We start from the raw sequence: 41,887 nt of genomic DNA, 5'->3' as shown, positions 1-41,887 counted from the left end.
GCCATGTGAAATTCCTTTCTTGCGAAGCGATTCTGTCAAAAATACGGTGCCGGCGATTGGCCGGGTAAGGGCATAAGGCGGGCCTAATTCGGCGCTTCCCTCACGGATTGGCGCCAAAATAAGCAATAAACGCCGTTTTAAGGGCCAAATCAAGCTGTGGTTTTGATGCCGTTGCCTTGCATGTTCACGATCATTTTGGCGATTTTCAGCACGGTTTCGCTGGGGATGGTGCGAATAACGTCACCTGTCTCCGCGTCCACGACCGACACCACGACCTGGTGCACGTTGGGATCAATCTCGAACTGAAGTTGCGTGGACCAGGCCTTCATCTGGTCGTTGATTTCGTCCAGCGCCTTGTCCAATGGCAGCTTTTGCGAGTCTGATTGGTCCGACGTGGCGCTGTCGGACGCGCCGCTATTGGTTGCTGCGGTAGCGGGCGTGACGCTCACGGCCGGTTCGGCCACGACGTGCGGCTGCGCCACCGCAGCGGGTGCGTACGTAGCGGGTGCTAAGGGGGTTACGGCCATGATCACTCCAACGGCGATGTGGGCGTCTCGGAGGAACGCGCTGTTTTCAGGGAATTCTCAGCTACCATAACGGCATGCCCGCAGGGAACTTTAGCCCTCGGCGAGGCAGATGTTTCACGTGCTAAATAGTTCGGATCGGGCAATGAGTGTCAAGACGGCGCTGCGAGTTATCGAAATCATCGAAACCTTTGCCCGCGAAAAGCGCGCGCTGCCCTTGTCGGAGCTGGCCCGGCTGCTGGACGTTCCGGTGTCCAGTTGCCTGGCGCTGATCCGCACGCTGACCGGCCTGGGCTACCTGTATGAAACCGGCCGCCGGCAGGGCTATTACCCCACGGGCCGCCTCTTGGCCATGGCCCAGCGCATTGCCCGGGCCGACCCCGTCCTGGACCGGGTCTATCCCAGCCTCGTCGAATTAAGGGATGCCACGCGCGAGACCGTCGTGTTCGCCAAGCTGACCCAGGACGGGCGCGTGGTCTATCTGGATGTGCTGGATTCGCCGCATACCATCCGATACGCGCCCGTTGCCGGTGAGTTCAAAGACGTTCACGCCAATTCGCTCGGCAAGGCGTTGCTGTCGCTGATGGACGAGTCCGCCCGCGACGCGATGCTCGCGGGTATGGCAATGACCCGCTATAACGAGCGCACGCTCGTCACGCCGCAAGCGCTGCAGGACGATATCCAGCAGTCGCGCCAGCGCGGCTGGTTCATGAACAGCGGGGAATCCATCGCCGACGTAGGCGCCATCGCCTGGCCTGTCACCCTGTCGGGCGAGCGCTATGCGATTTCGGTGGGCGGTCCGATCTACCGGATCGAGCCGCAGCAGGAAGCTTATGCGCGCATCCTGCGGGCGGCCTGCACCGGGCTGGAACAGCAGGCCTGAGGCGTCGCCGCGCCAGGCGGCGCGGCACCCGCTGGCCTCAGTACGACTTCGGCAGCCCCAGCACCTTTTCGGCGATGAAGCACATGATCAGCTGGGGGCTGACGGGCGCGATGCGCGGGATGAAGCTTTCGCGCAGCAAGCGCTCCACGTGGTATTCCTTGGCGTAACCCATGCCGCCCAGCGTCATCACGGCGGTCTGGCAGGCGTTGTAGCCGGCTTCTGCCGCCAGATACTTGGCCGTATTGGCGTAGGGCCCGCAAGGCTGGCCCGCGTCGTACAGGCTGGCGGCCTTGAACACCATCAGGTCGGCGGCTTCCAGCTGCATCCAGGCCTGGGCCAGCGGATGCTGGATGCCCTGGTTCTGCCCGATGGGTCGGCCGAACACGGTGCGTTCCCCGGCGTACTTCACGGCCCGGTCCAGCGCGGCGCGGCCGATGCCCACCGCTTCGGCGGCGATCAGGATGCGTTCCGGGTTCAGGCCGTGCAGGATGTATTCAAAGCCGCGGCCTTCCTCGCCGATGCGGTCGGCCACCGGAATGCGCAAACCATCGATGAACAACATGTTCGAGTCCACGGCCTTGCGGCCCATTTTCTCGATTTCCCGCACTTCGATCTTCTCGCGGTCCAGATCGGTATAGAAGAGCGACAGCCCCTGCGTGGGCTTGTCCACCTCGGCAAGCGGGGTCGTGCGCGCCAGCAGCAGCATCTTGTTGGCGACCTGCGCGGTCGAGATCCAAATCTTGCGGCCATGCACCACATAGTCGTCGCCCTGGCGGACGGCCCGCGTGGACAGCTTGGTCGTGTCCAGCCCGGCGTCGGGCTCGGTCACGGCGAAGCAGGCCTTCTCGCGGCCGGCGATCAGCGGCTCCAGCCAACGCGCGCGCTGCTCGTCGCTGCCGAACACGACGACCGGGTTCAGGCCGAAGATGTTCATATGGACGGCCGACGCACCGGTAAACCCGGCGCCGGAAGCCGCGATGGTCTGCATCATCAGCGCGGCCTCGGTCATGCCCAGGCCGGCGCCGCCGTATTCCTGCGGCATGGCGATGCCCAGCCAGCCGTCGCGCGCCAGATCGGCGTGCAGCGGCTCGGGAAAGCCGCCTTCGCGGTCGCGTTCCAGCCAGTATTCGTCGGGGTAGCGGTCGCAGATGCGCGAAACGGCGTCGCGCAGCGCCAATTGGTCGGGGGTGAAGGCAAAGTCCATCAGTCGTTTCCATCTTGGGTAATGCCGCGGTCGACCAGGGCGTCGATCCGGGCGGCGTCGTAGCCGGCTTGCTCCAGCACCTCGCGGCTGTGCTCGCCCAGCCTGGGAGCGGGCCGGCGCAGGGAGGTGGGCGTGCCCTGGTACTGGCCCAGCGGCGCAGTGGTGCGTATCCGGCCTTCGGAGGGGTGGTCCATTTCGCGGATGAAACCGGTGGCGGCCAGGTGTTCGTCCTGCAGCAGCCCGTCCACCGTGTACAGCTGGGACGCGGGAATGTCCGCGCGCGCCAGGTCGTCCAGCCATTCCTGGCTTGGGCGCGTGCTGATCACTTCCGCCACAAAGGCATAGACCTCGCTGATATGCGCGGCCCGCGCTCCGTGCGTGCAGAAGCGGGGATCCTGCTCAAGCTCGGGCCGGCCGATCAGGCCGAAGAAGTTGCGCCAATGCTTGTCGTTGTAAATCAGCAGGCAGAGGTAGCCGTCGGCCGTCGCGTAGGGCCGGCGGTGCGGCGCCAGCAGGCGCGCGTAGCCGGTCGGGCCTAGGGGGGGTTCGAAGGTGGCGCCGCCCAGGTGGTCGCCCAACACCAGGTGCGCCATGCCTTCGAACATCGGGATTTCGACCTGCTGGCCGCGTCCCGCCGCGCGGGCGTGCAGCACCGCCGACACCAGGGCAATGCCCACGTGCAGGCCCACGGCGCGGTCCGCCAGCGTCAGCGGGGCATAGCGCGGCACGTCGCCGCTTTGCTGGGCGGACAGCGCGGCGATGCCGGTCTGGCCCTGGATCAGGTCGTCGTAGGCGGGTCGCCCGGCATACGGGCCGGCCTCGCCGAAACCGTAGGCGCCCAGGTAGACGATGCGCGGGTTGCGCGCGGCCACCGCTTCATACGACAAGCCCAGGCGGGCCATGGCCTGCGGCCGGATGTTGTAGAGCAGGGCGTCGCAGCTTTCGGCCAGCTTCAGGCAGGCGTCCAGCCCTTCGGGCGTCTTCAGATCCAGCACGATGGACCGCTTGTTGCGGTTCAGGTGCAGGTACAGGTGGCCCATGCCCGGGTTGCGCATGGGGCCAACCGCCCGCATGTTGTCGCCTGACGGCGGCTCCACCTTGATCACGTCGGCGCCCAGGTCGGCCAGGATCTGCGTGGCGTAGGGGCCCATCACGACCGAACTCAGGTCCAGGATGCGCACGCCGGTCAACGGGCCGGCGCCGGGTGTCGTCTCTGACGCGTTGTGCTGCGTCATTGCTGTTCGATTCCCGCGTCGCGGATCAGCTTGCCCCACAGGTCGCGTTGTTCGCTGACGAACTGCGCGAACGCCTCAGGCGTGCTGGAGAAGGCGTCGAAGCCCAGGCCGGCCAGGCGCTTTTTCACTTCGGGCTTGGCCACGACCTGGTTGATCGCGGCATTCAGTTTGGCCACAACTTCGGGCGGGAGTCCGGCCGGGCCGAAGTAGCCGTTCCAGGAGTTCAGGTCGAAGTCCTTCACGCCGGACTCGGCCATGGACGGCAGGTCGGGCACGATGGCGCTGCGTTCGGCGGTGGACACGGCCAGCGCGCGCAACTGGCCCGATTGCACGAAAGGCAGGCCGGAGGCCAGGTCGGTGAACATGAAATCCACTTGCCCGCCGACGACATCGGTCAGGCCTTGCGGCGTGCCTTTGTAGGGCACATGCAGGATGTCGATCTTGGCGCGGTCGGCGAGCGTGGCGCCGGCGACGATGCCGGTGCTGTTGCCGCTGGCGTAAGTAATACGTCCCGGATTTTTCTTGGCATCCGCCACCAGGTCGGCGACGTTCTTCCACGGACGCTTCGGATTGGCGACCAGGATGAAGGGCAGGTTGCCGCCGCGCGCGATGGGGGTGAAATCCTTGACCGGATCGTAGGGCACGTTCTTCATCAGCCAGGGGGCGGCCGAGTGCGACGTGTTGGTGGTGACGAAAAGGGTGTACCCATCAGGCTTGGCGCGGGCCACGTAGCTGGCCGCGATGGTGGCGTTAGCGCCGGGTTTGTTCTCGACGACGATCTGCTGGCCCAGGATGGCGGACAGTTCGGACCCGAATATCCGGCCCACGGCATCCGTGCCTGAGCCGGCCGGGAAGGGCACGATCAGGGTAATGGGTTTGTTGGGATAGTCGGCGGCGTGGGTGGCGGGCGCCGCCATCACGGCCGCTGCGCCAATTAGCGCAGCGCCCAGCAGGCTCAGGTTTCGCATGGTTTGTCTCTCCAGTTTTTGTCGTGTCAGGCGCGGCTCTTCGTCCGCTGCCCGTCGCTGCGCCGTCAGGCGGCAGGGGGTGATGCCGGGAAATCGCGCATCACGCGATCGGGGGATTCTTCGTACGGGGGCGTGTAGATCACCAGCAGGCGGGCGGGTTCGTCGCTGGTCACGGTGAAGACGTGCGGGATATCGGGCGGGAAATAGCAGCAGTCGCCCGGGCCCATGTCGGCCCATTCGTCCTGCACCTGGGCGCGCGCCGTGCCTGAAATCAGATAACAGACCTGCTCGATGCCGGGGTGGGCGTGCGGCAGGGCGCCTTTGCCCTTGTCGATGACGCCCAGCAGCACTTCCACGCCGCGTGCGCCGACGGTTTCGGGGCTGATCAACCGGCGGTTGAGTGTGCCGGTGTGATTGGCGGGGTGGTAGCCCGGGACGTCGGCCTCGCGGACCAGCCAGCTGGGGGGTTTCGGTTGCGTCATGGTCATCCGTTTAAATTCTCATACATAAATTTATTTTCACGTATGAAAAAAACATCGGCAAGCGCTTTTTCGGCCGAGATACCGTGCCGCGCCCTAGGGGATTAGGGAAAACACCGTGCGCGGACTGCTAAAATCCAAGGCTGATCTCACTTCGCGACCCCGCCATGTCCCCTGTACGCCCGCCTGACGCTTCCGCCACCCTGTCCGATTGGCTGCAGTACCTGGAATCCATCCACGCCACCGCGATCGACATGGGCCTGGACCGCGTCCGCGAAGTGGCTGCGCGCATGGGGCTGGAATTGTCCGGCGTGAAGTTCGTCGTCGGCGGGACCAACGGCAAGGGTTCCACCTGTGCCATGCTGGAAGCCATCCTGCTGGCGGCCGGCTATAAGGTCGGCCTGTATACGTCCCCGCACCTGATCGACTTCAATGAACGTGCCCGCGTCAACGGCCAGATCGCTTCCGACGACGCCCTGATCGCGCAATTCCAGGCCGTGGAAGCCGCCCGCGGCGAGGTCTCGCTGACGTACTTCGAATTCACCACGCTGGCCATCCTGCGCCTGTTCTCGCAATCGCGCCTGGACGCCGTCGTGCTGGAAGTGGGCCTGGGCGGCCGCCTTGACGCCGTCAACATCGTGGACGCCGATTGCGCCGTCGTCACCAGCGTCGATCTGGACCATACCGACTGGCTGGGCGACACCCGTGAAAAAATCGGCTTCGAAAAGGCCCATATCTATCGCGCCGGCCGTCCCGCCATCTGCAGCGACCCGGTGCCGCCGCAATCGCTCCTGGACCACGTCGAGCAGATCGGCGCCGACCTCTGGCTGTTCGGGCGCGACTACAACTATTCCGGCGACCGCCAGCAGTGGGCGTACGGCGGCCGCGAACAGCGCCGCAGCGCGCTGGCCTATCCGGCGCTGCGCGGCGCCAATCAATTGCTGAACGCCTCGGCCGCGCTGGCCGCGCTGGAATCCGTGCGGGACCGCCTGCCGGTGCAGCAACAGGCCGTGCGGCTGGGCCTGCTGCAGGCCTCGTTGCCGGGCCGCTTCCAGATCCTGCCGGGCCAGCCTTCGGTGATCCTGGATGTGGCGCACAACCCGCATGCGGCGGCCGTGCTGGCGCAGAACCTCGACAACATGGGCTTCCATCCGTATACCCACGCGGTATTCGGCATGCTGAACGACAAGGATCTCGCGGGCGTGGTGGCCAAGCTGGGCACCCGGATCGACCACTGGTATTGCGCAGGCCTGCCCGGGCCGCGCGGGACCACCGGCCAAGCGTTGGCCGAACAAGTCGCCGCCGCCTTGCCGCCGTCGCCCGCCGGGGCCGAAAGCCCCAGCATCGCCGCCTATGCGGATCCCGCGCAGGCCTTCGCTGCGGCGCGCGAACGCGCGGGCGAGAATGATAGAATCGTGGTGTTTGGGTCGTTTCTCACCGTGGCCTCGGTTTTGCAGGCTCTGGGTCGCAAGGCATAGGCAAATCGGGTCTTGGCGGCCCGCCGCCATATTGCCGCAAGGCGCCGCAAGGAATTCTCTTCCATGGGTTTTTTCAAACGCAAAGATCCTGCCGATCAGGCGCAGTCCTCCAAACGGGCGGCAGTGCCTAGCGAGGTGCAGGCTGCGGAGCTGCGCGGCCGCGCGCGGCGCAGGTTGGCAGGCGCCGTCGCCCTGGTGCTGGCGGCCGTCATCATTCTGCCCATGGTGCTTGATTCGCAGCCCGTGCCGGTTGCCGACAACATTCCCATCCGCGTGCCGGAACGCAATACGCCGTTCCAGCCGCAGGTAAGCGAGCCGCAGGCCACCGCGCCTGCCACGCCGGGTGCCGACACGCCTGGCGCGGCCCCCACGGATCCGGCTGCCGTTCCGACGCCGCCGCCGGTCACGTCCGTGCCGCCCGTGGCCGTCGCGCCGACCACGCCGCAGGCTGCCCAAGTGACGCCGCCGCCCGCCACACCGCCCAAGCCGGAAGCCAAGCCAAAGCCCGAACCCAAGCCGGAACCGAAGCCGGCCACGCCGCCCAAGCCCGATGCGCGCTCCGACGATGGCGCGCGCGCCCTGGCCCTGCTGGAAGGCCGTTCTGCGCCGGCAGCCGCCGCGCCGGCCCCCAAGCCCGCCGCCAAGGGCAATTTCGTGCTGCAGATCGCGGCCTACACGACCTCGGAAGACGCCCAGTCGCGCCGCACCAAGCTGCATCAGGCCGGCGTCACCAATGCATTTGTGGAACAAGCCTCCATCGGGGGCAAACAGCAGTACCGTCTGCGCGTGGGGCCGTTCCCTTCGCGCGAGGCGGCGCAGGCGGCCCAGGCGCGTTTGCGCACCTTGGGCTATGACAATGGTTTCATCGCCGCGCAATAGTGACCGGCTTCGACTTCGTCGTGCTGGCCATCCTGGCGGTCTCGGGTGTGCTGGGCCTGGTGCGCGGCCTGCTCAAAGAGGTGCTGTCGCTGGTCGCCTATCTGCTGGCCTTCGTGGCCGCGATATGGTGGGGCCCCACGGTCTATACGTGGCTGGAGCCCTATATTGAAACGACGCTGCTGCGCATGGGAGTCTCATACGCCGTGGTGTTCATCCTTGTGCTGCTCGGTGTGGGTTTGGTCAACATGACGCTCGCCGCCTTGATCCGCAGTACCGGACTCAGCCCCGCCGATCACGGCCTGGGCGGCATGTTCGGACTGGCCCGTGGTCTGGTGATCGTCCTGGCGCTGGTCGCCGCCGCCGGCTATACGCCGCTGCCCCAAGAGCCGTGGTGGAAGGACGCCATGTTTTCGCATTCGGCCATCGAGGCCATCAAACATATCAAAACGTGGCTGCCGCCGTCTTTGGCGACATGGCTGCCGTATTGATTAGCTTCAAATCAACCAGGAAATCTCACCATGTGTGGAATCGTAGGGGTCATCGGGCGCGGGCCGGTCAACCAGCTGCTCTATGACAGCTTGCTGCTGTTGCAGCATCGCGGGCAGGACGCCGCGGGCATCGCGACGTCGCAAGGCAACCAATTCAATATGTACAAGGCTCACGGCCTGGTGCGCGACGTCTTCCGTACGCGCAACATGCGCTCGCTGCCGGGTACGTCTGGCGTCGGCCAGGTCCGCTATCCCACCGCGGGCTCCAGCGCCAGCGAGGAAGAGGCCCAGCCGTTCTACGTCAACGCCCCGTTCGGCATCATGTTCGCCCACAACGGCAACCTGACCAACTGGCGTGAACTGCGCGAATCGCTCTACCGGGTCGATCGCCGCCACATCAACACCAATTCGGATTCCGAAGTGCTGCTGAACGTGCTGGCGCACGAGCTGCAGTCGTCGGCCAATGGCGTGTCGCTTGACGACGACGCCATCTTCCGCGCGGTGTCGGCCGTGCACAAGCGCGTGCGTGGCGCCTACGCCGTCGTGGCGCAGATTTCCGGTTACGGCCTGCTCGCGTTCCGCGACCCCAACGGCATTCGTCCGCTGTGCATCGGCCGCATGGAAACGGACGAAGGCACCGAATGGATGGTGGCATCGGAATCCGTGGCGCTGGAAGGCAGCGGTTTTGTCTTCGTGCGCGACGTCGATCCGGGCGAAGCCGTGTTCATCGACCTGGACGGCCGCTTCGTCAGCCGCCAATGCGCTGAGAACCCGCAACTCGTCCCCTGCATTTTCGAATACGTGTACTTTGCGCGTCCGGATTCGCTGATCGACGGCGTGTCGGTCTACGACGCCCGCCTGCGCATGGGCGAATACCTGGCCGACAAGGTTGCGCGCAACATGCGCCTGGGCGACATCGACGTCGTCATGCCGATCCCGGATTCCTCGCGTCCCGCCGCCATGCAATTGGCTGCCCGCCTGAACCTGGACTACCGCGAAGGCCTTATCAAGAACCGCTACGTGGGCCGTACGTTCATCATGCCGGGCCAGGCCGTGCGCCGTAAGTCCGTGCGCCAGAAGCTCAATGCCATCGGCATGGAATTCAAGGGCAAGAACGTGCTGCTGGTCGACGACTCCATCGTTCGCGGCACGACCAGCCGCGAAATCGTCGACATGGCGCGCGCCGCCGGTGCCAACAAGGTGTACTTCGCCTCCGCCGCGCCTCCGGTCCGCTTCCCCAACGTGTACGGCATCGACATGCCCACGCAGTCGGAACTGATCGCCACCGGCCGCTCCGACGAGGAAATCGCCCGCGCCATCGGCGCCGACTCGCTGATCTACCAGGACCTGGCGGACATGCAGCAATCGGTGCGCGACCTGAACCCCAAGATGTCGCGTTTCGAAGCCTCGTGCTTCGACGGTGAATACGTCACCGGCGACATCACCGCCGAATACCTGGCCCGCCTGGGCCAGTCGCGCGCGGAGCCGGGCCAGGACGAAGGCGCCAGCGGCCTGCAGTTCAACATGGGCTACGCCGCCAACGACGCCTGACAGGCTGTCGTTGCGCAATGAAAATGCCGTCCCTCGGGACGGCATTTTTTTTCGGCAGCGCGTTTACCCCTTCGCCTCCCAGAGCGTTTCCCGCGTGGCCTCCAGATGGGTCAGGTAGAGGCGCAGGTCGAATTCGTACTGGTGATAGTGCGGTTCCATCCGCAGGCACATGTTGTAGAAGGCCTTGTTGTGGTCCTTCTCTTTCAGGTGCGCCAGTTCGTGGACGGTGATCATCTTCAGGAATTCGGCGGGTACGGTCTTGAACAGCGTTGCCACGCGGATCTCGTGCTTGGCGCGCAATTTGCCGCCCTGCACGCGCGAGATGTACGTGTGCTGTCCGAGCGCATGCTGGATCACGTGGATCTTGCTGTCGTAGGCGACCTTGTTGATCAGGTCGCCATTGCGCATATAGGTGTTCTTCAGGTCCGTCACATACTCGTACAGCGCGCGATCGGTCCGCACGGCATGGGGGCCATCGGGGTAGCGCGACAGCAGCGCGGCGCCCAGCTTGCCTTGGTCGAGCAGTGTCTGGGCCTGGAGCAGCAGGGGTTCGGGGTAGCCGGTCAGGTATTTCAATGGAGGCACGATCAGGAAATGTCGCAATGAATGATGCTTAGCCGCGGCCAGGTTTCGGCGTGGCGCTTCGCGGCGAGGCGGTGGGCGTATGTCTGGCGATCGGCGCCCGGGCTGGGCCGAAGCACCAGTGCGAACAGGTCCGCGAGGCCGTGCGGGGCGACGATGCGTACCCGTTCGTCAACGGTCAGCGCCACGCCGACGCAAGTGGCCGTTTCAGGCCAGGCAGCGATGCCCTCGGCAAGCGAGCGGGCTGGGGGTGGTGGCTGGCCCAGGCTATCGCGGCGCCATAAATGCACCCGCGCCTGGTTCACGACCTCCCACGGGGCGTCTGGCGCCGCCGCGCGCAGGTGCCGGGTGATGGCCGCCTCTTGCTCGGCCGACAGGTCGGCAGGGTCGAAGTATACGAAGTCGACATCGGCAGGTGCGTGGCTGCCTGGCGGAAAGCCGTGCAGATGGTTCCAGACCAGGGATCGCACCACGCCGGCCGCGATGCAGCCGCCGGCAGGGCCGTGATCGCGTGCCGCACGCAGCCAGCCCATCAGCGGCGCGTGCGCCAGTACCAGGGCTCGCAGCGTGTCCGCGCGGGCAATCTCGGCCTGGGCCGGCACGGCGCTTACTGGGGGCGGCTGCGCCCGAAGGCGACGGGCAGCGCCATGAAGAGCAGGATTGCGAACAGCGCCAGGCTCCACAGGGCGTACTCGATGCCCAGCACCGGCACCTTGGCGTCCATGCAGGTGGCAAAGATGCCGAACAGCCAGGGAATGGCGCCTTCCAGGCCGATGCCGGTCATGAAACGGTCGGCAAAGGTCTGGTCGCAGGACAGCATGTTGGCGGCGACGCTGTATTGGTACCAGGCCGCGGCTACGCCGCCGATGGACAGCAAGGCCGCCAGCGCCGCGGCGATGCGCGTCAGCGCGCGCCCGCCGCCGAAGCCTCCGATCAACGCGATCACGCCGATCACCAGGTAGATCAGGCGCTGCATCACGCACCAGGCGCAGGGCGGCATGTCGAAGACGTGCTGGGAGACGAGGGCCACGCCCACCGCGCCGAAGCAGAATAAGGCGATCAGGCGAAGCAGGCGTTCAGAACGAGTGGTCATTGTTGTTGCGAGGTTCGGGTTGGTCGGGGCGGGATCCATGTCCCGCCAGGCTCAGGGCTTAGGCCTTGGGAATCGGAATTGGTTGCATGACTTGCGTCAGCACGCCAAGCATCAGGTCGCGCGCGCCTTCCCAGAAGATCTGCACGCCCAGGCAAAGCATGATGAAGGCGGACAGCCGCATGAACACGGCGGTGCCGTTGTCGCCCAGGCGGTGCAGCATCTGGGCGGCAAAGCGCAGGCAGATATAGAGCGTCAGCGACACGGCGATGATGCCTGGAATCGAGCCGCCCAGCCGCACCAGGCTCAGCACGTGGTTCTGGTCGCGCAGCGAGACCCCCACGGTGATGGCCGCCGCGATCGAGCCGGGGCCACAGCTGATGGGGAAGGTCAGCGGATAAAAGGCGCGAGCCTTGGCCATTTCCGGCGTAAAGGATTCGGCCATGCGCGCCACGCGTTCGGTATCGGCGTCAGGCGAATTCACCAGCCGCCAGGCGCTGGCGATCACCAGCATCCCGCCGCCCACGCGCACGATGGACAGCGAAATGCCGAAGAAGCTCAGCAGCACGTTGCCGGCCACCATGGCCACGATCAACATCAGGCAAACGTTGATCGCCACCCGCTTGGCCAGCACCATCCGCGTGGAGGATGACGCGCCTTCCGTCAGCGACAGGAAGATCGGCGCGATGGCCGGCGGGTTCAGGAAGGGCAGGAGCGTGGCCAGCGCGAAGAAAAAGCTGCCACCGAAAACGCGCAAATAGTCATTGAGCTGCATGGGAGCGGGCGTCGCCTGGCCGAAAACCCGGATTGTATGCGCTCCGGGGTGGTCTGGCGATGCCTCGGGGCGGGTTCAGGCGACGCGCTGCTGCGCCTCTTCGCCGGCCAGCGCGTCCAGCACGTCGCGTTCGAACTGCATCTGGCTGCGCGGGCGCGCCAGCGTCGAGCCGTCCACGATGAAGACGTCCTCCACCCGGTCGCCCAAGGTCATGATCTTGGCCATCAGCAGGTTGACCTCGTGCTGGGCGAATACACGCGCCAGCGCGTGCAGCAGGCCGGGGCGGTCAGTGGCGGTGACCGACAGTCGCCACGAGGTGCTGCGCTCGTCGGGCTGCAACTCGGCTTGCGGCATGACGGGGAACACCCGCGAGACCCGCGACTGCCGGCTGCGGCCGAAATAGCCACCTCGGCTGGGCTGCGCCTGGGCGGCCGCCTGCGGATCCTTCAGGCGCTCCGCCAGTTCGTGCTCGACCAGCGTGGCTTGCGCGCGCAGGTCGCTGGCGCCTTCGGGCAGCAGCACGATAAAGCTGTCCAGCGCCCAGCCGTGCCGCGTGGTGTGGATGCGCGCGTCCTGGATGGACAGGCTCTTGGCGTCGAAATAACCGCAAATGGCCACGAACAGGTCGGGCGCGTCGCGGGTATAGACCATGATCTGCAGGCCTTCCCCCTGTTCGGTGGGGCGGGCCTTGACGACCGCCTGGGCGGGCGCGACCTGGTGATACAGGTGGCGCGTGTGCCAGGCGATGTCCGAGGCGTCGTGACGCAGGAAATAAGCCACGTCCAGCTGGTTCCAGAAGGCTTCGCGGGCATCGTCGCGCAAGCCGGCCAGCCGGGTCAGGCGGGCCGCTTCTTCCTTGCGTTCGGTCAGCACCGTGTGGGCGTCGGCGTGGGCGCCGCCCAGGGCTGCCAGCGTCAGCTTGTACAGGTCTTCCAGCAGCTTGCCCTTCCAGGCGTTCCAGACCTTGGGGCTGGTGCCGCGGATGTCGGCCACCGTCAACAGGTACAGCGCCGTCAGGTGGCGTTCGTCTTTCACGGTGGCGGCGAATTCCTGCACCACGGCCGGGTCCGACAGGTCGCGCTTTTGCGCGACGGCCGACATCAGCAGATGCTGGCGCACCAGGAATTCGGCCAGCTTGGCGTCTTCGGGGTCCATGCCGTGGTCTTGCGCGAACTTGCGCACTTCGCGGGCGCCAAGCTCGGAGTGGTCGCCGCCGCGGCCCTTGGCGATGTCGTGGAACAGCGCCGCCACGTACAGCACCCAGTGCCGGTCCAGGCCCGCGATCAGCTGGCTGGCCAAGGGATATTCCTGGGCGTGCTCGGGCATCGTGAAGCGGCGCAGGTTGCGTACCACCGCCAGCGTGTGCTGGTCCACCGTATAGGCATGGAACAGGTCGTGCTGCATCTGGCCCACGATGCGGCGGAACACGGGCAAGTAGCGCGGCAGGATGTTCAGCATGGTCATGCGCCGCAGCTCGTGCACGATGCCGCGCGGCTGCTGCAGGATCTGCAGGAACAGCTTGCGGTTGACCGGATTGCGGCGGAACTGCGCGTCGATGCGGTGTCGCGAATGCCAGATGGCGCGCAGCGTGCGGGCCGACATGCCTGTCAGTTCGGGGTGCTGCTGCATCACCAGGAAGGCGCGCAGCAGCAGGGTGGGATTGCGTTCGAAGCCGTCGTCCCGAATGATGTCCAGGCGGTCGCGCAGGTTGCGGAAATCGTCGTCGATATCGCGCGCATCGCTGTCGGGGCGCGGGAACAGGCGCTCTTCGATGTTCTGCACCAGGATGCCGTTCAACTGCGTGACCAGGCGCGCCGCCCAGTAGTAACGCTGCATCAGCAGTTCGCTGCCGCGGCGCGTGGCGGTGGCGTGGATGCCGTAGACCTCGGCCAGCGCCGGCTGCAGGTCGAACAGCACGCGGTCTTCGCGGCGGTTCGCCAGCAGGTGCAGTTCGATGCGCAGGCGCTTGAAGGCCTGCTCGGCCTTGCGCAGGTCGCGCGCCTCTGACGAGGTCAGCAAACCCGCCTGCGCGACCGACCGCCAGCTGTCGCCGAAACCGGCCGCGCGCGCCATCCACAGGATCACTTGCAGGTCCCGCAAGCCTCCCGGCGACTCTTTGCAGTTGGGCTCCAGCGCATAGGGCGTATCGTGGTAGCGAGCGTGACGTTGCTGCATCTCCACGCGCTTGGCGCGAAAGAAGGCGCGCGGATCCAGGCGGGATTTGGTCGCGGCGTCGAACTTCTTCATCAGCGTGCGGCTGCCGGCCAGCCAGCGCGATTCCAGCAGCGCGGTTTCGACGGTGATGTCGGCGTCGGCCTCGCGTTCGCAATCCTCGATGGTCCGCACGCTGTGGCCGGGCTCCAGGCCCAGGTCCCATAGCGACGCCACCAGCCGTTCGATGGCGGATTCGTCTTCGCGCGTAGGGACGTGCGGCAGCAGAATCAGCAGGTCGACGTCGGAATGCGGATAGAGTTCGCCGCGGCCATAGCCGCCCACGGCCGCCAGCGTGGCGCCCGCCGGCAGCGGGCAATGCTTGACCAGATCGCGCAGGGCGGCATCCACGATGCGGCGCAGTTCGGACAACAGGGTGTCGGGCCGTTCGTGTTCCCGGAACTGGGCCACCGCGGCCCGCCGGGATTGCTGGATGCGTTCACGCAGGGAACTGAGGTTTTCGGCAGTCATGGCGGCGGGCGGCAGGGCCTCAGACGGCGGGGATGACGATGGGCTCGGTAATGAAGGCTGGCGGGGGCGGCATGCCGGGCGACAGGGTCAGGACTTCGTAACCGGTCTCGGTCACGCAGACAGCATGCTCCCATTGCGCCGACAGGCTGTGGTCGCGGGTGACAACCGTCCAGCCGTCGGACAACTGGCGGATCTCGCGCCGGCCGGCGTTGATCATGGGTTCGATGGTGAACAGCATGCCCGTCACCAATTTCACGCCCGTGCCGGGCTTGCCATAATGCAACACCTGGGGGTCTTCATGGAAACGCTGGCCGATACCGTGCCCGCAGAATTCGCGTACCACCGAAAAGCCGTGGGATTCCGCGTGCTTCTGGATCGCGTTGCCCACATCGCCCAATGTGGCCCCGTTTTTTACCTGCTGGATGCCTTTCCACATGCACTCGAAGGTGATGTCGGTCAGGCGGCGCGACAGGATGGACTGCTCGCCCACGGCGTACATGCGGCTCGTGTCGCCAAACCAGCCGTCCTTGATGATGGTGACGTCGATATTCAGCGAATCGCCGTTCTTCAGCACCTTGTCGCCCGGGATACCATGGCAGACCTGGTGGTTCACGGACGTACAGATGGCGCCGGTGAAGGGCGGGTAGCCGGGCGGGGCATAGCCCACCGTGGCGGACTTCACTTTCAGGACGTCGGTCAGGTATTCCAGGCAAAGGCGGTCCAGCTCTCCGGTTGTCACACCCGGCTTCACGTAGGGGGTGATGAAATCGAGGACTTTGGCGGCGTCCTGGCAGGCTGCGCGCATCTTGGCCAGGTCGGCCGGGTTGGTAATTGTGCCCATGGAGTAACTTGGCGATCTCTCGCTTGAATGTCTGCTTGAAAGAATAGTAGAATTATAGGCTTCCCTAAAATTTTGGGGAGCAATCGGTAGGGGCTGGTAGGGGCTCGGCCGCAGCTGCGCCAATGCTGATAGTAGTAAATCGGGTAACGGCAAGAGCCGATCCCGGCGGAAGGTTAGGCTTTTGAAGCCGCTTTCTCAAGGCCGTAGTTGGCCCGAACGATCCCGACGTGTGATCGGCAGCAAGCCCTGAAGTTTCACCGCAAGCGAAGGTTGTGGAGCGAAATCGGGCAAGTTGTCAGGTTCTGGAGGGGCCGGGCGGGGCGGCGTCGGTCATGGGCAGGCGGGTAAGGGGGCTTTGTCGAAGCTGGGGCACGGCGTGCTTGCAAACCTGGCCATGTTTTTGAGCGGCGATGCAGGTTCGGTATGGATGTCGGATTAAGTTCTTGAAAAACTTCGGTTTTTTTTAAGAAATGCCCCGGCGGTCTGATGCGCGTGTCGGCCAAGGCCGAGGCGCGAAGAGCTGGATTTCGCTGCCAACAAAACAAGTCCGGGGTGCGCTGAGCGGGAAACCGCCGGAAACTTCCAGGAATCTCCTGGAGTGTCCGGGTCAGCGCCAGGCAGGCGTGCGGTGCAAGGCTCTCGTCGTGACGGCCGTCTGGGTTTATCGCGGCAGCGTAGTTTGTTTATTGCGGCAGTGATCGGTCGGCCCGGTTAAAATTTTGTCCATCCCGCATGTTGCGGGAAATCGCGCGCAACACCACCCAGGGTGTCAGCCTGAAGCTGATGCAGGTGCGGCGCAAGAAATCAACCCTTGGAGAATTACATGTCTTTGATGCGCGAAATGCTGGAAGCGGGTGTCCACTTTGGTCACCAAACCCGTTACTGGAACCCCAAGATGGCTCAGTACATCTTCGGTCACCGTAACAAGATTCACATCATCAACCTGGAAAAGACGGTTGATAAGTACCAGGAAGCCACCAAGTTCGTGAAGCAGCTGGCTGCTCGCGGCGGCAACATCCTGTTCGTTGGCACCAAGCGCGCTGCACGCGACCTGGTTGCTTCCGAAGCTGCCCGTTGCGGCATGCCCTACGTCGACGCCCGCTGGCTCGGCGGCATGCTGACCAACTTCAAGACGGTCAAGACCTCGGTCAAGCGCCTGAAGGACATGGAAGTCATCGTCGCCGACGGCGGCGCTGAGCGCATGATCAAGAAGGAAGGCCTGCTGTTCCAACGCGAACTGGACAAGCTGAACAAGTCGATCGGCGGCATCAAGGACATGAACGGCTTGCCCGATGCCATGTTCGTCATCGACGTCGGCTACCACAAGATCGCCATCGCTGAAGCCAAGACGCTGGGCATCCCCGTGGTCGCCGTGGTTGACACCAACCACTCGCCCGACGGCATCGACTACGTCATCCCCGGCAACGACGACTCGGCCAAGGCCATCGCGCTGTACGCCAAGGGCATCGCCGACGCCGTGCTGGAAGGCCGCGAACAGAACCTGAACGGTCTGGTCGAAGAGCAGGGCGAAGGTCAGGAAGAGTTCGTCGAAGTGCAGGACAACCAGGCCTAAAGCCTGCTGTCATGTCCGGCGGTTAGTGTCTGGGAGCGGCTCTAAACAAGGTCCGCTCCCGCCTCGCCGGCACTGCGAAGGTGGGCTCCCATCTTCCGAACCCGCCAACCGCGGGCGTCCCATCGAATCAAATCACTGCCCCGGCGAGCCGGGGCGTGTCTTAGCAAAATTGGAGCAAACATGGCTGAAATTACCGCTGCCCTGGTCAAGGAACTGCGCGAGAAGACCGACGCGCCCATGATGGAGTGCAAGAAGGCCCTGACGGAAGCCGAAGGCGACCTGGTTCGCGCCGAGGAAATCCTGCGCGTCAAGCTGGGCAACAAGGCCAGCAAGGCCGCTGCTCGCGTCACCGCCGAGGGCCTGATCGGTCTGTTCATCTCCGCCGACGCCAAGCAAGGCGCCGTGATCGAAATCAACTGCGAAACCGACTTCGTCGCCAAGAACGACGACTTCGTCGGCTTCGTGAACAAGCTGGCTGAACTGGTTGCCACGCAGAACCCGGCCGATGTGGCCGCTCTGTCGGCACTGCCGTTCGGCGACAGCACGGTTGAAACGACCCGCACCGCCCTGATCGGCAAGATCGGCGAGAACATCTCGATCCGCCGCTTCGAGCGCATCCAGACCCCGAACTCGCTGGCCAGCTACGTGCACGGCGGCAAGATCGGCGTGCTGGTGGAATACACCGGCGCCGAAGAAGTGGGCAAGGACCTGGCGATGCACATCGCCGCCACCAAGCCCAAGGCCCTGAACGCCGACGGCGTGAACCCGGCCGACATCGCCGCCGAGCGCTCGGTTGCCGAGCAGAAGGCCGCCGAGTCGGGCAAGCCCGCCGAAATCGTCGCCAAGATGGTTGAAGGTTCGGTTGCCAAGTTCCTGAAGGAAGTGACCCTGTTGTCGCAGCCGTTCGTCAAGAGCGACAAGCACACGGTCGAGCAGCACCTGAAGGAAAAGGGCGCTTCGATCAGCAAGTTCGTGCTGTTCGTTGTCGGCGAAGGTATCGAGAAGAAGACCAGCGACTTCGCCGCTGAGGTTGCCGCAGCCGCCGCCGGCGCAGCCTGACCTCGGGGTAGTGCTTAAAGGCCGGCACTAGATTAAATTCTAGTCCGGCCTTTTTCGCCGCAGGCCGTCCCAAAGCGCACGTCGCCCAGGGACAGCAAACCCGCATGGCGGGCGCGGCGTTGGGGGACTCCCCCATTCTTGTCTTACACTTTCGTCGGATTGTTCTTCGGGATATCACCTATGAGCAGCAGAGCATACAAACGGGTTCTTCTCAAACTTTCCGGCGAGGCGCTGATGGGCGATGATGCATTTGGCATCAATCGCGCCACCATCGTCCGCATGACCGATGAGATCGCTGAAGTCGCCGCCACGGGCGTCGAACTGGCCATCGTCATCGGCGGAGGTAATATTTTCCGTGGCGTCGCCCCGGGTGCGCAGGGCATGGACCGCGCCACCGCCGACTACATGGGCATGATGGCCACCATCATGAACGCGCTGGCGCTGCAAGACGCGCTCAAGCACAAGGGTATCGACACCCGCGTACAATCCGCCCTGAACATCGATCAGGTCGTTGAGCCCTACATCCGCCCGAAGGCCTTGCGTTACCTCGAAGAGGGCAAGGTGGTCATCTTCGCCGCGGGTACCGGCAACCCCTTCTTCACCACCGATACGGCCGCCGCCCTGCGCGGCGCTGAAATCGGCGCCGAGATCGTGTTGAAGGCCACCAAAGTGGATGGCATCTATAGCGCGGATCCCAACAAGGATCCCACCGCTACGCGTTATGCGCGCATCAGCTTCGATGAAGCGATCGTTCGCCGTCTGGAAGTCATGGACGCCACCGCGTTCGCGCTGTGCCGTGACCAGAAGCTGCCGATCAAAGTGTTTTCGATCAATAAGTCCGGCGCGCTCAAGCGAGTCGTCAGCGGCGAAGACGAAGGCACGTTGGTACACGTTTAAAGAAAAGGAAATTCCATGAGCGCCGCAGAAATTCGCAAATCCGCCGAAGACAGGATGTCCAAGTCGCTTGATACCCTCAAGATCAACTTGGGCAAGATCCGTACGGGCCGCGCCCATACCGGCATCCTGGACCACGTGCAGGTCGAGTATTACGGTTCGCCGGTGCCGGTCGGTCAGGTCGCCAACGTGAACCTCGTGGACGCCCGCACGCTGAGCGTGCAGCCCTACGAAAAGCAGATGTCCGGCCCGATCGAAAAGGCCATCCGCGAATCGGATCTGGGCCTGAACCCCATCTCGATGGGCGACACCATCCGCGTGCCGATGCCGGCCCTGACGGAAGAGCGCCGCCGCGACCTGACGAAGGTCGTGCGCAGCGAAGGCGAAGATGCCAAGATCGCCGTGCGCAACCTGCGCCGCGAAGCGAACGAAGCATTGAAGAAGCTGGTCAAGGACAAGGAAATCTCCGAGGACGACGAGCGTCGTTCGCAGGACGATGTCCAAAAGCTGACCGATCGCGCCGTGGCCGACATCGACAAGATGGTCGTCCAGAAAGAAGCCGAAATCATGACCGTATAATTCTGGATCGCCCTGGAGCCAAGCGGCTTGGCCGTTTGGCTCCGGCGTCAGGATTTCTTGCCTATGCGCCGTCCTTTCCATTGCCCCGCAGCACCGTTATGCAGCAGCGATGGAACGACGGCGCAGGTTTTTCTCCCGTATTTCTGATTTTCGCCGGTCTACCGCGCATTCCCCGATCCATGGCAACCAGTTCGACCCAGGCGGTTCCCGATACTCGCGACATCCCTGAGCACGTCGCCATCATCATGGATGGCAATGGCCGGTGGGCGACGCGTCGGTTGCTTCCCCGCACGGCCGGGCACGCCAAGGGCGTGCAGGCAGTGCGCCGCGTCGTCGAGGCCTGCGGCCGCGCCGGCGTGCGTTACCTGACCTTGTTCGCGTTCAGTTCCGAGAACTGGCGCCGGCCCGCCGAAGAAGTGTCGCTGTTGATGCGCCTGTTCGTGCAGGCGCTGGAACGCGAGATCGGCAAGCTGCAAGAGCAGGGCGTGCGTCTGCATGTGATCGGCGACCTGAGCGCGTTCGAGCCCCGCCTGCAGGAGCTCATCGCTGCCGCGCAGGCGCGTACCGCTCACAATGACCGCCTGCACCTGACGGTGGCCGCCAACTACGGTGGCCGCTGGGACATTCTGCAAGCCACCCGCGCCATGCTGGCTGCCGAACCGGCGCTTGCCGCCCACCCCGAGCGGGTGGACGAAGAGCGGCTGGCCAGGCATCTGTCCATGTCCTGGGCGCCCGAGCCCGACCTGTTCATCCGCACCGGCGGTGAGCAGCGCATTTCCAACTTCCTGATCTGGCAGATGGCCTACGCGGAGTTCTACTTCACGGACCGCTATTGGCCGGATTTTGGCGCCGCAGAGCTGCAAGCGGCTTTTGACTGGTATCGCACCCGCGAACGGCGCTTTGGCCGCACCAGCGCGCAAGTCAGCGAAAACGGCGCGCAATAAGCAGACGGCGACAAGCGCGTCTTTCCAAAGCAGCACACGAGGAGACCGTCATATGTTGGGCCAGCGTATCGTTACCGCCGTCATCCTGTTGGCCATTCTGGCCGCGGCGATGATCAGCGCCAATCCCTGGTGGTTCGTCGCCTTGCTTGCCCTGGCCGCCGCCTGCGCCAATTGGGAGTGGCTGCGCCTGACGCTGCCGCAACCCCCGTCCCCCCTGATTTCCGTCGGCGTCGCCGTGCTGCTGTTTGCCGGCATGCTGGCGCTGACTTCCGCCTGGCTGACCGGCGATGGAACCGGTGCGAGCGATCCCGCCTGGGTGCTTTACTACCTCGTGCCTGCCGTGGCTGCCGTGTGGCTGTTCGGCGGCGTTGCCGCAGTGGTCCGCGGACGCTCCGACGCGGCGCCCGCCAGCCTGGGGTGGTCGGTTTTTTCGGTGCCGGCGGCATTTGCCGCGTGGGCAGTGCTGGCGCAGATGTTCATGGCCCGCGGAGCGGGCTTCGTGGTGTCGCTGCTGGCCCTGGTCTGGGTCGCGGATATCGCGGCCTATTTTGCCGGTCGCGCCTTCGGCAAGCGTAAACTGGCACCCCGGGTCAGTCCCGGCAAAACGATAGAGGGCGCCATCGCCGGCGTGCTGGGCGCGGTGGTCTGGATCGGTCTGTCCAGCTTGTGGTCGGGCTCGTTCGGCGCTGCCTTGGTCGAGCGTTGGAGCTTCTGGCTGGCCTTGCCGATCGCCGCGCTGTTGGGCGTGCTGTCCATTGTGGGAGACCTGTTCGAGTCGCTGCTCAAGCGCCGGGCCGGCCGCAAGGATTCGAGCACGCTGCTGCCGGGCCATGGCGGGGTCTATGACCGCATCGACGCGATTCTTCCCGTCGCGCCGTTCGCGCTACTTTTGTCTGGAGTGTTGTTTTGAGGGCTTTTCAACGCGTCGTCGTGCTGGGATCGACTGGTTCGATCGGTGAGAGCACGCTGGATGTGATTGCCCGCCATCCCGAGCGGCTGGCGGTCTACGCGCTGTCGGCACACAGCCGCATGGAACGCCTGGCAGAGCAGGCTGAGGCCAGCCGCGCCGCCGTCGTGGTGGTGCCCGACGAAGCCGCTCGCAAGCGGTTCGCCGCTGCGTGGGCCGGATCCCGGCCGATGCCTGAAATCCGCGTGGGCGCGCAAGCGCTTGCCGATACCGCCGCCGACCCCCAATGCGATTCGGTCATGGCCGCGATCGTCGGCGCGGCCGGCCTGCCGGCGGCGCTTGCCGCCGCCCGTAGCGGCAAGCGCGTGCTGTTGGCCAACAAAGAGGCGCTGGTTGCCGCCGGCTCGCTTTTCATGCAGGCAATACGCGATAACGGCGCGGAATTGCTGCCTATCGACAGCGAACATAACGCCATCTTTCAATGCATGCCGCATGGCGGGCGGGCGGGCGCGCCCGATGCGCAGGCCCCGGGCGTCCGGCGCCTGCTGCTCACGGCCTCGGGCGGCCCCTTCCGGAACCGCGATCTGGAAGACCTGCACGATGTCACCCCGGACCAGGCTTGCGCCCATCCCAACTGGAGCATGGGCCGCAAGATTTCGGTCGATTCGGCCACCATGCTGAACAAGGGCCTGGAAGTGATCGAGGCGCATTGGCTCTTCGCCATGCCGGCCGACCGCATCGAGGTCGTGGTGCACCCCCAAAGCGTCGTGCACTCGATGGTCGAGTACAACGATGGTTCCATCCTGGCGCAACTGGGCCAGCCCGACATGCGCACGCCGATCGCCTACGGGCTGGGCTTTCCCGAGCGCCTGGACAGTGGCGTGGGGCCGCTGGACCTGACCCGTCTGGGCCGCCTGGACTTCGAAAAACCCGATCTGGCCCGGTTCCCGTGCCTGGCGCTGTCGTTTGCCGCGTTGAGGTCGGGGCAGGCCGCCTGCGTGGCGCTCAATGCCGCCAACGAGGTCGCCGTCGAGGCGTTTTTGGGCGGACGGCTTGCCTATACCTGGATTCCTCGCGTGATCGAGGCTTCCCTGGAGTGGCAGGCGCGGCAAGCATCTGTTACGCTCAGCAGTCTTGACGACGTGCTTGCGCTGGATTCCGACGCGCGCCGCTTCGCAGGTAACCTGGGGCTGGCCTGATGGCCGGCCGCGCTTGCTTTCAGATTTTCTAGATCCCGATCCCGATGCTTTTCACCCTGCTGGCCTTTGCGGTTGCGCTTGGCTCCCTGATCATCTTCCATGAGCTGGGACATTACTGGGTAGCCCGCCTGTGCGGGGTGAAAGTGCTGCGTTTTTCGGTGGGCTTCGGCAAGGTCATCCTGCGTCGCACGGACCGCCATGGCACGGAGTGGGCGGTTTCCGCCTTGCCGCTGGGCGGCTACGTCAAGATGCAGGACGATCCCCCTCCTGGCGCCTCGGCCGCCGAAGTGGCCAGCGCGTTCAACAACAAGTCCGTCGGCAAGCGTATCGCCATCGTCGCCGCCGGCCCCATCTTCAACCTGATCCTTGCGGTCTTCCTGTACGCCGGCCTGAACATGGCCGGCACGGATGAGCCGCAAGCCATCATCGCTCAACCCGCGGCAGACACGCCGGCCTCCCGCGCCGGCCTGCTGCCGGGCGACCGCATCCTGGCGATCGACGGGCAGGAAGTCAGCTCCTGGTCGGATGCCCGCTGGCGCCTGATGGATGTCATGGCCACGGGGGGGCGCGCCCAGATCGAAGTGACGACGCCGGCCGGCGCCGTGCAGCAGCGTGAACTGAATCTGCCCGCCAACGCGATGGACCCGTCCGGCGGCGATCCGCTGGCCGCGGCCGGTATCCGTCTGGCCCAACCCAAGCCTGCCGTTCGCGCCGTCAATGACGGCGGGGAAGGGCAGGCGGCGGGGCTGCGCCAGGGCGACCTCGTCATCGCGGTGAACGGCCAGCCCACGCCGGACACCGGCGCGCTGGTCAAGCAGATCCAGGAAAGCGCCGGCAAGACGCTGGCGCTGACGCTGGTGCGGGACGGCGCGAATATCTCGCTGAACGTCACGCCGCGCCCTGAATTGGTCAACGGCCAGGAAATCGGCCGGCTGGGCGTGCAGCTTGGCGGCGATATCCCGATGGTCACCGTGCGCTACGGCATCTTCGAAAGCGTGTGGCGCGGCGCCGTGCGCACCTGGGATACCGCCTGGTTCTCGTTGCGCATGATGGGCCGCATGGTGACGGGCGACGTGTCATGGCGCAATGTCAGCGGCCCGGTCACGATCGCGGATTACGCCGGCCAGACCGCAAGAATCGGGATTGTTGCGTATATCGCCTATATCGCCTTGATCAGTATCAGTCTGGGCGTACTAAATTTGCTTCCCATTCCTATGCTGGATGGTGGCCATCTGCTGTACTATCTCGTCGAAATTGTGCGGGGTAGCCCGCCGCCAGCGAGGTGGATCGATATCGGACAGCGCGCCGGCATAGGTTTATTGGCAGGCCTGATGGGGCTTGCGCTGTTCAACGATTTCACGCGTTTATTCACTTAAACGCGATTTAGCATAAAATCCCCCGCCATTTGCACGACCGAGGATACTCAAGGATGTCTTTTCGCCGGATGTTTCATCACAAAAAGGGTGTACTGCCGGGTCTGATCGCCGCATTGCTGCTGCCGGCCATGGCCCAAGCCTTCGACCCTTTTGTCGTGCGGGATATCCGCGTAGAGGGTATTCAACGGACTGACGCCGGCACGGTGTTCGGCTATCTGCCCGTCAAGGTCGGCGAGAAGTTCACGGAAGAAGAAGCGACCGAAGCGATCCGCCGCCTGTACGGCACGGGTTTCTTCACCGACGTGCAGATCCAGACGGACAACAACGTGGTTGTCGTGGTCGTGCAGGAACGTCCGACGATCGCGTCCGTCAATTTCAACGGCATGCGCGAATTCGATTCCAAGGCCATCACCACCTCGCTCGGGCAGGTGGGATTCGCCGAGGGCCGCATTTTCGACCGCTCGATGCTTGAACGCGCGGAATACGAACTGAAGCAGCAGTACCTGTCCAAGGGCAAGTACGGCGTTGAAGTGACCTCCACCGTGACCCCGCTGCCGCGTAACCGCGTGGGCGTGAGCTTTGACGTGTTCGAAGGCTCGGTGGCGCGCATTCAGCAAATCCGCTTCGTCGGCAACAAGGCCTTCTCGGAAAGCGATCTGCTGGACGAGTTCAAGCTGACCACGCCTGGCTGGCTGACGTGGTACACCGATACCGACAAGTATTCGCGCGAAAAGCTCGAGGGCGATCTGGAACGCCTGCGCTCGTTCTACCTGGACCAAGGCTACCTGGAGTTCTCGGTCGAGCCGCCGCAGGTCACGATCTCGCCGGACCGCAAGGACATCAACATCACGATCACCGTTCACGAAGGCGAACCGTACAAGGTCCGCAGCGTGAAGCTGGCCGGCAATCTGCTGGGCCTGGACAAGGAAATCAACGCGCTGGTGCAGACCAAGCCGAATGAGACGTTCTCGGCCGCCAAGGCGAACGATTCGGCCAAAGCCATCACCGACTACCTGGGTGAACTGGGTTACGCGTTCGCCAACGTCAACCCGAACCCGCAGCTGGACCGCGCCAAGCACGAAGCCGACCTGACGTTCTACGTCGATCCGAGCCGCCGCGTGTACGTGCGCCGCATCCAGATCGGCGGCAACACCCGCACGCGCGACGAAGTCGTGCGCCGCGAAATGCGCCAGCAGGAAGCGGCCTGGTACGACGCCAAGGACATCAAGACCTCGCGCGACCGCGTCGATCGCCTGGGCTACTTCAGCGACGTCAACGTCAAGACCGATCCGGTCCCGGGCTCGCCCGACCAGGTCGACGTCAACGTCGACGTGAAGGAAAAGCCCACCGGCATGATCAACCTGGGTGTGGGCTACGGTTCGTCCGAAAAGGCGATTCTGTCGGCCGGCATCAGTGAAGACAACGTTTTCGGCAGCGGCACCAACCTGACGCTGCAGTTGAACACCAGCAAGACGAACCGCGCGATCGTGCTGTCGCACACCGATCCGTACTGGACCAAGGACGGCATCAGCCGCACGACGTCCGCGTACTACCGCGTGACCGAACCCTGGAACAACAACGACGGCGACTATCGCGTCAAGGCGCTCGGCCTGGGCATGAACTTCGGCATTCCGATCTCGGAATACGACCGTATCTTCCTGGGCGCGAACTTCGAACACAACCAGATCGACCTGTTCACGAATTCGCCGCAGGCCTACAAGGACTTTGTCGGCCAGTATGGCGATTCGACGAATTCGGTGATCTTCAGCACGGGCTGGTCCAACGACACGCGCGACAGCGCGCTGGCGCCGACCAAGGGTTCTTACACCCGCCTGAAGGCCGACGTGTCCACGGTCGACCTGCAATACACCATGCTGACCGGCCAGCAGCAGTACTTCGTGCCGTTGGGCGGTTCCTACACCCTGGCCTTGAACGGCATGGTGGATTGGGGCCGCAGCTACGGCAGCAAGAACTACCCGATCATCAAGAACGTCTATGCCGGCGGTATCGGCACCGTTCGCGGCTACGAAGGCTCGTCGCTGGGTCCGCGCGATACGCTCACGGGCGACTATCTGGGCGGCACGCGCCGCATGATCGCCAACGCGCAGTTGTATCTGCCGTTCCCGGGCGCCTCGAAGGACCGCACGCTGCGCTGGTTCATCTTCAGCGACGCGGGCCAGGTGGCGGCGGGCAGCGGCTTGAGCTGCACCCGTGGACGCAACAACACCGAGGTCGAAGATCCTTGCGGCTGGCGCTTCTCGGCCGGTATCGGCCTGTCGTGGCAGTCGCCGATGGGACCGCTGCAGTTGTCCTACGCTCGTCCGCTCAATTCCAAGGCGGGTGACGACAAGCAAAGCTTCCAGTTCCAGATCGGGACGGGTTTCTAAGCGAGCCGTTACGCTTGAAAACAAGGGAGGGGCCCACCGGCCCGGCTCCCTTGCTGTTTAGTGGCACAATACATACTTTGGCTTTGCCTTACTGGAAGGTGAGATTTTCATGATGTCTGATTTCGCACTTAAATCATCGAAGACGCCGGGTGCCAAGCGCCGTGGCAAGCTGGGCGGCTCCATTGCCCTGGTGGGTGCGCTCATTCTCGGTTCGGCTGCTGCGATTCCCGCACAAGCTCAAAACACCAAGATCGGCTTCGTCAACACCGAGCGGATTCTGCGTGAGTCGGGCCCGGCGAAGACGGCGCAAAGCAAGATCGAAGCTGAATTCAAGAAGCGCGACGACGAACTCCAGCGCCTGAACAACAGCCTGCGTTCGCAAGCCGAAAAGTTCGACAAGGACGCGCCTGTCCTGTCGGAGTCGGATCGCGTCAAGCGCCAGCGTGAACTGTCGAACCTGGATACCGACCTGCAGCGCAAGCGCCGCGAATTCCAGGAAGACTTCAATCGCCGCCGCAATGAAGAATTCTCGGGCATCGTGACGAAGGCCAACGAGGCCATCAAGCGCATCGCCGAGCAAGAAAGCTACGACCTGATCATTCAGGACGCCGTGACGGTCAACCCGCGCATCGACATCACCGACAAGGTGATTCAGAGCCTGGGCAAGTAAGCAGTACCCGTCGAGTTATGCCGGTTTTACTGGATCTTGCCCGCGCGCCGACACTTGAAGCACTGTTGAGCGCTGCCAATACCCAGGGCATGGACTGGCGTATCAGCACGGCGCCCGGCGCGGACCCCTTGCGGGTCTGCGGCATCGGGACCCTGTCTTCGGCAGGCAGCCAGGAAATCGCTTTCCTGGCGAACCCCCGCTACCAGAGCCAGCTCGGCTCGACGCAGGCTGGGGCGGTCATCGTCTCCGCTGATGTCGCCGAGGCCCTGGAAGCCGAAGGGGCTGCCCGGCCGCCGTTCGCGCTGGTCGTCTGTAAACATCCCTATCTGCTTTACGCGCGTGTGGCGCAATGGTTCGATGCTGCCCGGCGGCCTGCGGAACCTGCTGCGACGCATCCGTCGGCGGTCGTCGCGCCCGACGCGGTGATCGAGGAAGGCGTGCGTATCGGCCCCAATTGCGTCGTGGAAGCCGGTGCGCGCATCGGCCGCGATACGGTATTGGGGCCAGGTTGCGTCATCGGCGCCGGTTCGTCCGTCGGGCCGGGAAGCCGGTTGCACGCACACGTCACGCTCTATGAAGGCGTGAAGGTGGGGGCGCGGGCCATCATCCATAGTGGCGCCGTGCTGGGTGCGGACGGATTCGGCTTTGCGCCGGACCCCTCGCTGGGCAAGGGCGCCTGGGGCAAGATTCCCCAGCTGGGCGGCGTGACGGTCGGCGCCGACGTCGAAATCGGGGCCAATACCACGATCGACCGCGGCGCCCTGGACGACACCCTGGTGGCGGACGGCGTCAAGCTGGACAACCAGATCATGGTGGCGCACAACGTGCGCATCGGGGCGCATACCGCCGTGGCGGCATGCGTCGGAATCGCGGGTTCGACCACCATCGGCGAACGCTGCACCATCGGTGGCGCGGCGATGCTGTCGGGCCACCTGAGCCTGGCCGACGACGTACACATATCGGGCGGCACTGCGGTGACGTCCAGCATTTCGAAGCCTGGCCGCTATACCGGGGTGTTCCCGTATGCGGAGCATGGCGAATGGCAGCGCAACGCAGCCGTGATACAACAGTTGGCGCAACTGCGCCGCCGCGTGCGGACGCTGGAAAAAGACTAGGGCGCGCGGTTGCCGCCCTGGCGTGCACGCGCCAAAATTATTTCATTTCGCAGGAAAGCATAGAAAAATGGAACTCGACATCAAGGGGATCATGGAGAGGCTGCCGCATCGTTACCCGATGCTGCTGATTGATCGCGTCGTCGAAATGGTGCCAGGCAAGTCCATTGTCGCCATCAAGAATGTCTCGATCAACGAACCGTTTTTCAACGGTCACTTTCCTCACCATCCGGTGATGCCGGGCGTGCTCATCGTGGAAGCCATGGCGCAAGCCTCGGCTTTGTTTTCGTTTACGGACGAGAACGGCGGGCTGAAGTGCGAAGGCTCCAAGACGGCGTACTACCTGGTCGGCATCGATGGCGCGCGTTTCCGCCGCCCCGTCGTGCCGGGTGACCAGCTGCGCATTGAAGTCGAAGCCGAACGCCTGAGCCGCAGCATCTGTAAATACGCCGCGCGCGCGACAGTCGACGGACAGGAAGTGGCGTCCGCCAAGCTGATGTGCGCGATTCGCAGCCTGGAAGAGTAAATGGCAGGACATATCCATCCTACCGCTGTCGTGGATCCGGCGGCAAAAATCGACCCGAGTGCCGTGATCGGACCGTTCGCGGTGGTGGGGCCTGATGTGACCATCGGCGCGGGAAGCGAAATCGGCCCGTACTGCATGGTCGACGGTGTCACGACCATCGGGCGCAATAACCGCTTCTACCGCTACTGCTCCATCGGCGGCATGCCGCAGGACAAGAAGTACGCGGGTGAAAAGACGCGCCTGACGATCGGCGACGGCAACACGGTACGTGAATTCGTCACGCTGAACACGGGTACCGTGCAGGATGGCGGCGAGACGACGCTGGGCAATGACAACTGGATCATGGCCTATGTGCACGTCGCGCATGACTGCCACATCGGCAACCACACGATCCTGGCCAATTCGGTGCAGCTGGGCGGCCACGTTCACGTGGGCGACTGGGCGATCATCGGCGGCCTGACCGGCGTGCACCAGTTCTCGCGCATTGGCGCGCACAGCATGACGGGCGGCAATAGCTCGCTGATGCAGGATTCGCCGCCGTTCGTGCTGGCGGCGGGCAACCCCTGCCGTCCCGTGGGCATCAACGTCGAGGGCCTGAAGCGCCGAGGTTTTACCCCGGTGATGATTTCCGCCCTGCGCGAAGCCTACAAGATCATTTTCCGCCGCGGTTTGCCGCTGGATGCGGCGCGTGCCGAATTGCGCAAGCGCCAGCAGGAAATCCCCGAGGCGGCCGAGCATCTGCAAACGTTGCTCGAATTCCTTGACGTCGCATCGCGCGGCATCATTCGTCCATGAGCACGCGGATCGGCATGGTGGCCGGCGAGCCTTCGGGCGACTTGCTGGCCGGTCGTATCATTGCCGGTCTGCAAGCGCGCGATCCCGGCGTCCGTTGCGAAGGCATCGGCGGGCCGCAGATGCAGGCCCGCGAATTCGATGCCTGGCATCCCATGCATGCCCTGACGGTGTTCGGCTACGTCGATGCCTTGAAGCGCCTGCCCAGCCTGCTGGGTACCTATCGCGACGTCAAACGCCGCTGGCTGGCGGAACCGCCCGCCGTTTTCGTCGGCATCGACGCGCCCGATTTCAACCTCAGGCTGGAGCATCAGCTGCGTCTGGCAGGCACGCCTACCGTGCATTTCGTCGGACCCTCCATCTGGGCCTGGCGCTACGAACGCATCCACAAGATCCGCGAATCGGTGTCGCACATGCTGGTGCTGTTCCCGTTCGAGGAAGAGATCTACCGCAAGGAAGGCATTCCGGTCACGTATGTGGGCCATCCGCTGGCAGGCGCCATTCCGATGGAGCCGGACCGCGCTGCGGCGCGCGCGCGGCTGGGCATCGACCAGAGCGCCCGCGTGCTGGCGATTCTGCCCGGTAGCCGCTCGTCGGAGATCCGGCTGTTGGCGCCCCGTTTCCTGCAGGCGGCGCAGCAACTGCTGAAAAAGGATCCGGCCCTGCAATGCGTCGTGCCCATGGTCAACGACCAGCGGCGCGCGGAATTCCAGGCCATCCTGGCCGAGCACCCCGTGCCGGGACTGCGCTGCATAACCGCGGATGATCTGCACGGTGCGGGCGGCGACCGCAAGGCGCCGGTGGCGTGGTCGGTCATGGAGGCCGCCAATGCGGTGCTCGTGGCCAGCGGCACGGCGACGCTGGAGACGGCGCTCTACAAGCGGCCGATGGTGATTTCCTACGTGCTGTCGCCCTGGATGCGCCGGATCATGTCGTGGAAGTCCGGGCAGCAGCGGCCGTACCTGCCTTGGGTGGGGTTGCCGAACGTGCTGTTGCGCGATTTCGCGGTGCCCGAGCTGCTGCAGGACGACGCCACGCCCGAAAAGCTGGCCGAGGCGACGTGGGCGTCGCTGACCGACGAAGCGCTGATCGCGCGCGTCGAGGCCCGCTTCACCGCCATGCACCAGGAGTTGCTGCGCGACACGCCAGCCCTGGCCGCACAGGCGATCCTGGAGGTGGCCGGTGGAGCAGCCTGACCTGTTTGCGGCCCCTGAACAGCCTGCAATGCTGACGGCCGGCGTCGACGAGGCGGGCCGCGGTCCGTTGGCCGGCGCCGTTTACGCGGCGGCGGTCATTCTGGACCCGGATCGGCCGATCGAGGGGTTGGCGGACTCGAAAGTGCTGAAGGCCGCCCGGCGCGAAGCGCTGGCGTTGCAGATCCAGGAGCGCGCGTTGGCCTGGTGCGTGGCCAGCGCCAGCGTGGGCGAGATCGATTCCCTGAATATCCTGCGCGCCACCATGCTGGCGATGCAGCGGGCCGTCCAGGGCTTGTCCATGCCGGCGCAACTGGCGCTGGTGGACGGCAATCAGGCGCCCAAGCTGGCTTGCACGGTGCAGACCGTCATCAAGGGTGACGCCCTGGTGCCGGCGATTTCCGCTGCGTCCATTTTGGCCAAAACCGCGCGCGACGCCGACCTGATGCGCCTGCACGCGCTGTATCCGCAATACGCGTTCGACCAGCACAAGGGGTACGGCACGGCGTTGCATCTGCAGTTGCTGCGCGAACACGGGCCCTGCGCCGAGCATCGCCGCAGTTTCGCTCCCATCAAGGCCTTCGGCCTGGTCTCATGAAGCACATCAGTTCCCGCGACAACCCCGCGGTCAAGGCGCTGGCCAAGTTGGCGGGCATGGCGGGCAAGCGCGGCGCGCCGGTGCTGCTGGACGGGGTGCACCTGTGCCAGGCCTGGCTGCAGCATCATGGCGCGCCCGATCAGGCCGTCTTCGACGTTGACCGCCTGTCCCAACCCGATATCGCCGCACTGGCGGCAGCCGTCCCCGATTCGCGTTGCCTGGCGCTGGACGCCCGGTTGATGCAGTCGGTGGCCAGCGTGGAAAGCGGGCAGGGCGTCGCCTTCCTGGTGACGCCTCCAACGCTGGAGCTGCCGGCCGCGGTGGAAGAAAACTGCGTGCTGTTCGACCGCATCCAGGATCCGGGCAACGTCGGCACGCTGCTGCGCACTTGCGCGGCAGCCGGCGTCAAACGGGTGTTCCTGGCCACCGGCACCGCCGCAGCCTGGTCGCCCAAGGTGTTGCGTAGCGGCCAGGGCGCGCATTTTGCCCTGGCGATCCACGAGCACGTCGATCTTGCCGCCTTGCTGCCGCGGCTGCGGGTGCCGCTGGTGGCCACTGCGCTGGACGGCGCCCGGAACCTGTATGCCGGGCGGTTGCCCGCGCAATGCGCCTGGGTGTTCGGCCATGAAGGGCAAGGCGTTGCGCCGGCGTTGCTGGACGCGGCGAAACTGAAAGTCTGGATTCCCCATGATGCCGTGGCGGTGGAGTCCTTGAACGTCGGTGCGGCGGCCGCCATCTGCTTGTTCGAGCAACGGCGGCAAGCGTTGGGAGAGCGGGCATGAAAGCGTTTGGTTCACTGGTTCCGGCTGCTTGCCTGGCGGCGTTGCTGGGCGCCTGCGCCTCGAATTCGCCGGTGAGCGCCGTATTCGTGCCGGTCGTGGCTAGCGAAGCGTCCAGCGTGTCGCAATTGTCGCGCGACGTCGTGGCCCATGCGCCCGACGGCGAGGCCCATACATTGCCCGAGGGCTCGCGCTGGCGGCGAGTCGGGGCCTTGGTGCAGGGGGATGTCTATCGGCCGCTGGGCGAACCGCTGCGGGTCGGCAAACGCGGCGGCTCGGACGCCTATCTCGTGGCGTCTTCGGGCAAGCTGCTGGGTTTTTATTTGCCCAGCGGTAGCGTGTTCATGCCGCTCAGCAAGCCGGTCGTGCTGCCATTCTCCCAGCGCCAGTGAACAAATGAAAAAGGGCCGCTTCTTATGCGGCCCTTTTTTCATGTGCGGCGCCCGGACGCGGGCGCGGACGAGGCGTCAGCCCCGGTCCAGCCCCACTTCCTGCAATACCGTCGTCGCGATTTCCTCGATCGACTTGGTGGTGCTGGACAGCCAGGAAATCCCCTCGCGGCGCATCATGCGCTCGGCCTCAGCGACCTCGTAGCGGCACTGCTCCAACTGCGCGTAGCGGCTGTTGGGGCGGCGTTCGTTGCGGACTTCGGCCAGGCGCTCGGGCTGGATGGACAGGCCAAACAGCTTGGCGCGGTGCGGCGCAATGGTCGAGGGCAGGGTGCCACGCTCGAAATCATCGGGAGTCAGCGGGAAATTGGCCGCCTTGATCGCGTATTGCATGGCCAGGTAGAGGCTGGTCGGCGTCTTGCCGCAGCGGGACACGCCGACCAGGATCACGTCGGCCTGATCCAGCTGGTTCACGAACTGGCCGTCGTCGTGCGCCAGGCTGAAGTTGATGGCGTCGATCCGGTTGCGGTATTTTTCCGAATTGGCCTGCATGTGCGAACGGCCGATGGAATGGCTGGACTTCAGGCCCAGCGCCTGCTCGATATGGCTGACGAAGGTGCCGAACAGGTCCATGAAAATCCCGTTCGCCTGGCGAACGCGGGCCAGGATCTCGGGGTTGACCAGCGTGCTGAACACGATGGGGGGTACACCGGCTTCCAGGGCGCTGCGGTCGATGCGCATGGCGACCTCGGCCGCTTTCTCCAGGGTATCGACGAAGGGCAGGCGGATCGGCTTGAAATCGACCTCTTCGAACTGGGAAAGCACCGACTGGCTGAACGTCTCAGCGGTGATGCCGGTACTGTCGGAAACGATGTATACCGTGCGTACGATCGGGGTAGATGTCATGTGTAAAAAATTCCAACCAGTCAGATAGCCGAGGGTACTCCACCGAGTACAATCAGGCCCCTATAAGTCACCCCAAGGGCGGTCCAAGGCCAGTTTGGTCAGCGTTTGGATAGGCGATTTCATACGCCGATTCATGCATTGACCAAACTCGCTTTCATTCCATTGTAAAAGGTGACTTCAATGTCGTACGTTGTTTTGTTCGAGCAGCTCCGCATGACGGACGTGGACTCGGTAGGAGGCAAGAACGCATCACTAGGCGAAATGATCAGCCAGCTGTCTGGCGCGGGTGTCCGCGTGCCGGGCGGCTTTGCCACGACCGCTGACGCCTTCCGCGACTTCCTGAAGGCCTCGGGCCTGGACAAGCGCATCGCTGAACGCCTGACCACGCTGAACCCCGAAGATGTCCGCGAACTGGCCAACGCCGGCGCGGAAATCCGCCAATGGCTGGTCGAAGCCCCGTTCTCGCCCGAGTTCGAAGCCCAGATCCGTGAAGCCTTCGCCAAGCTCGACGCTGACGGCAAGGGCTCGTTCGCCGTGCGTTCGTCCGCCACGGCCGAAGACCTGCCCGACGCCTCGTTCGCCGGCCAGCAGGAAACCTTCCTGAACGTCGTCGGCATCGACGACGTGCTGGACAAGATCCGCCACGTGTTCGCGTCGCTGTACAACGACCGCGCCATCTCCTATCGCGTGCACAAGGGCTATGCCCACGCTGACGTCGCACTATCGGCGGGCATCCAGCGCATGGTGCGTTCCGACAAGGGCAGCGCCGGCGTCATGTTCACCATCGACACCGAATCGGGCTTTGAAGACGTCGTGTTCATCACGTCGTCCTACGGCCTGGGCGAAACCGTCGTGCAAGGCGCGGTCAACCCCGACGAGTTCTACGTCTTCAAGCCGACGCTGGCCCAGGGCCACTACCCGATCGTCGGCCGCCGTATCGGCTCCAAGCTGATCAAGATGGAATTCGACCCCGAGCGTCCCGAAGGCCGTGCCGTGCGCACCGTCGACGTGCCGGTGTCCGAGCGCAACCGCTACTCGCTGACCGACGACGAGGTCAATGAACTGGCCCGCTACGCCGTCATCATCGAAAAGCACTACAAGCGCCCGATGGACATCGAGTGGGGCCGCGACGGCGTCGACGGCAAGATCTACATCCTGCAAGCGCGTCCGGAAACGGTGAAGTCGCAGCAGGGCGCCAACGACGTGCAGCAGCGCTACCGCTTGAAGGCCACCGGCCAGGTCCTGATCACCGGCCGCGCGATCGGCCAGAAGATCGGCGCCGGCCCCGTCCGCGTCGTGGGCGACATCTCGGACATGGACAAGGTCCAGCCGGGCGACGTGCTGGTCACCGACATGACGGACCCCAACTGGGAACCCGTGATGAAGCGCGCCGCGGCCATCGTCACGAACCGCGGCGGCCGTACCTGCCACGCGGCGATCATCGCGCGTGAACTGGGTATTCCGGCTGTCGTCGGTTGCGGCAACGCCACCGACCTGTTGAAGGAAGGCCAGGCCGTGACCGTGTCTTGCGCGGAAGGCGACGAAGGCCGCATCTATGATGGCCTGATCGAAACCGAAGTGGAAGAAGTCCGCCGTGGCGACATGCCCGCCATCGATCTGAAGATCATGATGAACGTGGGCAACCCGCAGCTGGCGTTCGACTTCGCGCAGATCCCGAACAGCGGCGTGGGCCTGGCCCGCCTGGAATTCATCATCAACAACAACATCGGCATCCACCCGAAGGCGGTCCTGGACTACCCGAATGTGGACGGTGAACTGAAGAAGGCCGTGGAATCGGCGGCTCGCGGCCATGCCAGCCCGCGCGCATTCTTCGTCGAGAAGATGGCCGAAGGCGTGGCGACGATTGCCGCCGCCTTCTACCCGAAACCCGTGATCGTGCGCATGTCGGACTTCAAGTCCAACGAATACCGCAAGCTGGTCGGCGGTTCGCGCTACGAGCCCGAGGAAGAGAATCCCATGCTGGGCTTCCGCGGCGCATCGCGCTACATCGCCGAAGACTTCGCCGAGTGCTTCCGCATGGAATGCGAAGCGCTGAAGAAGGTGCGCGACGACATGGGCCTGACCAACGTCGAGATCATGGTGCCGTTCGTGCGCACCGTGGGTCAGGCGGAAAAGGTCGTCAACCTGCTGGCCAAGCACGGCCTGGCGCGCGGCGAGAACGGCCTGAAGCTGATCATGATGTGCGAGGTGCCGTCCAACGCCATTCTGGCCGATGAATTCCTGCAATTCTTCGACGGCTTCTCGATCGGTTCCAACGACATGACGCAGCTGACGCTGGGTCTGGACCGCGACTCGGGCATGGAACTGCTGGCTGCCGACTTCGACGAACGCGACGAAGCCGTCAAGTTCATGCTGCGCCGCGCGATCAAGGCTTGCCTGGCCGCCAACAAGTACGTGGGCATCTGCGGCCAAGGCCCCAGCGACCACCCCGACTTCGCGCAATGGCTGAAGGACGAAGGCATCCTGTCGATGTCGCTCAACCCGGACACGGTTGTCGACACCTGGCAGCGTCTGGCCAAGTAACGATTGGCTGGCTGATCGAAAATGCCCCGCATCGGAAACGATGCGGGGCATTTTTTTGCGGCCAGGGCAGGCCGATCGGACGGGGCGGGCGAGGGGGGTTACGCCGTCCGATGCACTTCCATGTACTGGGTCGGTGTTTGGCCGAGGGTCCGGCGGAACGCGGAGGCGAACGCGCTCGGGCTGGCATAGCCCAGGTCCAGCGCGACCCGGGTCACGGCCTGGCCCCGGCTCAAGCGTTCGATGGCGGCGAGCAGGCAAACCTGCTGGCGCCATGCGGCGACGCTCACGCCGGTCTGCTCACGGAAAAGGCGGGTGAAGGTGCGCCGGCTCATGCCAGCGTGGTCGGCCAGCGCATCCAGGCCGACCGCCACCGAGGGCGCATCGAACAACTGCCGGCATGCCCGGGCCAGGCGAGGGTCCTGCGGCAGCGGCGCATGCAGCGAAAGGCGCGGCATGAACGCGATTTCCGCCACCAGCATCGCCATCAGCTTGCCGGCCCGCCCCTGGACGTCGTACATCGCCGGCAGATCGATGGCCTCTTCCAGCAAATGCCTGAGCAGCGGCGAAACTCCGTAAACACAGCAATGGGCGGGCATTTGCGCCGCATCCGCGTCGCCCGGCGACACGAACGCATTGAGCATCGTGACTTGCCCCGACATGGTCATTTCGTGTGCCATGCCGGCGGGCAGCCAGCACGCCCGCCGGGGGGGCACGAGCCACCGGCCTTCAGGCGTGGCAACGCTGATCGCGCCACGGGAAGCAAAAGCGAACTGGCCGCGCCGATGCGCGTGCATTGGAAACGTCGAGCCGGCCGCGTAGTCGTTCGCGGTTACGACCACGCCGCGCGGGATGTCTTCGAAAGGGTCAAGCAGCGTGTTGCGCATGGCCCAAATTCTACAACTTATAGCCTGATAGCGAAGGCGGGCCGCCTCAAGCGCGCTTACGATCCCGGCCAGCCGTCGTCCAACGCACGGCGGCTTTCAACAGCATCGGAGGCGCCATGCGCAAACCCTTTCATCGCGTGGGGACAGGCCCTCGCGCCGTCCTCGTTTTGCACGGCTGGTTCGGCGACGCCCACGCGTTCGAGCCGATCGAGCCCTGGCTGTCCGGCGACGCCTACAGCTACGTGTTCATGAATTACCGGGGCTACGGCGCCAGGCGGGATGTGCCCGGGGCCTACACGATCGACGAGATCGCCCTGGACGCGCTGGCGCTGGCCGACGAACTGGGATGGCGCACCTTCAGCCTGATGGGCCATTCGATGGGCGGCATGGCGATCGAACGCATCGCCGCTTTGGCTCCCGCCCGGGTGCGGGGCCTGGTCGCGATCGCACCCGTCCCTTGTGGCGGCATACGCTACGACACGGCCACGCGGCAGTTGCTCGAAGGCGCCGCCGATCGCGCCGATCTTCGCCGCGCCATCATCGACCGCAGCACCGGCGGCCGATTGCCGCCGGCCTGGGTCGAATGGAAGGCCGCCTACTCGGCGGGGTGTGCTTTGCCCAACGCCTTTGGCGCGTACCTGCGCGCGTGGGCCGATACGGACTTCAGCGGCGAGATCGCGGGCAAGCATCCCGTGAAGGTGCTGGTGGGCAAACACGACCCCACGTTCAACGCGGCGTTGATGGCCGACACCTATCTGCGCCGCTATCGGCTTGCCAGTCTTGAGGTGCTGGAGGCGGCCGGCCACTACCCCATGAACGAGACGCCGCTTGCCCTGGCCGCCGCGATCGAGACGTTCCTGGCCGCCCTTGAGGAACGCGCCGATGCGCGTGTCCCAAGCGCGTCATGATGAGGCACGACAGGCTTGCGGCGGTTCAGGCGGCTTGCGCTTCCCGGGCCAGCAGGGCGCGTTTGCGGTCGATGCCCCACCGATAACCGGCCAGCGACCCGTCGGTGCGCACCACGCGATGGCAGGGAATGGCAAGCGCGATGTTGTTGGTGGCGCAGGCACGGGCCACGGCGCGCACGGCGCGTGGTGAACCGATGCGTTCGGCAATGTCGGTGTAGGTAGCGGTCGCGCCGGCCGGAATGTCGCGCAGGGCCTCCCAGACGCGGCGCTGGAATGCGGTGCCGCGCACGTCCAGCGGCAGGTCCAGGCCGCGGGACGGGTCTTCCACAAAACCCACCACAGCGGCCACCCACGCTTCGAACTCCGTATCCGCGCCGATCAGCCGGGCGGCCTTGAAGCGATCTTGCAGGTTGTGGACCAGTTGTTCGGGATCGGCGTCCAGCGCGATCTCGCAGATGCCGGTGCTGCTGGCCGCGACCAGCAGCGCGCCGAGCGAACATTGGGCCACCGCGAAGCGGATCTCCACGCCTTCGCCGTCCTTGCGGAAGGCCGTGGGCGTCATGCCCAGGATGGCCGGCGCGGCTTCGTAGAACCGGCCGCTGGAATTGAAGCCGGCGTCATACATGGCGTCGGTGACGCTGGCGCTTTGCTTGAGCTGCTGGCGTGCGCGGCTGGCGCGCAAAGCATTGGCGTAGGCCTTGGGCGTGATGCCCGTGGCGGCCTTGAAGACGCGGTGGAAATGAAAGCGGCTCATGCCGGCCTGTTCGGCCAGCGTGGACAGGTCGGGCGGCTGCTCGGCCTCCAGGGCGCGGCAGGCTCGCTCGACGGCGGCGGCGTGCTGTTTGCTCAAGGGGGCGGCGGCTGGGCTCATTCGGGACTCCTGACGTGCGCATGATCAGATGCGCGATGACCCCATGGTCTCAAAGGCGCCGGGACGCCGCACTCCGGATGTTGCGCGCGGGAAGGCGCTGCTCAGGCAGGCGCGTACACATCCAGGAACCGGCGCAGCAACCCGCCCGCCACGGGGGTCGCGCGGACGTTGGCCGACAGGTCGGGAATGTCGAGGTTTTCGGCGGCGTAGCGGCGGCCGTAGCGCTCCAGGTGGGCGCGCACGAAGTCCGGGCCGAATTCGGGGTGGAACTGGGTCGAAAACACGTTGCGGCCGATGCGGATCATCTGGTGCTCGTCCAGATCCGACCGCGCCAGCACGGCCGAGCCCGGCGGCGGCTGCAGGACGGTCTGGGCGTGCAGCATCTGCGCGGGGAAGGTGGGCGGCAGGCCGGCCAGCAATTTGTCGCCGGCGGCGGGGGGCAGCAGTTCGACCGTTTGCGTGCCGACTTCGCGTCCCGCGGGGTTGTAGCCCACCTTGCCGCCCAGCGCGTGCGCCAGCAACTGGTGGCCGTAGCACACGCCGAACATCGGCAGGTCCGCGGCCGCGGCGTCGCGCAGCCAGGCGGCGGTGTCCTCGCTCCAGGATTCCTTGTCCGTGACCATGGCGGGCGATCCGGTGATCAGCGCGGCACGGTAGCGGGCGGGGGCTTGCGGGCGCTGGCCCTCGTGCACGGCCACGACTTCGATGGCGTCGGCGGGCAGGCCAGCCGCTTTCGCCAATTGTTCGGCATAGCCGCCGAACTGGCTTTTAAGCGTGTCGTCCGGATCGCCGGTGTGCAGGATCAGGACGGGTAGGGCAGAGGATATTGCAGCGGTCATGGAAGCTTGTGCGTGGTAAGGGCGGACGCCGGCGATCCGGATGGGATCAGGGCATCAATGCGCATCATAATCCAGTGCAAATATTCGTGAGCGCGGCATCCCACCCCGCTGCATCCCGGAAATACGTACAATCCGCTCACGACTCATCCTTTCAGGCGACCTTAAGACTATGTGGATCTGGCTGGGACTGGCCGCGCTGGCCCTTATCGGGGAACTGGCGACGGGTACCTTCTATTTGCTGCTGGTCGCCCTGGGATTGGCGGCCGGGGGCGTCGCCGCCTGGCTGGGCTCGGGCCTGGAATGGCAGCTCGTGGCTTGCGGCGTCGTGCTGCTGCTGGGCCTGTTGCTGCTGCGCAAGACGCGTGTCCTGAAAAAGCGCGAGGTCAATTCGGCCCGCAATGCCGACGTCAATCTGGACATCGGGCAGACGGTGACCGTGGAAGCCTGGTCCGAACAGGGCACGGCGCGCGTCTGGTACCGCGGCGCCCACTGGCAGGCCGAGCTTGCCCGCGGCCAAGCCCCGCGCGCCGGCGAACACATCATTACCGAACTGCGCGGTTCGACTCTGGTGCTGACCCCGCGGGGCACGCCGGGTTCGGCACAGTAGAACCGGCTTGCGCCACGCGCAGCCCGCAGCAGGCGCCGTTGCCGCCAGGCAGGGACGCCCTCGCACTTACTCCAGGAGAGGCTTTACATCATGATCGATACTTCCACTATCGTCCTGCTCGTCGTCGTCGCGCTGGCGATCCTGATCGTCATCAAGTCGATCGCCATCGTGCCCCAGCAGCACGCCTGGGTAGTCGAGCGCCTGGGCAAATTCGACCGCGTGCTGTCGCCCGGAGCAGGCTTCGTCATCCCGTTCATCGAGCGCGTGTCGTACAAGCATTCGCTCAAGGAAATCCCGCTGGACGTCCCCAGCCAGGTCTGCATCACGCGTGACAACACGCAATTGCAGGTCGACGGCGTGCTGTACTTCCAGGTGACGGACCCGATGCGCGCGTCCTACGGTTCGTCGAACTACATTTCGGCGATCACGCAGCTGGCACAGACCACGTTGCGTTCGGTCATCGGCAAGATGGAACTGGATCGCACCTTTGAAGAGCGCGATTCCATCAACAGCAACATCGTGTCGTCGCTGGACGAAGCCGCCCTGAACTGGGGCGTGAAGGTGCTGCGCTACGAGATCAAGGATTTGACGCCGCCCAACGAGATCCTGCGCTCGATGCAGGCGCAGATCACCGCCGAACGTGAAAAGCGCGCGCTGATCGCCGCGTCCGAAGGCCGCCGCCAGGAACAGATCAACATCGCCACCGGCGAGCGCGAAGCCGCCATCGCCCGTTCCGAAGGCGAAAAGCAGGCCCAGATCAACCAGGCGCAGGGCGAGGCCGCCGCCGTGCTGGCGATTGCGGAAGCCACCGCCAAGGCCATCACGCAAGTCGCCGATGCCGTGCGCCAGCCGGGCGGCATGGAAGCCGTCAACCTGAAGGTGGCCGAGCGCTACGTCGAGGCGTTCAGCAACGTGGCCAAGGAAGGCAACACGCTGATCCTGCCGGCCAACATGTCGGACGTGGGCGGCATGATCGCCTCCGCCATGACCATTGTGAAGTCCACGCGCAACACCTGATACTGCGCCCTGCGGCGCCCCGGCCATGATCGCTCCCGTTAATTTGCTTTTGATAGCAGGCCTGGCGGGAGTGCTTTCCTTGTGTGTGCTGGGGTCCCTGGCGCGCAGCGGCATGGCGGGGATCAATGAAGCCATACGCGCCAACTTGCTCACGCTGTTGGCGTTTTTCACATTTGGCCTGCAGAACACGTCGGCGCCTTGGTGGCTGTCGATCGTGGTGCCGAACTCGGCCATCGCGCTGGCGCTGTATTCCTACTACTCGGGCGTGCGGCGGTTGATGGGCCTGAGCGTGCCGCGGCATCTGATGACGGTCGGCTGCCTGATGACCCTGGTGGTGTTGCTGGCCTACACCTATGTGGATTGGCGGGTCGGGCCGCGCATCATCGCGATGTCGCTGCTGCAGATGGGATTCCTGCTGGCCGTGGCCGTCACCGTCCAGCGCAACATGCCGGCGCACCGCTCGCGCTACAGCTACCGCTTCGTGTGGGCGGTGGCGATGGTGTCCGCCATGGTCTGCGCCGTGCGGGCCGGCGCCCACATCCTGAACCTGGTGCCCCCGCAAGCCTTGATGGAGCCCAGTGTCTGGAACATCGCCTATCTGACGCTGGGCGTGCTGGTGATGCCTTGCCTGACGCTGGGCACCATCATGATCATCCACGACCGCATGCTGGCGGA

At 65.0% G+C, this 41,887-nt stretch carries 41 protein-coding genes and 1 pseudogene; 27 read left to right on the top strand and 15 right to left on the bottom strand.

The genetic code is table 11. The annotated features are described in order from the left end of the window. Window positions 1-149: 149 nt before the first annotated feature. Window positions 150-527, bottom strand: a complete 378-nt coding sequence (locus ACO6D5_RS20920; protein WP_485826417.1) for a flagellar protein FlaG — start codon at window positions 525-527, stop codon at window positions 150-152. A 142-nt stretch (window positions 528-669) separates the two neighbouring features. Here ACO6D5_RS20920 and ACO6D5_RS20915 point away from each other — a divergent pair, with 142 nt between their 5' ends. Beyond that, window positions 670-1,407: an IclR family transcriptional regulator gene (locus ACO6D5_RS20915; protein WP_485826416.1), complete on the top strand. Its 738-nt coding sequence runs from the start codon at window positions 670-672 to the stop codon at window positions 1,405-1,407. Between the two features lie 37 nt (window positions 1,408-1,444). Here the strand turns inward: ACO6D5_RS20915 and ACO6D5_RS20910 are convergent, their stop codons facing one another. From ACO6D5_RS20910 to ACO6D5_RS20895, 4 genes are all read right to left on the bottom strand, one after another. After that, on the bottom strand, window positions 1,445-2,611 hold the full coding sequence (locus tag ACO6D5_RS20910) for an acyl-CoA dehydrogenase family protein (protein WP_315846381.1): 1,167 nt from the start codon (window positions 2,609-2,611) through the stop codon (window positions 1,445-1,447). After that, entirely contained in the window at window positions 2,611-3,846 is a 1,236-nt protein-coding gene (locus ACO6D5_RS20905; protein ID WP_315846382.1) for a CoA transferase, read from the bottom strand. Before ACO6D5_RS20905 ends, ACO6D5_RS20910 begins: the two co-directional genes overlap by 1 nt. After that, entirely contained in the window at window positions 3,843-4,814 is a 972-nt protein-coding gene (locus tag ACO6D5_RS20900; protein WP_315846383.1) for a tripartite tricarboxylate transporter substrate-binding protein, read from the bottom strand. Before ACO6D5_RS20900 ends, ACO6D5_RS20905 begins: the two co-directional genes overlap by 4 nt. Before the next feature lie 65 nt (window positions 4,815-4,879). After that, window positions 4,880-5,296: a cupin domain-containing protein gene (locus ACO6D5_RS20895; protein ID WP_485826415.1), complete on the bottom strand. Its 417-nt coding sequence runs from the start codon at window positions 5,294-5,296 to the stop codon at window positions 4,880-4,882. Window positions 5,297-5,460: 164 nt separating this feature from the next. On the opposite strand from ACO6D5_RS20895, the gene folC reads away from it, so the two are divergent. From folC to purF, 4 genes are all read left to right on the top strand, one after another. After that, complete coding sequence (folC, locus tag ACO6D5_RS20890) at window positions 5,461-6,771, top strand: bifunctional tetrahydrofolate synthase/dihydrofolate synthase (RefSeq protein ID WP_485826414.1); 1,311 nt, start codon at window positions 5,461-5,463, stop codon at window positions 6,769-6,771. A gap of 63 nt (window positions 6,772-6,834) precedes the next feature. Continuing rightward, window positions 6,835-7,650 (top strand): SPOR domain-containing protein, encoded by an 816-nt coding sequence (locus tag ACO6D5_RS20885; protein ID WP_485826413.1) that lies wholly within the window; start codon window positions 6,835-6,837, stop codon window positions 7,648-7,650. Further along, on the top strand, window positions 7,650-8,138 hold the full coding sequence (locus ACO6D5_RS20880; RefSeq protein ID WP_088588337.1) for a CvpA family protein: 489 nt from the start codon (window positions 7,650-7,652) through the stop codon (window positions 8,136-8,138). Before ACO6D5_RS20885 ends, ACO6D5_RS20880 begins: the two co-directional genes overlap by 1 nt. Window positions 8,139-8,168: 30 nt before the next feature. After that, window positions 8,169-9,689 (top strand): amidophosphoribosyltransferase, encoded by a 1,521-nt coding sequence (gene purF / locus ACO6D5_RS20875; RefSeq protein WP_315846387.1) that lies wholly within the window; start codon window positions 8,169-8,171, stop codon window positions 9,687-9,689. A 63-nt stretch (window positions 9,690-9,752) separates the two neighbouring features. Here the strand turns inward: purF and ACO6D5_RS20870 are convergent, their stop codons facing one another. From ACO6D5_RS20870 to map, 6 genes are all read right to left on the bottom strand, one after another. After that, on the bottom strand, window positions 9,753-10,274 hold the full coding sequence (locus ACO6D5_RS20870) for a YgjP-like metallopeptidase domain-containing protein (protein ID WP_315846388.1): 522 nt from the start codon (window positions 10,272-10,274) through the stop codon (window positions 9,753-9,755). 2 nt (window positions 10,275-10,276) lie between these two features. Then, window positions 10,277-10,873, bottom strand: a complete 597-nt coding sequence (locus tag ACO6D5_RS20865) for a nucleotidyltransferase family protein (RefSeq protein ID WP_485826412.1) — start codon at window positions 10,871-10,873, stop codon at window positions 10,277-10,279. A 5-nt stretch (window positions 10,874-10,878) separates the two neighbouring features. Further along, window positions 10,879-11,364 carry a disulfide bond formation protein B gene (locus ACO6D5_RS20860; protein ID WP_485826411.1) on the bottom strand — a complete coding sequence of 162 codons (486 nt, stop codon included), beginning with the start codon at window positions 11,362-11,364 and terminating at the stop codon, window positions 10,879-10,881. A gap of 58 nt (window positions 11,365-11,422) precedes the next feature. Beyond that, window positions 11,423-12,136 carry a MarC family protein gene (locus ACO6D5_RS20855; RefSeq protein ID WP_006223445.1) on the bottom strand — a complete coding sequence of 238 codons (714 nt, stop codon included), beginning with the start codon at window positions 12,134-12,136 and terminating at the stop codon, window positions 11,423-11,425. 75 nt (window positions 12,137-12,211) lie between these two features. Next, window positions 12,212-14,818: a [protein-PII] uridylyltransferase gene (locus tag ACO6D5_RS20850; protein WP_315846392.1), complete on the bottom strand. Its 2,607-nt coding sequence runs from the start codon at window positions 14,816-14,818 to the stop codon at window positions 12,212-12,214. A 19-nt stretch (window positions 14,819-14,837) separates the two neighbouring features. After that, complete coding sequence (map, locus tag ACO6D5_RS20845; protein WP_315846393.1) at window positions 14,838-15,659, bottom strand: type I methionyl aminopeptidase; 822 nt, start codon at window positions 15,657-15,659, stop codon at window positions 14,838-14,840. Between the two features lie 823 nt (window positions 15,660-16,482). Between map and rpsB the strand changes: the two genes are divergently transcribed. From rpsB to ACO6D5_RS20760, 17 genes are all read left to right on the top strand, one after another. Then, window positions 16,483-17,232 (top strand): 30S ribosomal protein S2, encoded by a 750-nt coding sequence (gene rpsB / locus ACO6D5_RS20840; protein WP_006223442.1) that lies wholly within the window; start codon window positions 16,483-16,485, stop codon window positions 17,230-17,232. Between the two features lie 180 nt (window positions 17,233-17,412). Then, window positions 17,413-18,291 carry a translation elongation factor Ts gene (gene tsf, locus ACO6D5_RS20835; RefSeq protein WP_006223441.1) on the top strand — a complete coding sequence of 293 codons (879 nt, stop codon included), beginning with the start codon at window positions 17,413-17,415 and terminating at the stop codon, window positions 18,289-18,291. A gap of 180 nt (window positions 18,292-18,471) precedes the next feature. After that, window positions 18,472-19,188 (top strand): UMP kinase, encoded by a 717-nt coding sequence (pyrH, locus tag ACO6D5_RS20830; protein WP_006223440.1) that lies wholly within the window; start codon window positions 18,472-18,474, stop codon window positions 19,186-19,188. A gap of 15 nt (window positions 19,189-19,203) precedes the next feature. After that, window positions 19,204-19,764, top strand: coding sequence for a ribosome recycling factor (gene frr, locus ACO6D5_RS20825; RefSeq protein ID WP_006223439.1), 561 nt, complete (start codon window positions 19,204-19,206; stop codon window positions 19,762-19,764). Window positions 19,765-19,943: 179 nt separating this feature from the next. Next, window positions 19,944-20,708, top strand: coding sequence for a polyprenyl diphosphate synthase (gene uppS / locus ACO6D5_RS20820; protein WP_315846395.1), 765 nt, complete (start codon window positions 19,944-19,946; stop codon window positions 20,706-20,708). Window positions 20,709-20,760: 52 nt separating this feature from the next. Next, the gene (locus ACO6D5_RS20815) at window positions 20,761-21,618 is read left to right on the top strand and encodes a phosphatidate cytidylyltransferase (RefSeq protein WP_315846396.1); all 858 of its coding nucleotides are present in this window, start codon (window positions 20,761-20,763) and stop codon (window positions 21,616-21,618) included. Next, the gene (locus tag ACO6D5_RS20810) at window positions 21,615-22,814 is read left to right on the top strand and encodes a 1-deoxy-D-xylulose-5-phosphate reductoisomerase (protein ID WP_315846397.1); all 1,200 of its coding nucleotides are present in this window, start codon (window positions 21,615-21,617) and stop codon (window positions 22,812-22,814) included. Before ACO6D5_RS20815 ends, ACO6D5_RS20810 begins: the two co-directional genes overlap by 4 nt. Before the next feature lie 44 nt (window positions 22,815-22,858). Then, complete coding sequence (gene rseP / locus ACO6D5_RS20805) at window positions 22,859-24,190, top strand: RIP metalloprotease RseP (protein WP_315846398.1); 1,332 nt, start codon at window positions 22,859-22,861, stop codon at window positions 24,188-24,190. Between the two features lie 53 nt (window positions 24,191-24,243). Further along, window positions 24,244-26,577, top strand: coding sequence for an outer membrane protein assembly factor BamA (gene bamA / locus ACO6D5_RS20800; RefSeq protein ID WP_485826410.1), 2,334 nt, complete (start codon window positions 24,244-24,246; stop codon window positions 26,575-26,577). A gap of 109 nt (window positions 26,578-26,686) precedes the next feature. Then, complete coding sequence (locus ACO6D5_RS20795; protein ID WP_006223431.1) at window positions 26,687-27,247, top strand: OmpH/Skp family outer membrane protein; 561 nt, start codon at window positions 26,687-26,689, stop codon at window positions 27,245-27,247. A gap of 17 nt (window positions 27,248-27,264) precedes the next feature. Next, the gene (lpxD, locus tag ACO6D5_RS20790; protein ID WP_315846400.1) at window positions 27,265-28,362 is read left to right on the top strand and encodes a UDP-3-O-(3-hydroxymyristoyl)glucosamine N-acyltransferase; all 1,098 of its coding nucleotides are present in this window, start codon (window positions 27,265-27,267) and stop codon (window positions 28,360-28,362) included. A 67-nt stretch (window positions 28,363-28,429) separates the two neighbouring features. Next, window positions 28,430-28,885 (top strand): 3-hydroxyacyl-ACP dehydratase FabZ, encoded by a 456-nt coding sequence (gene fabZ / locus ACO6D5_RS20785; protein ID WP_006223429.1) that lies wholly within the window; start codon window positions 28,430-28,432, stop codon window positions 28,883-28,885. Further along, window positions 28,886-29,680 (top strand): acyl-ACP--UDP-N-acetylglucosamine O-acyltransferase, encoded by a 795-nt coding sequence (gene lpxA / locus ACO6D5_RS20780; RefSeq protein WP_315846401.1) that lies wholly within the window; start codon window positions 28,886-28,888, stop codon window positions 29,678-29,680. Continuing rightward, window positions 29,677-30,873, top strand: a complete 1,197-nt coding sequence (gene lpxB, locus ACO6D5_RS20775) for a lipid-A-disaccharide synthase (protein WP_315846402.1) — start codon at window positions 29,677-29,679, stop codon at window positions 30,871-30,873. The genes lpxA and lpxB overlap by 4 nt, the downstream gene beginning before the upstream one ends. After that, window positions 30,860-31,468 carry a ribonuclease HII gene (rnhB, locus tag ACO6D5_RS20770; protein ID WP_006223426.1) on the top strand — a complete coding sequence of 203 codons (609 nt, stop codon included), beginning with the start codon at window positions 30,860-30,862 and terminating at the stop codon, window positions 31,466-31,468. Before lpxB ends, rnhB begins: the two co-directional genes overlap by 14 nt. Then, window positions 31,465-32,250 (top strand): TrmH family RNA methyltransferase, encoded by a 786-nt coding sequence (locus ACO6D5_RS20765; RefSeq protein WP_485826409.1) that lies wholly within the window; start codon window positions 31,465-31,467, stop codon window positions 32,248-32,250. Before rnhB ends, ACO6D5_RS20765 begins: the two co-directional genes overlap by 4 nt. Then, window positions 32,247-32,639, top strand: a complete 393-nt coding sequence (locus ACO6D5_RS20760) for a hypothetical protein (protein WP_315846404.1) — start codon at window positions 32,247-32,249, stop codon at window positions 32,637-32,639. The genes ACO6D5_RS20765 and ACO6D5_RS20760 overlap by 4 nt, the downstream gene beginning before the upstream one ends. A 75-nt stretch (window positions 32,640-32,714) precedes the next feature. Here ACO6D5_RS20760 and ppsR read toward each other — a convergent pair whose 3' ends face one another. Next, window positions 32,715-33,542, bottom strand: a complete 828-nt coding sequence (gene ppsR, locus ACO6D5_RS20755) for a posphoenolpyruvate synthetase regulatory kinase/phosphorylase PpsR (protein ID WP_006223423.1) — start codon at window positions 33,540-33,542, stop codon at window positions 32,715-32,717. A 180-nt stretch (window positions 33,543-33,722) separates the two neighbouring features. On the opposite strand from ppsR, the gene ppsA reads away from it, so the two are divergent. Then, entirely contained in the window at window positions 33,723-36,086 is a 2,364-nt protein-coding gene (ppsA, locus tag ACO6D5_RS20750; RefSeq protein WP_485826408.1) for a phosphoenolpyruvate synthase, read from the top strand. Between the two features lie 98 nt (window positions 36,087-36,184). Here the strand turns inward: ppsA and ACO6D5_RS20745 are convergent, their stop codons facing one another. After that, window positions 36,185-36,970, bottom strand: coding sequence for an AraC family transcriptional regulator (locus ACO6D5_RS20745; protein WP_485826407.1), 786 nt, complete (start codon window positions 36,968-36,970; stop codon window positions 36,185-36,187). A 116-nt stretch (window positions 36,971-37,086) separates the two neighbouring features. Here ACO6D5_RS20745 and ACO6D5_RS20740 point away from each other — a divergent pair, with 116 nt between their 5' ends. Further along, entirely contained in the window at window positions 37,087-37,878 is a 792-nt protein-coding gene (locus ACO6D5_RS20740; protein ID WP_485826406.1) for an alpha/beta fold hydrolase, read from the top strand. Window positions 37,879-37,903: 25 nt separating this feature from the next. Here the strand turns inward: ACO6D5_RS20740 and ACO6D5_RS20735 are convergent, their stop codons facing one another. Beyond that, window positions 37,904-38,749 (bottom strand): bifunctional transcriptional activator/DNA repair enzyme AdaA, encoded by an 846-nt coding sequence (locus ACO6D5_RS20735; RefSeq protein WP_485826405.1) that lies wholly within the window; start codon window positions 38,747-38,749, stop codon window positions 37,904-37,906. A 101-nt stretch (window positions 38,750-38,850) separates the two neighbouring features. After that, window positions 38,851-39,588: a glutamine amidotransferase gene (locus ACO6D5_RS20730; RefSeq protein WP_485826404.1), complete on the bottom strand. Its 738-nt coding sequence runs from the start codon at window positions 39,586-39,588 to the stop codon at window positions 38,851-38,853. Window positions 39,589-39,757: 169 nt separating this feature from the next. Here ACO6D5_RS20730 and ACO6D5_RS20725 point away from each other — a divergent pair, with 169 nt between their 5' ends. The 3 genes and pseudogenes from ACO6D5_RS20725 to ACO6D5_RS20715 form a co-directional block, all read left to right on the top strand. Then, the gene (locus ACO6D5_RS20725; RefSeq protein WP_315847487.1) at window positions 39,758-40,195 is read left to right on the top strand and encodes an NfeD family protein; all 438 of its coding nucleotides are present in this window, start codon (window positions 39,758-39,760) and stop codon (window positions 40,193-40,195) included. Window positions 40,196-40,285: 90 nt separating this feature from the next. Then, window positions 40,286-41,212 carry an SPFH domain-containing protein gene (locus ACO6D5_RS20720; protein ID WP_315131040.1) on the top strand — a complete coding sequence of 309 codons (927 nt, stop codon included), beginning with the start codon at window positions 40,286-40,288 and terminating at the stop codon, window positions 41,210-41,212. 70 nt (window positions 41,213-41,282) lie between these two features. Beyond that, window positions 41,283-41,887, top strand: a pseudogene (locus ACO6D5_RS20715) (GGDEF domain-containing protein); the annotation flags it as partial.

It is taken from the genome of Achromobacter sp., assembly GCF_057314935.1.
This window is presented reverse-complemented; position numbering and strand designations above follow the sequence as displayed.

Coding starts and splice junctions, on each gene's coding strand:
- ACO6D5_RS20920 (WP_485826417.1), bottom strand. CDS start 527: ATGGCCGTAACCCCCTTAGCACCCGCTACGTACGCACCCGCTGCGGTG.
- ACO6D5_RS20915 (WP_485826416.1), top strand. CDS start 670: ATGAGTGTCAAGACGGCGCTGCGAGTTATCGAAATCATCGAAACCTTT.
- ACO6D5_RS20910 (WP_315846381.1), bottom strand. CDS start 2,611: ATGGACTTTGCCTTCACCCCCGACCAATTGGCGCTGCGCGACGCCGTT.
- ACO6D5_RS20905 (WP_315846382.1), bottom strand. CDS start 3,846: ATGACGCAGCACAACGCGTCAGAGACGACACCCGGCGCCGGCCCGTTG.
- ACO6D5_RS20900 (WP_315846383.1), bottom strand. CDS start 4,814: ATGCGAAACCTGAGCCTGCTGGGCGCTGCGCTAATTGGCGCAGCGGCC.
- ACO6D5_RS20895 (WP_485826415.1), bottom strand. CDS start 5,296: ATGACGCAACCGAAACCCCCCAGCTGGCTGGTCCGCGAGGCCGACGTC.
- folC (WP_485826414.1), top strand. CDS start 5,461: ATGTCCCCTGTACGCCCGCCTGACGCTTCCGCCACCCTGTCCGATTGG.
- ACO6D5_RS20885 (WP_485826413.1), top strand. CDS start 6,835: ATGGGTTTTTTCAAACGCAAAGATCCTGCCGATCAGGCGCAGTCCTCC.
- purF (WP_315846387.1), top strand. CDS start 8,169: ATGTGTGGAATCGTAGGGGTCATCGGGCGCGGGCCGGTCAACCAGCTG.
- ACO6D5_RS20860 (WP_485826411.1), bottom strand. CDS start 11,364: ATGACCACTCGTTCTGAACGCCTGCTTCGCCTGATCGCCTTATTCTGC.
- ACO6D5_RS20855 (WP_006223445.1), bottom strand. CDS start 12,136: ATGCAGCTCAATGACTATTTGCGCGTTTTCGGTGGCAGCTTTTTCTTC.
- ACO6D5_RS20850 (WP_315846392.1), bottom strand. CDS start 14,818: ATGACTGCCGAAAACCTCAGTTCCCTGCGTGAACGCATCCAGCAATCC.
- map (WP_315846393.1), bottom strand. CDS start 15,659: ATGGGCACAATTACCAACCCGGCCGACCTGGCCAAGATGCGCGCAGCC.
- rpsB (WP_006223442.1), top strand. CDS start 16,483: ATGTCTTTGATGCGCGAAATGCTGGAAGCGGGTGTCCACTTTGGTCAC.
- tsf (WP_006223441.1), top strand. CDS start 17,413: ATGGCTGAAATTACCGCTGCCCTGGTCAAGGAACTGCGCGAGAAGACC.
- pyrH (WP_006223440.1), top strand. CDS start 18,472: ATGAGCAGCAGAGCATACAAACGGGTTCTTCTCAAACTTTCCGGCGAG.
- frr (WP_006223439.1), top strand. CDS start 19,204: ATGAGCGCCGCAGAAATTCGCAAATCCGCCGAAGACAGGATGTCCAAG.
- uppS (WP_315846395.1), top strand. CDS start 19,944: ATGGCAACCAGTTCGACCCAGGCGGTTCCCGATACTCGCGACATCCCT.
- ACO6D5_RS20815 (WP_315846396.1), top strand. CDS start 20,761: ATGTTGGGCCAGCGTATCGTTACCGCCGTCATCCTGTTGGCCATTCTG.
- rseP (WP_315846398.1), top strand. CDS start 22,859: ATGCTTTTCACCCTGCTGGCCTTTGCGGTTGCGCTTGGCTCCCTGATC.
- bamA (WP_485826410.1), top strand. CDS start 24,244: ATGTCTTTTCGCCGGATGTTTCATCACAAAAAGGGTGTACTGCCGGGT.
- ACO6D5_RS20795 (WP_006223431.1), top strand. CDS start 26,687: ATGATGTCTGATTTCGCACTTAAATCATCGAAGACGCCGGGTGCCAAG.
- lpxD (WP_315846400.1), top strand. CDS start 27,265: ATGCCGGTTTTACTGGATCTTGCCCGCGCGCCGACACTTGAAGCACTG.
- fabZ (WP_006223429.1), top strand. CDS start 28,430: ATGGAACTCGACATCAAGGGGATCATGGAGAGGCTGCCGCATCGTTAC.
- lpxA (WP_315846401.1), top strand. CDS start 28,886: ATGGCAGGACATATCCATCCTACCGCTGTCGTGGATCCGGCGGCAAAA.
- lpxB (WP_315846402.1), top strand. CDS start 29,677: ATGAGCACGCGGATCGGCATGGTGGCCGGCGAGCCTTCGGGCGACTTG.
- ACO6D5_RS20765 (WP_485826409.1), top strand. CDS start 31,465: ATGAAGCACATCAGTTCCCGCGACAACCCCGCGGTCAAGGCGCTGGCC.
- ACO6D5_RS20760 (WP_315846404.1), top strand. CDS start 32,247: ATGAAAGCGTTTGGTTCACTGGTTCCGGCTGCTTGCCTGGCGGCGTTG.
- ppsR (WP_006223423.1), bottom strand. CDS start 33,542: ATGACATCTACCCCGATCGTACGCACGGTATACATCGTTTCCGACAGT.
- ppsA (WP_485826408.1), top strand. CDS start 33,723: ATGTCGTACGTTGTTTTGTTCGAGCAGCTCCGCATGACGGACGTGGAC.
- ACO6D5_RS20745 (WP_485826407.1), bottom strand. CDS start 36,970: ATGCGCAACACGCTGCTTGACCCTTTCGAAGACATCCCGCGCGGCGTG.
- ACO6D5_RS20740 (WP_485826406.1), top strand. CDS start 37,087: ATGCGCAAACCCTTTCATCGCGTGGGGACAGGCCCTCGCGCCGTCCTC.
- ACO6D5_RS20735 (WP_485826405.1), bottom strand. CDS start 38,749: ATGAGCCCAGCCGCCGCCCCCTTGAGCAAACAGCACGCCGCCGCCGTC.
- ACO6D5_RS20730 (WP_485826404.1), bottom strand. CDS start 39,588: ATGACCGCTGCAATATCCTCTGCCCTACCCGTCCTGATCCTGCACACC.
- ACO6D5_RS20725 (WP_315847487.1), top strand. CDS start 39,758: ATGTGGATCTGGCTGGGACTGGCCGCGCTGGCCCTTATCGGGGAACTG.
- ACO6D5_RS20720 (WP_315131040.1), top strand. CDS start 40,286: ATGATCGATACTTCCACTATCGTCCTGCTCGTCGTCGTCGCGCTGGCG.